The sequence below is a fragment of the Paraburkholderia caffeinitolerans genome (assembly GCF_902859945.1).
Taxonomy (GTDB): domain Bacteria; phylum Pseudomonadota; class Gammaproteobacteria; order Burkholderiales; family Burkholderiaceae; genus Paraburkholderia; species Paraburkholderia caffeinitolerans.
On sequence record NZ_CADIKL010000001.1, the window covers coordinates 227,136 to 284,806 of the forward strand.

General features: G+C 61.2%; 49 protein-coding genes (1 of these 49 only partly in view). 43 read left to right on the plus strand and 6 right to left on the minus strand.

Annotated elements, in window-relative coordinates; all coding sequences use genetic code 11:
* The 3 genes from groL to HV773_RS00965 all read left to right on the plus strand — a co-directional run.
* Positions 1 to 1,090: the 3' portion of a chaperonin GroEL gene (gene groL / locus HV773_RS00955; RefSeq protein ID WP_129561350.1), read on the plus strand. Its footprint begins 551 nt before the window's first position; the window shows 1,090 of its 1,641 coding nt (coding positions 552-1,641); its start codon lies beyond the left edge, outside the window; it ends in the stop codon at positions 1,088 to 1,090.
* Between the two features lie 440 nt (positions 1,091 to 1,530).
* Positions 1,531 to 2,421: a glycosyltransferase family 9 protein gene (locus HV773_RS00960; protein ID WP_175194063.1), complete on the plus strand. Its 891-nt coding sequence runs from the start codon at positions 1,531 to 1,533 to the stop codon at positions 2,419 to 2,421.
* Positions 2,337 to 3,686, plus strand: a complete 1,350-nt coding sequence (locus HV773_RS00965; RefSeq protein WP_246282160.1) for an O-antigen ligase family protein — start codon at positions 2,337 to 2,339, stop codon at positions 3,684 to 3,686. Before HV773_RS00960 ends, HV773_RS00965 begins: the two co-directional genes overlap by 85 nt.
* A 71-nt stretch (positions 3,687 to 3,757) precedes the next feature.
* Here the strand turns inward: HV773_RS00965 and thiD are convergent, their stop codons facing one another.
* Positions 3,758 to 4,618, minus strand: coding sequence for a bifunctional hydroxymethylpyrimidine kinase/phosphomethylpyrimidine kinase (thiD, locus tag HV773_RS00970; protein WP_175194065.1), 861 nt, complete (start codon positions 4,616 to 4,618; stop codon positions 3,758 to 3,760).
* A gap of 302 nt (positions 4,619 to 4,920) precedes the next feature.
* Here thiD and HV773_RS00975 point away from each other — a divergent pair, with 302 nt between their 5' ends.
* The 8 genes from HV773_RS00975 to HV773_RS01010 all read left to right on the plus strand — a co-directional run bounded on the left by HV773_RS00975 (position 4,921) and on the right by HV773_RS01010 (position 11,836).
* Entirely contained in the window at positions 4,921 to 5,091 is a 171-nt protein-coding gene (locus HV773_RS00975; protein WP_008342674.1) for a rubredoxin, read from the plus strand.
* 195 nt (positions 5,092 to 5,286) lie between these two features.
* Entirely contained in the window at positions 5,287 to 6,831 is a 1,545-nt protein-coding gene (locus HV773_RS00980; RefSeq protein WP_246282166.1) for a hypothetical protein, read from the plus strand.
* A 173-nt stretch (positions 6,832 to 7,004) separates the two neighbouring features.
* Complete coding sequence (locus HV773_RS00985) at positions 7,005 to 7,583, plus strand: YqgE/AlgH family protein (protein WP_035526577.1); 579 nt, start codon at positions 7,005 to 7,007, stop codon at positions 7,581 to 7,583.
* Entirely contained in the window at positions 7,580 to 8,035 is a 456-nt protein-coding gene (gene ruvX / locus HV773_RS00990; protein ID WP_129561354.1) for a Holliday junction resolvase RuvX, read from the plus strand. The genes HV773_RS00985 and ruvX overlap by 4 nt, the downstream gene beginning before the upstream one ends.
* Positions 8,035 to 8,559 (plus strand): bifunctional pyr operon transcriptional regulator/uracil phosphoribosyltransferase PyrR, encoded by a 525-nt coding sequence (gene pyrR / locus HV773_RS00995; protein ID WP_175194067.1) that lies wholly within the window; start codon positions 8,035 to 8,037, stop codon positions 8,557 to 8,559. Before ruvX ends, pyrR begins: the two co-directional genes overlap by 1 nt.
* A gap of 113 nt (positions 8,560 to 8,672) precedes the next feature.
* Entirely contained in the window at positions 8,673 to 9,692 is a 1,020-nt protein-coding gene (locus HV773_RS01000) for an aspartate carbamoyltransferase catalytic subunit (RefSeq protein ID WP_129561356.1), read from the plus strand.
* A gap of 26 nt (positions 9,693 to 9,718) precedes the next feature.
* On the plus strand, positions 9,719 to 11,017 hold the full coding sequence (locus tag HV773_RS01005; RefSeq protein ID WP_175194069.1) for a dihydroorotase: 1,299 nt from the start codon (positions 9,719 to 9,721) through the stop codon (positions 11,015 to 11,017).
* Between the two features lie 45 nt (positions 11,018 to 11,062).
* Positions 11,063 to 11,836 carry a lysophospholipid acyltransferase family protein gene (locus tag HV773_RS01010; RefSeq protein WP_175194071.1) on the plus strand — a complete coding sequence of 258 codons (774 nt, stop codon included), beginning with the start codon at positions 11,063 to 11,065 and terminating at the stop codon, positions 11,834 to 11,836.
* 25 nt (positions 11,837 to 11,861) lie between these two features.
* On the opposite strand, the gene HV773_RS01015 is transcribed toward HV773_RS01010, so the two are convergent.
* Positions 11,862 to 12,713, minus strand: a complete 852-nt coding sequence (locus tag HV773_RS01015; RefSeq protein WP_129561359.1) for a symmetrical bis(5'-nucleosyl)-tetraphosphatase — start codon at positions 12,711 to 12,713, stop codon at positions 11,862 to 11,864.
* A 392-nt stretch (positions 12,714 to 13,105) separates the two neighbouring features.
* Here HV773_RS01015 and rfbB point away from each other — a divergent pair, with 392 nt between their 5' ends.
* The 23 genes from rfbB to HV773_RS01130 all read left to right on the plus strand — a co-directional run bounded on the left by rfbB (position 13,106) and on the right by HV773_RS01130 (position 42,437).
* A complete protein-coding gene (gene rfbB / locus HV773_RS01020; RefSeq protein ID WP_175194073.1) occupies positions 13,106 to 14,161 on the plus strand; it encodes a dTDP-glucose 4,6-dehydratase in 1,056 nt (351 codons plus the stop codon).
* A complete protein-coding gene (rfbD, locus tag HV773_RS01025) occupies positions 14,151 to 15,050 on the plus strand; it encodes a dTDP-4-dehydrorhamnose reductase (RefSeq protein WP_175194075.1) in 900 nt (299 codons plus the stop codon). Before rfbB ends, rfbD begins: the two co-directional genes overlap by 11 nt.
* A 5-nt stretch (positions 15,051 to 15,055) precedes the next feature.
* Positions 15,056 to 15,934 (plus strand): glucose-1-phosphate thymidylyltransferase RfbA, encoded by an 879-nt coding sequence (gene rfbA, locus HV773_RS01030; protein ID WP_175194077.1) that lies wholly within the window; start codon positions 15,056 to 15,058, stop codon positions 15,932 to 15,934.
* Positions 15,935 to 15,941: 7 nt separating this feature from the next.
* Positions 15,942 to 16,514, plus strand: coding sequence for a dTDP-4-dehydrorhamnose 3,5-epimerase (gene rfbC, locus HV773_RS01035; RefSeq protein ID WP_175194080.1), 573 nt, complete (start codon positions 15,942 to 15,944; stop codon positions 16,512 to 16,514).
* An 87-nt stretch (positions 16,515 to 16,601) separates the two neighbouring features.
* Positions 16,602 to 18,017, plus strand: a complete 1,416-nt coding sequence (locus HV773_RS01040; RefSeq protein WP_175194082.1) for a mannose-1-phosphate guanylyltransferase/mannose-6-phosphate isomerase — start codon at positions 16,602 to 16,604, stop codon at positions 18,015 to 18,017.
* A gap of 2 nt (positions 18,018 to 18,019) precedes the next feature.
* Positions 18,020 to 18,844 (plus strand): ABC transporter permease, encoded by an 825-nt coding sequence (locus HV773_RS01045; protein ID WP_175194084.1) that lies wholly within the window; start codon positions 18,020 to 18,022, stop codon positions 18,842 to 18,844.
* Position 18,845: 1 nt separating this feature from the next.
* On the plus strand, positions 18,846 to 19,598 hold the full coding sequence (locus HV773_RS01050; RefSeq protein ID WP_175194154.1) for an ABC transporter ATP-binding protein: 753 nt from the start codon (positions 18,846 to 18,848) through the stop codon (positions 19,596 to 19,598).
* A gap of 102 nt (positions 19,599 to 19,700) precedes the next feature.
* Complete coding sequence (locus HV773_RS01055) at positions 19,701 to 21,083, plus strand: phenylacetate--CoA ligase family protein (RefSeq protein WP_175194086.1); 1,383 nt, start codon at positions 19,701 to 19,703, stop codon at positions 21,081 to 21,083.
* Complete coding sequence (locus HV773_RS01060; protein WP_175194088.1) at positions 21,080 to 22,645, plus strand: polysaccharide deacetylase family protein; 1,566 nt, start codon at positions 21,080 to 21,082, stop codon at positions 22,643 to 22,645. The genes HV773_RS01055 and HV773_RS01060 overlap by 4 nt, the downstream gene beginning before the upstream one ends.
* Entirely contained in the window at positions 22,642 to 23,757 is a 1,116-nt protein-coding gene (gene wecB / locus HV773_RS01065; RefSeq protein WP_175194090.1) for a non-hydrolyzing UDP-N-acetylglucosamine 2-epimerase, read from the plus strand. The genes HV773_RS01060 and wecB overlap by 4 nt, the downstream gene beginning before the upstream one ends.
* Positions 23,750 to 24,961, plus strand: coding sequence for a glycosyltransferase (locus HV773_RS01070; RefSeq protein WP_175194092.1), 1,212 nt, complete (start codon positions 23,750 to 23,752; stop codon positions 24,959 to 24,961). The genes wecB and HV773_RS01070 overlap by 8 nt, the downstream gene beginning before the upstream one ends.
* A complete protein-coding gene (locus HV773_RS01075; RefSeq protein WP_175194094.1) occupies positions 24,958 to 25,923 on the plus strand; it encodes a glycosyltransferase in 966 nt (321 codons plus the stop codon). The genes HV773_RS01070 and HV773_RS01075 overlap by 4 nt, the downstream gene beginning before the upstream one ends.
* Positions 25,924 to 26,112: 189 nt before the next feature.
* On the plus strand, positions 26,113 to 27,255 hold the full coding sequence (locus HV773_RS01080) for a glycosyltransferase (RefSeq protein ID WP_246282168.1): 1,143 nt from the start codon (positions 26,113 to 26,115) through the stop codon (positions 27,253 to 27,255).
* Entirely contained in the window at positions 27,245 to 29,185 is a 1,941-nt protein-coding gene (locus tag HV773_RS01085; RefSeq protein WP_175194096.1) for a glycosyltransferase, read from the plus strand. The genes HV773_RS01080 and HV773_RS01085 overlap by 11 nt, the downstream gene beginning before the upstream one ends.
* On the plus strand, positions 29,182 to 33,591 hold the full coding sequence (locus HV773_RS01090) for a glycosyltransferase family 4 protein (protein WP_175194098.1): 4,410 nt from the start codon (positions 29,182 to 29,184) through the stop codon (positions 33,589 to 33,591). Before HV773_RS01085 ends, HV773_RS01090 begins: the two co-directional genes overlap by 4 nt.
* A 9-nt stretch (positions 33,592 to 33,600) precedes the next feature.
* Positions 33,601 to 34,638 carry a glycosyltransferase gene (locus HV773_RS01095; protein ID WP_175194100.1) on the plus strand — a complete coding sequence of 346 codons (1,038 nt, stop codon included), beginning with the start codon at positions 33,601 to 33,603 and terminating at the stop codon, positions 34,636 to 34,638.
* Positions 34,639 to 34,671: 33 nt separating this feature from the next.
* Positions 34,672 to 35,640: a glycosyltransferase gene (locus HV773_RS01100; protein ID WP_246282171.1), complete on the plus strand. Its 969-nt coding sequence runs from the start codon at positions 34,672 to 34,674 to the stop codon at positions 35,638 to 35,640.
* Complete coding sequence (locus tag HV773_RS01105) at positions 35,637 to 36,275, plus strand: histidine phosphatase family protein (protein ID WP_175194102.1); 639 nt, start codon at positions 35,637 to 35,639, stop codon at positions 36,273 to 36,275. The genes HV773_RS01100 and HV773_RS01105 overlap by 4 nt, the downstream gene beginning before the upstream one ends.
* Complete coding sequence (locus tag HV773_RS01110) at positions 36,272 to 37,318, plus strand: glycosyltransferase (RefSeq protein WP_175194104.1); 1,047 nt, start codon at positions 36,272 to 36,274, stop codon at positions 37,316 to 37,318. Before HV773_RS01105 ends, HV773_RS01110 begins: the two co-directional genes overlap by 4 nt.
* A gap of 126 nt (positions 37,319 to 37,444) precedes the next feature.
* Entirely contained in the window at positions 37,445 to 38,590 is a 1,146-nt protein-coding gene (locus HV773_RS01115; protein WP_175194160.1) for a glycosyltransferase, read from the plus strand.
* Entirely contained in the window at positions 38,587 to 39,546 is a 960-nt protein-coding gene (locus HV773_RS01120; RefSeq protein WP_175194106.1) for a UDP-glucose 4-epimerase family protein, read from the plus strand. Before HV773_RS01115 ends, HV773_RS01120 begins: the two co-directional genes overlap by 4 nt.
* Positions 39,547 to 39,552: 6 nt before the next feature.
* The gene (locus HV773_RS01125; RefSeq protein ID WP_175194108.1) at positions 39,553 to 40,578 is read left to right on the plus strand and encodes an MraY family glycosyltransferase; all 1,026 of its coding nucleotides are present in this window, start codon (positions 39,553 to 39,555) and stop codon (positions 40,576 to 40,578) included.
* Positions 40,575 to 42,437: a polysaccharide biosynthesis protein gene (locus tag HV773_RS01130; protein ID WP_175194110.1), complete on the plus strand. Its 1,863-nt coding sequence runs from the start codon at positions 40,575 to 40,577 to the stop codon at positions 42,435 to 42,437. Before HV773_RS01125 ends, HV773_RS01130 begins: the two co-directional genes overlap by 4 nt.
* Before the next feature lie 99 nt (positions 42,438 to 42,536).
* Here HV773_RS01130 and cysC read toward each other — a convergent pair whose 3' ends face one another.
* The 3 genes from cysC to HV773_RS01145 form a co-directional block, all read right to left on the minus strand.
* Entirely contained in the window at positions 42,537 to 43,115 is a 579-nt protein-coding gene (gene cysC / locus HV773_RS01135; protein WP_246282172.1) for an adenylyl-sulfate kinase, read from the minus strand.
* Positions 43,116 to 43,364: 249 nt separating this feature from the next.
* Positions 43,365 to 44,396, minus strand: coding sequence for a UDP-glucose 4-epimerase GalE (galE, locus tag HV773_RS01140; protein ID WP_175194112.1), 1,032 nt, complete (start codon positions 44,394 to 44,396; stop codon positions 43,365 to 43,367).
* 28 nt (positions 44,397 to 44,424) lie between these two features.
* The gene (locus HV773_RS01145) at positions 44,425 to 45,594 is read right to left on the minus strand and encodes a glycosyltransferase family 4 protein (RefSeq protein WP_175194114.1); all 1,170 of its coding nucleotides are present in this window, start codon (positions 45,592 to 45,594) and stop codon (positions 44,425 to 44,427) included.
* Between the two features lie 307 nt (positions 45,595 to 45,901).
* Between HV773_RS01145 and HV773_RS01150 the strand changes: the two genes are divergently transcribed.
* From HV773_RS01150 to HV773_RS01185, 8 genes are all read left to right on the plus strand, one after another.
* Positions 45,902 to 47,044 (plus strand): hypothetical protein, encoded by a 1,143-nt coding sequence (locus HV773_RS01150; protein WP_175194116.1) that lies wholly within the window; start codon positions 45,902 to 45,904, stop codon positions 47,042 to 47,044.
* A 42-nt stretch (positions 47,045 to 47,086) separates the two neighbouring features.
* Entirely contained in the window at positions 47,087 to 47,893 is an 807-nt protein-coding gene (locus HV773_RS01155; protein WP_175194118.1) for an IS5 family transposase, read from the plus strand.
* 362 nt (positions 47,894 to 48,255) lie between these two features.
* A complete protein-coding gene (locus tag HV773_RS01160) occupies positions 48,256 to 49,680 on the plus strand; it encodes a UbiA family prenyltransferase (RefSeq protein ID WP_175194121.1) in 1,425 nt (474 codons plus the stop codon).
* A 3-nt stretch (positions 49,681 to 49,683) separates the two neighbouring features.
* Positions 49,684 to 51,000 carry an FAD-binding oxidoreductase gene (locus HV773_RS01165; RefSeq protein ID WP_175194122.1) on the plus strand — a complete coding sequence of 439 codons (1,317 nt, stop codon included), beginning with the start codon at positions 49,684 to 49,686 and terminating at the stop codon, positions 50,998 to 51,000.
* Complete coding sequence (locus HV773_RS01170) at positions 50,997 to 51,737, plus strand: SDR family oxidoreductase (RefSeq protein WP_175194124.1); 741 nt, start codon at positions 50,997 to 50,999, stop codon at positions 51,735 to 51,737. Before HV773_RS01165 ends, HV773_RS01170 begins: the two co-directional genes overlap by 4 nt.
* 47 nt (positions 51,738 to 51,784) lie before the next feature.
* Positions 51,785 to 52,723, plus strand: a complete 939-nt coding sequence (locus HV773_RS01175; RefSeq protein WP_175194164.1) for an NAD-dependent epimerase/dehydratase family protein — start codon at positions 51,785 to 51,787, stop codon at positions 52,721 to 52,723.
* 6 nt (positions 52,724 to 52,729) lie between these two features.
* The gene (locus HV773_RS01180; protein ID WP_175194126.1) at positions 52,730 to 54,013 is read left to right on the plus strand and encodes an NAD(P)/FAD-dependent oxidoreductase; all 1,284 of its coding nucleotides are present in this window, start codon (positions 52,730 to 52,732) and stop codon (positions 54,011 to 54,013) included.
* On the plus strand, positions 54,010 to 54,435 hold the full coding sequence (locus tag HV773_RS01185; RefSeq protein WP_175194128.1) for a GtrA family protein: 426 nt from the start codon (positions 54,010 to 54,012) through the stop codon (positions 54,433 to 54,435). Before HV773_RS01180 ends, HV773_RS01185 begins: the two co-directional genes overlap by 4 nt.
* A gap of 68 nt (positions 54,436 to 54,503) precedes the next feature.
* On the opposite strand, the gene HV773_RS01190 is transcribed toward HV773_RS01185, so the two are convergent.
* Positions 54,504 to 56,141 carry a hypothetical protein gene (locus HV773_RS01190; RefSeq protein ID WP_175194130.1) on the minus strand — a complete coding sequence of 546 codons (1,638 nt, stop codon included), beginning with the start codon at positions 56,139 to 56,141 and terminating at the stop codon, positions 54,504 to 54,506.
* A 589-nt stretch (positions 56,142 to 56,730) separates the two neighbouring features.
* On the opposite strand from HV773_RS01190, the gene HV773_RS36740 reads away from it, so the two are divergent.
* Positions 56,731 to 57,474: an acyltransferase gene (locus tag HV773_RS36740; RefSeq protein WP_175194132.1), complete on the plus strand. Its 744-nt coding sequence runs from the start codon at positions 56,731 to 56,733 to the stop codon at positions 57,472 to 57,474.
* Positions 57,475 to 57,671: the final 197 nt, after the last annotated feature.

Here is a 57,671-nt window from a genome sequence, read left to right on the forward strand (position 1 = left end):
AGACGAGCTGGAAGTCGTCGAAGGCATGCAATTCGACCGCGGCTACCTGTCGCCGTACTTCATCAACAACCCGGACAAGCAAGTCGCCGTGCTGGAAAGCCCGTTCGTCCTGCTGTTCGACAAGAAGATCTCGAACATCCGTGATCTGCTGCCGGTTCTGGAACAAGTCGCGAAGGCTGGCCGTCCGCTGCTGATCATCGCTGAAGACGTCGAAGGCGAAGCTCTGGCAACGCTGGTCGTCAACAACATCCGCGGCATCCTGAAGACCGTTGCAGTGAAGGCTCCGGGCTTCGGCGACCGTCGCAAGGCCATGCTGGAAGACATCGCGATCCTGACCGGCGGTCAAGTCATCGCGGAAGAAACCGGCCTCACGCTCGAGAAGGCATCGCTGAACGAACTCGGTCAAGCGAAGCGCATCGAAGTGGGCAAGGAAAACACGACGATCATCGACGGCGCAGGCGAAGCCGTGAACATCGAAGCGCGCGTGAAGCAAATCCGCACGCAAATCGAAGAAGCGACCTCGGACTACGACCGTGAAAAGCTGCAAGAGCGCGTTGCCAAGCTGGCAGGCGGCGTTGCAGTGATCAAGGTTGGCGCTGCTACCGAAGTCGAAATGAAGGAAAAGAAGGCACGCGTGGAAGACGCGCTGCACGCCACCCGCGCTGCCGTTGAAGAAGGCATCGTCCCCGGCGGCGGCGTTGCGCTGATCCGTGCACGCACGGCAATCGCTAGCGTGAAGGGCGCCAACGCAGACCAGGACGCAGGCATCAAGATCGTCCTGCGCGCCATGGAAGAGCCGCTGCGCCAGATCGTCACGAACGGCGGCGAAGAAGCTTCGGTGGTCGTGGCAGCTGTTGCAGCTGGCCAAGGCAACTACGGCTACAACGCAGCGACGGGCGAGTACGTCGACATGGTCGAAGCCGGCGTGGTCGACCCGACGAAGGTCACGCGCACCGCGCTGCAAAACGCAGCTTCGGTTGCTGGCCTGCTGCTGACGACGGACGCAGCCGTTGCTGAAGTGCCGAAGGAAGATGCTCCGATGGCTGGCGGCATGCCCGGCGGCATGGGCGGCATGGGCATGGACATGTAATTGCGGCGTTAGCCGGAATTACGTTGACGTGCAGGGGACGCGCCGTGAGGTGCGTTTCCCAAGCCCGAAAAGAAAAACCCGCAGCGATGCGGGTTTTTTTTTGTCCATCGTCTGTGCATTTGGAGGCGCTTCTTTGCCTCTGGCGCCGCGTATTTGATTGCACCCATGTCGCCGGGCGTTGCGGTGTCGAGTCTTAATGGGGGAGGATCAAAGGCGCTGAGTGCCGCCCGGGAACGTTATACTCTCGCAAGTCCGCCAATCTGGCCGGAGCGGCGGACAGCGTTTGGATATGGGATCCCTTCGCGGGGATAAATCGGAGCCGGCCGGCCCTCGCGGTAGCGAATGCGCTTGCCGAGTCGAGGATGCCGCTCATGGGACGCTCGTCAGGCGTCTCATGCCGAGGTGGCAGCAACGGCGTCCGATGGCATTTGACATTACCAATGAAAATTCAGACGAATAGCAGCGTCGCGGTCGTACTGCCACCGCCGATCGGTGACAGCCTCATTGGCATGGTCCTCGTGAACAATCTGGTTCGGAACGGCTACCAGCCGGTCGTGTTCGGCTGGGTGGCGGAGCAACTCGCCGACTGGTTTCCCTGGGTACGCGTGGGCCACTTCACCGATCACGCTGGCGCGTTCGAGACGGTGATCGAGTTGCGTGCAACCGCAAAGGGGCCGACGCTTGCGCGCTCGGGCAAGACGCTGTGTCTGGCAGACCTGCCCGCCTACCACGGGCCAAAGCACCACATGGTAGACCGCATTGTCGACATTGCCTGCCACACTTTCGAGCTGCAAGACGTTACGCGTTCGAATGGATTGACCCTGCCGCCGGATGTGGTCCGCGGCGGCGCCGCGAATCGCGTCGTGATTCACCCGACAGGCAGCCACCCCGAAAAAATGTGGAGCCGCGAGAAGTTTCTCGCGCTGGCTTGCTCGCTCGAGCGCCTCGGCCTGCAACCGAGCTTTCTCGTTGCGCCCAATGAGTTCGATGCGTGGCGGGGTATCGCGGCGAATGGGCACGAAGTGAACGCGCTCGAATTGGGCGCCGTTGCGAGATGGATTGCGGAATCGGGCTGGTTTATCGGCAATGATTCGGGTCTCGGCCACCTTGCATCATCGATCGGCGTGCCGACGCTCACGTTGTTCATGCGCCGTGGTCTTGCTCGGTCCTGGCGTCCTGGCTGGGGGCCCGGCGAAATTGTCCTGCCGCTCAACGTAGTGCCGTCGGGCAAGCTCAAGGAGCGGTTGTGGAAGCAACTGCTTTCTGTTCGACGTGTGATGTCGGGGTTTCACACACTCCGGAATTCGAATTCGACGGCCCTGTTTCGCTGATTCCGATAAACATGCGCTTCTCTCCTGTGGCTGCCTGGTCGGCGGCTGTGCTGCTTTTTCTCGCTCCGGCGGTGAACCTCGTCTGGCAAGGCGGGACGGGTTACTGTTTTTTTGCGTTGCTCGCCATGGCGCTGTACATGGGGCTACGTAACCGTCACGTGCCGGGTTACTTTTCGGGGCTTCGCGACTATCCCTGGTATGTAGCCGGGATGTGTAGCCTGCTGCTCGCCGTCGTCGTGCAGCAGCTTGTGTACGGGTTATGGATGCCACGCCAGTTCGATGCCTACTCGCGGTTTGCGCTGGCCATTCCGATCTTCCTGATGCTACGGCAGATGCCGGCCCGTTATTTCCGCGCATTGGGCTGGGGCTGTGCCGTTGGCGCCCTGATTCTGGGCGCGCTCGCACTGGCTATTCGTCCTGCGGGCGGTTGGACCGATGCCGATCGCCTGAACAACGCCTACACCAATGCCATTCCATACGGCGATACGGCATTGCTGCTCGCATTTCTTTCGGTATTTACGATCGGTTGGGACGTCAAGCATCGAAAGCTGGCCATGTGCCTGAAGCTCGCGGCGCTTGTTGCTGGAGGTTTCTCGTCCTATTCGTCAGGGACGCGCGGTGGATGGGTCGCCATTCCGGTGTTCCTGGTGATGCTGGGCTTCCAGCACGGCTGGTTCGCCAATCTGAAACGTCTTGCGATCAGCACCGCGATTGTCGTGCTCAGCACTGCGGCACTGCTTTCCACTTCGCGTATCGAGCAGCGGGTTCATGATTTCACAACCGACGTGAGACAGTTTTCCCGTGGTGATCCCAATACGTCGACCGGTATTCGCTTTGAATTGTGGCGGGCGTCCACACTGCTGTATAGGCAGCATCCCATTTATGGAGTAGGCAAAGGGCGGCTCGAAAGTTCCATGGTGCAACTCGGGAAGCAGGGCCTGATGCCCGCATGGGCTCCCAACGAGCGCGCGCATAGCGACTTTTTCTCGACGCTGGCGGAATCGGGGTCGGTCGGGGTCGTCTGTCTGTTTATTTTTTACGTCGGTTCAACGGCTTACTTCTGGCGTCGCAGGCGCTCGACCGACGCGTTCATACGTACGGCCGCGTGGTCGGGGCTGGCGGTGTCGTTCAGCACGATCATTTTCGGTCTGACGATCGACGTGCTCGTCCCCATCATGGTGACGGTTCTGGTGGCGTTGCTGACGGCGGCATTTCTTGCTGCTATCGACGCGCGCCAACGCGAGATCGATGCTCAGCAGAGCTAGGTTGCCGTTGTGCATGCCTCGCAGCGTGTGCTCAGCACCGCATACCGGCATTTGGAGTGGGCCTGCCGTGCTTAGTCTGATGGCGGCAGATTGACAGGGCCGCCGGGCGATGCTTCGTCTTCCTCCTCATCATTGCTCCGCGCCCAAAAAAACCGGTCCGGCATCCACGCGCCCATGCCCGGCCTGAACGCATTCTGCACGGCTTGATAGAGATACTCCTGCGCCTCGCGCACCGCTTCGGGCGGCTCCTGGCCGTTCGCGAGCAGCGCGGCGATCGCTGAGCCGAGCGTATCGGCCAGCCCCATCATCGGCTGGTTCGAGCGGTCCCAGAAGTCCTGGCGCAACTGGCCCTCTTCGCTATAGAGCGTGTTCACCACGCGGTGCGAGCCCGTTTCCATCGAGAGAATGTATTCGCAGCCCGTGGCGAGCAGGTGCGAGATCGCGGTGTCGATGCTGGGCGTATCGGCGTCGCCGTCGGGTTGCGCGAGCGCGAGCAGCACCGAGACGTCGGCAACCAGCACGGTGGTTTGCGGCACCAGCAGATCGGTGACGACTTCGCGCAGCTCGTCGGCGGCGAGCACATGCTCGTCGTCGAGCGTGAAGTCGGGTGCGACAACGAGCGGCACTTCGTCGTAGTCGGCGACCACTTCGGCGATCGCGCTCACCACTTCGGCGCGCGTGCCCGCGCCCACCTTGAACGCCGACACGGGCATGTCTTCCAACAGCATGCGTGCCTGGGCCGCGACGGTTTCGGGGTCGAGACCGGTGACTTCGTCGCAGCCGGCCGAGTCGCGCACGGTGTAGCCGGTGAGCACGCTCACGCCGTGGCAGCCCATGCTGGCGAGCGTGAGCAGGTCGGCTTGCAGGCCGCCGCCGCCGGTCGGATCGGAAAGGCCGAAGGTAAGGACGATGGGAGGGGTGTCGCCGGGCATGTACGTTGACGGGAAGTGTTGGGTTGGCTCGCGGTTGCTGCGAGTGCTGGCGCCGCCATCTCGCGCCGATGGTTCGATTATGCGGCCTGACGGCAGTTGCGGGGGACGGATGACCTGCCGCCCGCGAGGGATTTTCTCGTCTTGACAGCTCGCCAGGTGCAGGACTCGGGTGCCGTCACAGTTGCTAGGCATGGAATCGGCAACACGGTACCATCATGGCTCTTGTTTTTCCGACAGTTTTCCCGATCGTCCGCGGCGCTTGTCCGCAGACGGTTTTTTGGACTTTTCGACGCGGCATAAGAATGGAATATAGAAGCTGGATGTGCCTGATCTGCGGCTGGATCTACGATGAAGAAGCCGGTTTGCCAGACGAAGGCATCGCGCCCGGCACGCGCTGGGAGGATGTTCCCATCAACTGGACCTGTCCTGAGTGCGGCGCACGCAAGGAAGACTTCGAGATGGTCCAGATCTGAGGCGTCTCGCGCGAGGCTTTGGCCTGATCGTCATCAGTCGTTTTTTTTTAGTACCGTTATCGAACGTTTTGCCGGCGTCCGTGTTTGGCGTCCGCGCTTTTTTGCCTGATCCCGCCGGTATTCGCGCGAGGCGGTAGCCGGCCAGCCGGCTCGCCGCTATCGCAACCGCATCGCAACTGTTCCAGGCGCTGTCTCATGAGCCTTCATACGACGTCGGTTGCCCGTTTCGAAGCGTTGCCCAACCCGCGTGGCGGGCATGTGCCGTTCGCGCATGCGGCGCTCGCCCAGGCGCTTGCCGCGCTCGACGAGCAGCGCGATGTCGCGCGGCCGCTGCGCCAGGCGGCGCGCGCGTTGCGCGACGCCGGCTGGTTCGCGGCGGCGCGTTTTGCGGACACGCTGCTGCTGGCCTCGCCGCTTGCGCTGGCGGCATCGGTGCCCGCGCCACCGCCGCCTGGCATGCCGCCTCGGCCCCCACATGATCACGATGGCGCAGATGAGGGCCACATTCGCGAGGCGTTTCGCAATGCGCTGATCGATCTGGTCGGCGCGCTCGAGCGTCACAATCTGCGTGAACTGGCGTGCTCGCCGGTGCTCTATGCGCACCAGCGCGTGCTGTTCGAGGCGCTTGCCTCGCATGGGGCCGGCATCGTGCCCGCTTACGAGGATGTCGCCCTGTCGGGGCGGCCCATCGCGGTAGCCACGCTGGCTGCGCAACCCGCGCAGCGGCTCGCGCAGATTCGGGCGCGCTACGAGGCGGCGTTGCTGCCCGCGTTGAAGGCGCGCATTGCCAACGGCAGCCGTGCGGCGGAGCAGTTCGCGCAAGCCGCGTTCGGTGAGATGGACGCCTGCATCGCGGAGCTCGCGAGCGCCGATGTCTACGACTTCTGGCGTCTTGCCTCCGCTTGCGCCCGGGTGCTGCGCAACGGCGTGACGACTTGGGGCGATGGCCCGATGCGCTCGTTTTACGCCCGTTGCAATTTGCTGATTGCCGAGCACGCGCGTGGCTTGCGCGTCGCGCCGCAGTCGTTCGTGTGCGTGGCGCTCGCGGTGCTGTGGCGCGATTACGCGCTCTTCGGGGCCGCCGCGGAAGATACCGCCGACGTCGATCTGCTGCTCGACTACGGCCTGACCGTGGATTGGCATGTCGCGGGCACCCAGGCCTCCGAGGCGCTGTGGGAGGCGGGCAGCGCGCAGGCCGATGTGCTGGCGGCGCGCGTGGCGCCCACGCGCGAGCTGGGCGCGCTCGTGGTGAACGGCAACGCGTACGAAGATTTTTTGCAGACCGCCGATGCGGCGATGCTGGAGCTTGGCACCGCGTCTCGGTCACTTTCGCTGCGGCCTGCTGGCGCGCCTGCGGATTGCGCGGCGGCGCTCGTTGCGGCGGATGCGGCATATCGCATCGGGGCGGCGGCGTGGGCACTCGGGCTTGGCCACGTGGGCCTGCTTTCCGACGCGCTCGGCCTGGCCTGGCGGCGCACCGCGCACGCGGCGGCTGGCGGGGCGCAGGCGGCGCAAGCGGCATCAGGCCACATAGCCGTGGAAGCGCCGGGCGCGCAGGCGATCGAGCATGCCAACGAAGCGCTGCGCGCCATGCTGCACAAGGTGGCGGCGGGCGTTGCGCAACCCGATGCGAGCGCGGCCGTGCGTGCGCTTGGCGCGGCGATTGCCGCCGGCACAACAGGTGGAGCAACCGGTGGTGCTGGCGGAGTGGGCGCAGCGGCGCAACTCGCGCCGCGTTGAGGCGCAGCGTATTTCCTCGCGTGCGTTGGCGCACAGGTGCGTCACGCATGCTCCGGCGACCATGCAGCCGTGTCGTCTGCGCATGTTAGAGTGATCATTCTCCTTGCTGCGGAGCGCGCGGAAGGCGTTGAAGCCGGCCGCCGTTCCGTATCGTCTTTGCTAGAATTCAAACCATGTCCAAGAGTAACGATCGCATCAATCTGACCAACCAGTTCCTGATCGCCATGCCCAACATGGCGGACCCCACGTTTTCAGGAACGGTGGTCTACCTTTGCGATCATTCCGAGCGCGGCGCGCTCGGCCTCGTGATCAATCGTCCTACCGATATCGATCTGGAAGCGCTGTTCTCGCGCATCGACCTCAAGCTCGAAATCGAACCGCTGCTGCACGTGCCCGTCTATTTCGGCGGTCCGGTGCAGACCGAGCGCGGCTTCGTCCTGCACGCGCCCAAGACCGGCACGAACTACACCTCGTCGATGTCGGTGCCCGGCGGCCTCGAGATGACCACCTCGAAGGACGTGCTCGAAGCCGTCGCCAGCGGCACCGGCCCCGAGCAGTTCCTGCTCACGCTCGGCCATGCCGGCTGGGGCGCGGGCCAGCTCGAAGACGAAATCTCGAAGAACGGCTGGCTCACGGTCGAAGCCGATCCGAAGATTGTTTTCGACGTGCCCGCCGAAGAGCGCTTCGAAGCAGCGCTCGCGCTGCTCGGCATTTCGTCGACGATGCTTTCGGGCGAGGCGGGCCACGCATGAGCGTGGCCGCGGGGCGAGGCGCCGCCGAGGCGACCTTGCTGGCGTTCGACTACGGCGAGAAGCGTATCGGCGTGGCGCTCGGCAATGCGCTCACGCGCAGCGCCCGCGCGCTCACCGTGATCCAGAACCGCAGCATTGACTATCGCTTCGAAACCATCGGCGCGCTGCTGCGCGAATGGCAGCCCGATCTGCTCGTGGTGGGCCTGCCGTGTCATCCCGACGGCACGCCGCACGTCATGACGAAGCTGGCGAAACGCTTCGGCAATCAACTGAACGGCCGCTTCAATCTGCCCGTGGTCTGGGTGGACGAGCGCTATTCTTCCGTCGATGCCGAAGCGCGCCTGCGCGAGCGCGGCGAGCGTGCGGAGCACGTGGACGCCGAAGCGGCCTGTGTGATCCTCCAGCAGTATCTCGACGAGATTGTCGACAAACCCCCGCCCCAATTCACCTGATGAACACACCTGACGCCGAGGCGCTATACCGCGCCGTTCTCGAGCAGATTCGCGCGGCTTACCCAGAAGGCGCGTTCGGTGCGCCCGACGGCGTGGCGATCGCCGGCATCCACAGCGGCGGCGCGTGGCTGGCCGAGCGCCTCGCGCGCGACCTCGGCGCTACGCAGTGGGGCGTGGTGAACGTCGCGCTGCATCGCGACGACTACGCGAAGAAGGGCCTGCACAGCCAGGCGAGCCCGACCGCGCTGCCGTTCGAAGTGGAAGGCCGCCGCATCCTGCTCGTCGACGACGTGCTGCACACCGGGCGCACCGTGCGCGCGGCGCTCAACGAACTCTACGACTATGGCCGGCCCGCCTCGGTCGAGCTGGCCGTGCTGGTCGACCGCGGCGGGCGCGAGTTGCCCGTGGCGGCGCGCTTCACCGGCGGCGAGCCGCAGCAGATGGACCCGGACTCCACGCTCGTGCTCGAGCGCGCCGACGGCGGCCGCTTCGCGCTGCGCATCGAGGCTCGCGACCCGCACTGAACCACCTTGCCTGAGCGAAGCCAAGCTTGGGCGACATCACCGAACCCGATACAACAGGCCGGATCCGACAAGACCCGGCCCATCCAGTCAGACACCCGCGCAGGAATTTCGCGATGAACACACAGCCCACGCCGGCATCGTCCGCACCGGACGACAAGCGCTTTCACTACGGCTTCCTCAAGGGCAATCCGCAGCTCACGAAGAATGGCGAGCTCAAGCACTTGCTGTCGATCGAAGGCCTTTCGCGCGCGATCCTCACGCACATTCTCGACACCGCCACGCAGTTCGTGAGCGTTACCGACCGCGACGTGAAGAAGGTGCCGCTGCTGCGCGGCAAGTCGGTGTTCAACCTGTTCTTCGAGAATTCCACGCGCACGCGAACGACCTTCGAGATCGCGGCCAAGCGCCTCTCGGCGGACGTGCTCAATCTGAACATCAACGCATCGTCGACGAGCAAAGGCGAGTCGCTGCTCGACACCATCGGCAATCTCTCGGCGATGCACGCCGACATGTTCGTCGTGCGCCACGCGTCGAGTGGCGCGCCGTACCTGATCGCCGAGCATTGCGCGCCGCACGTGCACGTGATCAACGCCGGCGACGGCCGCCACGCGCACCCGACGCAGGGCCTGCTCGACATGTACACGATCCGCCATTACAAGCGCGACTTCACGAACCTGCGCGTGGCGATCGTCGGCGACATCCTGCATTCGCGCGTCGCGCGCTCGGACATCCACGCGCTCACCACGCTCGGCGTGCCCGAAGTGCGCGCGATCGGTCCGCGCACGCTGCTGCCGGGCGGGCTCGAGCAGATGGGCGTGCGCGTGTTCCACAACCTCGACGAGGGCTTGAAGGACGTCGACGTCATCATCATGCTGCGCCTGCAGAACGAGCGCATGAGCGGGGCGCTGCTGCCATCGGCGCAGGAGTACTTCAAGAGCTGGGGCTTGACGCCCGAGCGCCTCGCGTTAGCCGCGCCCGATGCGATCGTGATGCATCCGGGGCCGATGAATCGCGGTGTGGAAATCGACTCGCAGGTCGCGGACGGCCCGCAATCGGTGATCCTCGATCAGGTGAGCTTCGGCATTGCGGTGCGCATGGCGGTGATGGGTATCGTCGCCGGTAACAACGAATGAACGGGCGAGAACAACAAGGGCAGCGCATGAAGATTCACATTCAAGGTGGCACGCTGATCGATCCGGTCAATGCGTCGGCAGGCACTGAAACGCAGCAGGACGTGTACATCGCGGACGGCAAGATTGCCGCGCTCGGCGCCGCGCCCGCCGGCTTTTACGCGGACCGAACGCTCGACGCGAAGGGCCTCATGGTCGCGCCGGGTCTCGTCGACCTGAGCGCGCGGCTGCGCGAGCCGGGCTACGAGCACAAGGCCACGCTCGACTCGGAAATGAACGCGGCGCTCGCGGGCGGCGTGACGAGCCTCGTGTGCCCGCCCGACACCGATCCGGTGCTCGACGAAGCGGGCCTCGTCGAGATGCTCAAGTACCGCGCGGGCAAGCTCGAACGCGCGCATGTGTATCCGCTCGGCGCGCTCACGGTCGGCCTGAAGGGCGACGTGATCACCGAGATGGTTTCGCTGACCGAGGCTGGCTGCATCGGCTTCACGCAGGCCGATAAACCGATCGTCGACACGCAGGTCCTGCTGCGCGCGCTCCAGTATGCGAGCACCTACGGCTACGCCGTGTGGCTGCGCGCGCAGGACGCGTATCTCGCGAAGGGCGGCGTGGCCGCGAGCGGCGCGCTGGCCTCGCGGCTCGGGCTATCGGGCGTGCCGGTGAGTGCGGAGACCATCGCGCTGTTCACGCTCTTCGAGCTGATGCGCGTGACCGGCGCACGCGTGCACGTACAGCACCTTTCGTCGGCGGCGGGCGTCGCGCTCATGCGTGCGGCGAAGGCCGAAGGCCTGCCCGTGACCTGCGACGTCACGGCCAACCACGTGCATCTGATCGACATGGACATCGGCTATTTCGATGCGCAGTTCCGGCTCGATCCGCCGCTGCGCCAGCAACGCGACCGCGAGGCGATTCGCGCGGGCCTCGCCGATGGCACGATCGACGCGATCTGCTCGCAGCACACGCCCGTGGACGACGACGAGAAACTGCTGCCGTTCGCCGAAGCCACGCCGGGCGCGAGCGGGCTCGAACTGCTGCTTTCGCTTACTGTGAAGTGGGCGCAGGAAGCCGGGGTGCCGCTTGCGAAGGCGCTCTCGTCGATCACCTCGGCACCTGCTGGAGTGATGCAGCGAGAAGCAGGGCGACTTACCGTGGGCGCGCCCGCCGACCTTTGCGTGTTCGACGCGAACGCGCACTGGCGCGTCGAGCCGCGCGCGCTCAAGAGCCAGGGGCACAACACGCCGTTCCTCGGCTATGAGTTGCCTGCCGTGGTGCGCGCGACGCTGGTGGCGGGGCGCATCGGCTTCGAGCGCGACGCCGGGCATCACTGAGGCTCATCGAGCGCACCCGCGACCGCCATCGACATTCGTATCGCCATGAGCCTCTTTATACGCAAAGCCCGGCTGCTCGGGCACCTGCTGCGCGGCGCCTGGACTGTCGGCGTGCGCTTTCCGCGCGCGACGCCCGAGGCGCGCCACGCCATGAACCGCGCCTGGTCGCTCAAGATGCTCGAACTGTGCGGCATGAAGCTCGTCGTGCATAACGACGCGGCGCGGCTCGACGCGGGCGCGCTCGTCGTGAGCAACCATATTTCGTGGATCGACATCTACGTGATCAACGCGTGGCGGCCGACGCCGTTCGTCTCGAAAGCCGAGATCCGCCATTGGCCGCTGATCGGCTGGTTCGCGCAGAACCTGGACACCGTGTTCATCGAGCGCGAGAAGCGCAGCGACGCGCGCCGCATCATGCACGAGCTGGCGGCTCGCCTCGAGCGCGGCGAGTTGATGTGCGTGTTTCCCGAGGGCACGACGACCGACGGTCTCGCGATCAAGCCGTTTCACGCGAACATGTTCCAGGCCCCGGTGTCGGCGGGCAAGCCTGTGCAGCCCATTTGCATCCTCTACGAGGACGCGCAGGGGCGGCAAACGGCGGCGCCCGCGTATATCGACGATGTCTCGCTCAAAGAGTCGCTCGACGCGCTGCTCAAGGCCGGGCCGGTCACGGCGCATGTGTATGTGGGCGAGGCGATCGAGCCGGGTGATGATCGCCGTAAGCTCGCGGCGAGGGCGCAAGAGGCGGTGGGTGAGGCACTCGACGCGATGCGCGCACCGGCGCGGGTGGATGGGGCAGGGGTTGCGCAGCGGGTGTGAGGTTGTCGTCCCGCGCTGCGCTTGTTCAGGCTGAGACCGCGCGGCAGTTCGAGCAGGGCACTTGGGTGAGCACACGCTGGTCGGGATCGGCTTGCAGGCTGACCGCCGAAAGCCGCGCGCCCCATACGCAGCCCGAGTCGAGGCCGATCAGGTTTTCGCGCAGCGTGAGGCCGAGCGCTGCCCAATGGCCGAACACCACGGTGGCGTTATCGGTCTTGCGCCCCGGCACGTCGAACCACGGCATGAAACCCGGCGGCGCGGAATCGAGCCCGCCGCTCGTGGAGAAGTCCATCGCGCCATCGGCGTTGCAAAAGCGCATGCGCGTGAGCGCGCTGCAGGTGATGCGCAACCGCTCGATTCCCTTCAGATTCTTCGACCAGCGGTTGGGCTCGTTGCCGTAGAGGCCGGCTAGCGCTTCTTTCCAGTTATCGCCGCGCAGCGCCTTTTCGAGGTCGCGCGCGAGTTCCAGCGTGAGCTCGACATCCCACTGCGGCAGCACGCCAGCGTGCACCATCAGCATGCCCTGGTCGTAATGCGCGATCGGACGATGACGCACCCAGTGCAGGAGATCATCAGCATCGGGAGCGCTGAGGATGTCGTCGATAGTGTCGCCCTTCTTCGACTTGCGGATGCCCGCCGACACGGAAAGCAGGTGCAGATCGTGATTGCCGAGCACCGCGACGGCACGGTCGCCGAGTGCGATCACCTCGCGCAACGTCTCGAGAGAATCGGGACCGCGATTGATGAGATCTCCCGCGAACCAGAGCGGGGTGTCGGCGGAAGGGCCGGCCTTGGCAAGCAGTTCGCGAAATGGGGTAAGACAGCCTTGAAGATCGCCGAAGGCGAGAGGCGGCGGAAACGGCGCGTGCTTGGTCATCGAAACGAAAACAGGTGCGGATCAGCTGCGGGTGAGCGTGACGGAGTGTCTGGGCAAAAAAGCGACGGTATCACAGGAAAACGATTGCAGTATGAGCGCGGCTGAATTGTCTGGTTTGTTCGGATGCAAATTGACGCAGCCGGGCAGTTGAATATTTACGTGCCGGAGCGAAAGAGTGAGAAATTGTCAAGCTGTTTCAAGATGTTAGGGGTATGGCTTTCGCTCAAGCTGCCCGTATAATTGCTGTTACAAAATCAGAGTCAAAGTATGCCGTGTGGATAAATTCAGGCGTTAGCCCGCCTGAAGTCCACTTCACAGCATTCTTTCGAGCGTCTGGCCACGGGGGTATGCGCCAGACCAGCCTCCAATCTCGCGTCAAAAAAGGGAGTTCCATGATCCTGGTAACGGGCGGTGCCGGCTTTATCGGCGCCAACTTTGTGCTTGACTGGTTCCGTCAATCCGACGAAGCCGTTCTGAACGTAGACAAGCTGACCTACGCAGGTAATCTTGGGACGTTGCAGTCGCTGCAGGGCAATCCGAAGCACGTGTTCGCGCGCGTGGACATCTGCGATCGCGCCGCGCTCGACGCGCTGTTCGCCGAACACAAGCCGCGCGCAGTCCTGCATTTCGCCGCGGAAAGCCACGTCGACCGCTCGATTCATGGCCCGGCCGACTTTGTCCAGACCAATGTGGTGGGCACCTTCACGCTGCTCGAAGCCACGCGCCAGTACTGGAACGCCCTGCCCGGGGCAGAGAAGGCCGCCTTCCGCTTCCTGCACGTGTCCACGGACGAAGTGTTCGGCTCGCTGTCGACAACCGACCCGCAATTCTCCGAAACCACCCCGTATGCCCCGAACAGCCCGTACTCGGCCACCAAGGCCGGGTCGGACCATCTCGTGCGCGCATATCACCACACATACGGGCTGCCGGTGCTGACCACGAACTGCTCGAACAACTACGGTCCGTACCAGTTCCCCGAAAAGCTCATTCCGCTGATGATTGCCAACGCGCTCGCCGGCAAGCCGCTGCCTGTGTACGGCGACGGCCAGAACGTGCGCGACTGGCTCTACGTGGGCGACCACTGCAGCGCGATCCGCGAAGTGCTCGCGCGCGGCCAGTCCGGCGAGACCTACAACGTGGGCGGCTGGAACGAGAAGAAGAATCTCGAGGTCGTGCACACGCTGTGCGATTTGCTCGACGAGATGCGGCCGAAGGCTGCGGGGTCGTATCGCGACCAGATCACCTATGTGGCGGACCGTGCCGGCCACGATCGCCGCTACGCGATCGACGCGCGCAAGCTTGAGCGCGAGCTCGGCTGGAAGCCCGCCGAGACGTTTGAAACGGGCTTGCGCAAGACGGTACTCTGGTATCTGGACAATCACGCGTGGGTGGCCGGTGTGCAGTCGGGCGAATACCAGAATTGGGTGGCAAAGCACTATGCCGCATGATGCACCGCCAACCATTCTGGTAACTGGCAAGAGTGGGCAGGTTGGATTCGAGCTGCGCCGAAGCCTTGCGCCGCTCGGCCGGGTCATTGTCTGCGATCGTACGCAGTGCGATCTCGCCGACCCTGATGGGCTGCGGCGAGTCGTGCGCGACGCGCGCCCGGATGTGATCATCAATGCCGCCGCGTATACGGCCGTAGACAAGGCCGAATCCGACGAGGCGACGGCTTTCGCGATCAACGGCATCGCCCCGGGCATTCTCGCGGAGGAAGCGAAGGCGCTGGGCGCCATGCTTGTGCATTACTCCACGGATTACGTGTTTGACGGCACGAAGGCGTCGCCGTACGTCGAGACCGACGAGACCAACCCTCGTTCCGTGTACGGCAAGAGCAAGCTCGCCGGTGAACGCGCGGTAATGGCTGCCGGTGCTAATGTGCTGGTGCTGCGAACTTGCTGGGTGGCCGGCGTCCACGGCGCAAATTTTGCTAAGACAATGCTTAGGCTCGCGCGCGAACGTGATGCCCTGCGTGTGGTTGCCGACCAGTTCGGCGTGCCGACGACCGCCGCGTTGATCGCAGACGTCACGGCGCACATCGTGCGCCGTCATCGCTCGACACCTGTTGTCACGGGGATCTATCACTTGGCGGCCGCTGGCGAGACGAACTGGCGCGACTACGCAGCAGAAGTCTTGCGCTGCGCCGAAGCGCTGGGTGTCGAACTCAGGGTGCAGCCTGATGACGTGCAGGCAATTGCCTCGAGCGAGTATCCGGCGCCTGCGCCGCGGCCCGCCAACTCTAGGCTCGATACCCGGAAATTACGCGCAACGTTCGACGTGCATCTGCCCGATTGGCGAGATGGCGTGCGTCACCTGCTTGAGTCGATACTGGCGTGAAATATATGAGAAAAGGCATCATCCTAGCGGGCGGGTCAGGTACTCGGCTCTATCCGATCACCCGTTCCGTTTCAAAGCAACTGCTGCCGGTGTACGACAAGCCGATGATCTACTATCCGCTGTCGACGCTGATGCTCGCGGGTATTCGCGACATCCTGATCATTTCGACGACGGAAGACACTTCGCGCTTCTCGGAGATGCTCGGCGACGGTAGCAACTGGGGCATCAATCTTCAGTATGCCGTGCAGCCTTCGCCCGATGGGCTCGCGCAGGCGTTCGTGATCGGACGCGACTTCGTTGGCGGAGATCCCTCGGCGCTCATTCTCGGCGACAACATTTTTCACGGCCACGATCTCGTGCGTCAGTTACAGCGCGCCAACGCATGCACTGAGGGTGCGACAGTCTTCGCATACCATGTGCAGGACCCGGAGCGTTACGGCGTCGTAGAGTTCGACGATGCCATGCGTGCGCAGTCGTTGCAGGAGAAGCCGCTCAAGCCGCGGTCGAGCTATGCGGTGACTGGCCTGTACTTCTACGACCACCAGGTCTGCGATATCGCTGCGGACATCAAACCCTCGGTGCGTGGCGAACTCGAGATTACGGACGTCAACCAGCGATACCTCGAACTTGGGCAACTGGATGTGGAAATCATGGGTCGCGGCTACGCTTGGCTCGATACTGGCACGCACGACTCGTTGCTCGAAGCGTCGAGCTTCATCGCGACCTTGCAGAAGCGTCAAGGCTTGATGGTTGCGTGTCCTGAGGAAATCGCCTATCGGGCCAAGTGGATCAGCGCGGAGCAGGTCGACCGCCTCGCGCAGCCGCTGCTCAAGAGCGGCTACGGGCGATACCTGAAGCGTATCCTGGCCGAAACGATCAAGTAGAAAATCGATGAATCTGACGCTTACACGTACTGCGCTTTCCGATGTGATGATCCTCGAGCCGAAGGTGTTCGGCGACGATCGTGGTTTTTTCTTCGAGAGCTTCAATGCGAAGACCTTTGAAGTAGCCACTGGATTGAAGAGGGAATTCGTCCAGGATAACCACTCACGCTCCGCGCGCGGCGTGCTGCGCGGGCTGCATTATCAGGTCCAGCATCCGCAGGGCAAGCTCGTGCGCGTGATCGCCGGCGAAGTCTTCGACGTCGCTGTGGACATCCGCAAGCAATCGCCTACGTTTGGCAAGTGGGTCGGTGTCACGCTGTCCGCGGAAAACAAGCGGCAACTCTGGGTTCCGGAAGGCTTTGCGCACGGCTTCGTTGTGGTGTCCGAGCATGCGGAATTTCTCTACAAGACCACAGATTACTGGTACCCAGAGCACGAGCGCAGCTTGTTGTGGAGTGATCCCGATCTCGCGATCGAGTGGCCCGTCGACGGTCAGCCGCAGGTTGCAGCAAAGGATGCGGCGGGCAAACGTCTTTCAGAGGCCGAAGTGTTCGAAAGTGAACTGGCGCTCGGTCACTAGTCGAGGCGCCCTGTGTGCCCCGACGGATTGCACGGTGGGTGACGCAGCGGCTTGGATGAAGAGATTTGAATGAATGAAGAGGGTCTTGTGAAATTGATACCTGTAATCTTGTGCGGCGGCGCGGGTTCGCGTTTGTGGCCCGTCTCCCGCGAACTGCATCCGAAGCCTTTCATGCGTCTGGCCGATGGCCAGAGCCTGCTGCAGAAGGCTTTCCTTCGCGCCGTGGATTTGCCCGGCGTGGAAGAGGTGCTGACTGTCACGAATCGCGAACTGTTTTTCAAGACGGAAGACGATTTCCGTGAAGTGAATCATGGCAACCGAGCCACGTCGTTCATTCTCGAGCCGTTCGGCCGCAACACGGCGGCCGCCGTTGCGGCGGCCGCGCTGCGCGTTGCGGCAACGCATGGTCCTGACGCGACCATACTCGTGCTGGCGGCGGACCATTTGATTGCCGACCAGAGCGCCTTTGCGGCCGCCGTGAAGCGCGCGCAGGAACTGGCTGCTACCGGCAAGGTGGTGACGTTCGGCATTCGCCCGGAAGCCCCTGAAACCGGCTACGGCTACATCGAGGCCGAGGGTGACAAGGTGCTGCGATTCGTCGAAAAGCCTTCGCTCGAGAAGGCGCGCGAATACGTGGAATCGCAGCGCTTCCTGTGGAATTCCGGCATGTTCTGCTTCACTGCAGCGGCGATTTTGCGCGAGTTCAAACAGCACGCGAAAGACATTCTCGAAGCAACTGAAGCGTGCCTCGCGGAGTCGCGCGTAGCGCAGGCCAACGGCTGGACTCAGGTCGAGCTGACGGCGTCCGGTTTCTCGAAGGTGCGCGAGGATTCGCTTGACTACGCGATCATGGAGCGCTGTGCGCAGGCGGCGGTCGTGCCTTGCACGATTGGCTGGAGCGACGTGGGTTCGTGGGCGGCCGTCAGCGAATTGGCCAAAGCTGATGCGGAGGGCAACCGCGTGGAGGGCGAAGCGCTCCTGCATGACGTCCAGAACTGCTATTTCATGAGTCAGGACCGTCTGATCGGCGCGGTCGGTGTCGAAGACCTGATTGTCATCGACACGCCCGACGCACTGCTGGTGGCGAACCGCCATCGCACGCAAGACGTCAAGCACGTCTATGCAACGCTAAAGGCGCGCGGTCACGAGGCATACAAGGTGCACCGCACGGTGCATCGCCCTTGGGGCACATACACTGTTCTGGAAGAGGGCACGCGCTTCAAGATCAAGCGTATCGAAGTGCGTCCCGGCGCGAGCTTGAGCCTGCAGATGCACCACCACCGCAGTGAGCACTGGATAGTCGTGAGCGGCATGGCGAAGGTGGTCAACGGCGATCAGGAGCTCTTCATCTCGACAAACGAGTCGACGTATATCCCTGCCGGGCATAAGCATCGCCTTGAAAATCCTGGCGTGATCGATCTCGTGATGATCGAAGTACAGAGTGGCGAGTACCTGGGCGAAGACGATATCGTTCGCTTTCAGGATATCTACGGGCGCGCCTGAAAATGGTTGAACTCGTCTCGACGAATCGCACGGGTGACGATGTCGCCGCTCATACGCCGGTCGACGATCTGCTTGTTGGCCTCAAGGCGACGCGGATCTGGGGCACGCTCGGGTGGCATGACATCAGGCAGCGTTACCGCCGCTCGATCATCGGTCCATTCTGGTTCACGCTGAGCACGGCGATCATGGTCATCGTGCTGGGCGCGCTGTATTCGACGCTGCTGCATCAGGAAATTTCCAACTATCTGCCGTATCTCGCCGTGGGGCTGGTGGTGTGGCAGTACCTCGGATCGATGGCGAACGAAGGGTGCATGTCCTTCATTGGCTCGGCTTATCTGATCAAGCAGATACGGATTCCGCTAACCGTCCATGTGTGCCGCATCGCATGGCGCAACTTCGTCATTCTCCTGCACAGCCTGCCGGTCATCATCGTCCTGATGGTGAGCTTCGGCAAATGGCCGACGGTGGAAATGCTGCTGGTGCCGATTGGTCTTGCGCTGCTGTTTTTGCATGGCGTTTGGCTGGGCGTCGCGCTTGGCGTGTTGTGCGCGCGCTTTCGCGATATTCCACCGATCGTGACGAATCTGGTTCAGGTCGTGTTCTTCTTTACGCCGGTGATGTGGTCACCGGAGATCCTGAAGAATCGTGCCTGGGTCGCCGAATACAACCCCCTTTATCACCTGATCGAAACGATCCGTGCGCCGCTTACGGGACGCCCGATTTACTGGGAGTCCTGGGCATGGTCAGTCGGCCTGCTTGTGGTCGGTTTCGCTTTCGCGCAGTACCTCATGCGCAAGTACCGCGACCGGGTTCCTTACTGGCTTTGAAATCGTGAGTTCATCCATTGTCGCACGGGAAATCTCAGTTGCATTTCCCATCTACGAAAACTCGCACCGGTCGCTGAAGAAGGCCGTGCTCAATCTCACCACGGGTGGCCGCATTGGTCAGGATGCGGGCCGCCACGCGGTTGTGACAGCGCTCGATACGCTGAGTTTCAGCATCCACGACGGCGAGCGCGTCGGACTGGTCGGCCATAACGGTTCCGGCAAGACCACCTTGCTGCGCACGCTGTCGGGCGTCTATGCGCCCGTCAGCGGGAGCCTCGAAATGCGAGGCAAGGTGGCCTCGTTGCTTGACGTGTCGATGGGGCTCGACCCTGACGCGACGGGCTTCGAGAACATCTATCTGCGTGGCATTCTCGACGGGCTCAAGCCGGCCACCATTCGCAGCAAGGTCGACGAGATCGCCGATTTCAGCGAACTTGGGGAGTATCTGAACCTGCCGGTGCGTACGTACTCGAGCGGGATGATGTTGCGGCTGGCTTTCGCCATCTCGACCAGCGTCGAGGCCGATATCCTGATCATGGACGAATGGCTGAGCGTGGGCGATGCAGACTTCAGCGCGAAGGCGCGCAAACGTCTCGATGTGCTCGTGGGCAATGCGTCGATTCTCATCGTGGCGACGCATGACCCAAAGCTGATTTCACGCGTGTGCACCCGCCGCATCGAAATGCAGCATGGCCGCATCGTGTCTGATGCGCCGGTGGAAGCTGAGCCGGCCGACGCGAACGACGAAATATAACCGCACCGCACTGCGCTCGTCAGAGGCGGGCCGGAGCGCAAAGGGCGCGCGGAGCGAAATCGCCTTGACGTCCTTTGCAGTCAACATCATTACGGATTCGTTATGCGAGCTGATCATCCCTTGCTTCGCTGCGGGACACGCGCGATGTCCTACCAGCCATTTCGCACACTTAAAGGTGTGGTTGGCGGGTATATCGGTTATCCGATTGCGGAACGGCGCGAGCAGCGCAGCGTCACGCCCAAGGTCCACGAACTGGAGCGGCACTACGCGCTACCCATGGCCCAGCGCCGGCAGATCGCCTTGCGCCGGCTCAGCGAGATTCTCCAGCTCGCGGGCGCCAAGGTGCCTTACTATCGCGACCTGTTTCGCGAAAAGCAGTTCGATCCTGCCAGCGTGCTTGACGATCCGGCTCGCCTCGAAGCATTGCCGTACCTGACCAAGGACATCATTCGCGAGCAAGGCGAGCGTCTCTATTCGCGTCCGCTCGCGGAACTGCGTCATCACGCGTGCAAGACGGGCGGGTCGACCGGGCTGTCGTGCACGATCTTCTACGATCAGGAAGCCGCCGACTACTCGTCGGCGGTTACGCGTTATGCACGGCTTCGCGCGGGCAGGCGTGCCTGGCGTTCGGAGTTGCACTTCGCCTGCCGGTTCCCCGACGCCGTCGTTCCACAATGGCCGTCGCGCGAGGATTTCAAGTGCTTCGCCAATAACCGCAGCAACATCTTCTTCGACCGCATCGACGACGTCGGCCTCGAAGAGGTCTGGCGTACGCTGCAGCTTCGCAAGCCGTACCTGGTGCACGCGCACCCATCGACGATCTACGCACTCGCTTGCTACATCGAGCGCAAGTACGGACCGAGCAAGACGTTCGAGGTGTTCGAGTCGAGTGGCGAGCTGCTCGAGCCGCACATGCGCGAAGTGATTGGCCGCGCGCTGCAATGCCGCGTCATCGACCGTTACGGGCTCGCGGAGCTTGGTGTCATGGCATATGAGGTAGACGGTCATGAAGCGGGCTTCCAGATCTTCGAATCCGAAGGCTGGCCGGAAAACCGCGCGCAGCCGGAGCATTCGGACGGCGCGCGCGAACTCGTGTTCACCGGCTTCCGCAACCACCTGATGCCGCTTATCCGCTACGCGACGGGCGATCTTGCCGAGGTGGTCGAGCGAGACAACGGTTTTTTCCTGACCAATGTGGTTGGCCGTATTCACGACGTTGTGCCTATCAATGGCGTGGCGCATCCGACGCACCACATTCAGGACATGCTTGACCACCGCGTGGGCGGCATCCAGGAATTCCAGATCGATTTGCGCACCGAGCCCCCGACGCTGCGGATCGTATCTGAGCCCTGGGCGAACCAGGATGATACGCTCGGCAAGCTTCGCGTATTCTGGGGCGAAGCTTTCAAGGTCGAATTCGTCGGCCACGATGGGCTGGTGCGGGTTGGCCAGCGCGCGAAATTCAGGCATGTGGTGACTGGATGATCGGAGTACTTTTCCCGTTTGGTGCTCGCCAACAGGGCGAACTGGTGACGGCGGCACTTGGCCGCAGCGTCACGCGTCATCAGGTTCGCGAGATTTCGCGCGCCCATCTGGCGAGCGTCGATACCCTCGTTGTCGTGGATCTGCCCGATAGCTGGGGCACCGAGGTTGTGATGTGGCTGCGCGCGGCGCCGCGCAAGCTGGTCATTTTCGGTCACGTGCCGGCGCATCTCGTCGAACATTTGCGCTGGCAGCCGGACGCTTGGCCTGACACGCTCGCCGCTGCGAGCCGTAGTGAGTCCACGCCGGCGCGCGCCTCGCGCGCGAGTGCGGCCACCGTCGTATACGGCGAGCGCGCCGTGCTGCTGGGGGCCACGGGTTGGCAACGTCCGTTCGAACGCTTCGACTTTACCGATGAGTGGAACAACCTCGGTTACGGTGCGATTCGCGCGGCCGAGCCGCTTTGGGGTCTCGCACACGCGCTCGACACTGGCGCGGCGGAAGTCGCGCGTGTCGAAATCGATGGCCAGCGCGTGGCCTCGTACGCCGCGCTGACTGACATCGAGCAGGGCAGCGTGCTGTGGTTCAATCGCGCGGTGGGTCCGCTGGACTCCTTCGAATGGCGCGCAGTCGAGCGTTTTCTTAGCGACCACCGCGCCAGCGATCTGCCGTGTCACCCGGTGCTTACCGAGGTGCCTTGGGGCTTTGATGCCGCGATCACTTCGCGGCTCGACTGTGACGAGGACGTCGAATCTGCGCGTGCGCTCTGGGAAACGTATCAGGCGCAAAACGTACCGTTCACGCTCGCCGTGCACACGACGACTCTCGCCGACTCGCGCAATCATGCGATCCTGGTCGAACTGCTGGAAGCCGGCGGCGCCGTGCTTTCCCATACCGCGACGCACGCACCCAACTGGGGCGGGAGCTATGAGGCCGCGCAGCAGGAGGGCCTGCAATCGGCTGCTTTGCTCCGCGAAGTGACGGGTGCGCCGGTGCGCTACGCCGTTTCGCCGTTCCATCAGTCGCCGCCATATGCCCTGCAGGGGCTCGCGGATGCGGGCTACGCAGGTTGTGTCGGCGGAATCATCCGCAATGATCCGGAGTTCGTACTTGCGCGCGGCGGCGCGCTGGCCGGCATGGCAGAAGGCTTCGTCGGCCATACGCAGCAGTGCATGTTGCATGGCGACTGCCTGCTAGCCGACGGCGACCCGCTCGCGATCTTCAAGGAAGCATTCGATCGCGCGTACGAGACGGACACCCTGTTCGGCTATCTCGATCATCCGTTCTCGCCGCGCTACGCCTACGGCTGGCCCGACGAGCAAACGCGTATCGATGCCCACCGCGAGCTGATCGCGCACATTCGCCGCAAGGCAGCGAAGCCGCTGTTCCTGAACGAGGAGCAGGCGCTCGATTTTCTCGCGCTACGCGCTCAAGCGCGCATCCTAGACGATGACGGAGGCTTCCGTTGCGTTGTGCCGCGCGCGCAAACAAACGGTGCAATGCAGGTCACCGTGCAGTTCAAGGGCCAGGCCATGCCGCTCACGTCGGGAGCAATCCTTCGATGAGTGTGGCTATCGTGTTCGGGACGCGTCCTGAGGTCATCAAGCTCGCCCCGGTTGTCGCACAACTGCGCGGCCGCACGGACGTGCGCGTGATCAGCACCGGCCAGCATCGGGAGATGCTCGCGCAGGCACTGAACTCGTTCGATCTGATACCCGACCTTGATCTGGATTGCATGCGCGCGGGGCAGTCCCTTAACGAATTGTCGGCGCGTCTGATCAACGGTCTCGATGCGTGCTTCGCTAGCGAGCGCCCGGACTGGGTGGTCGTGCAAGGCGACACGACGACCGCGTTCTGTGCCGCGCTGAGCGCATTTCACCGCGGCATTCCCGTCGCACACGTCGAGGCGGGCCTGCGCACCGGCAATCTGGCAAGCCCGTTTCCGGAAGAGGCCAACCGCAGCATGATCGGGCGAATTGCTACGCGCAGTTTTGCGCCGACCTCTGCGGCACGGCAGCACCTGCTAAGCGAACACTTGCCGGCCGAGTCGATCGTCGTAACGGGTAACACCGTCGTCGACGCCATCGAACACATGCGCAACAGCTGGATGCACGCCGATCTGCCAGTCGCGCGCCGCTTTGACGGTGATGTGCGCCGGATTCTCGTGACCTGCCACCGCCGCGAGAATTTTGGTGGCGTGATGGTCGAGATCTGCGCGGCGCTGCGACGTCTGTGTACGGCATATCGCGACTACGAATGGATTTTCCCGGTTCATTTGAATCCGGCTGTCCGCGAGCCCGTAATGGGCGAACTGCAGGATGTCTCGAATCTGCGGCTCATCGAGCCGGTCGACTATGCAAGCAGCCTCTATCTAATCAGCCGAAGCACACTGGTCGTTACCGATTCGGGCGGCATTCAGGAAGAGGCACCATCATTCGGAGTGCCAACTGTCGTAATGCGTAACCATACCGAGCGGCGCGAAGGCGTCGACGCCGGGTTCTCGACGCTTGCCGGACAGACTGCACAAGGGATCGAGTCCGCGGTACGCGAATGGCTTGACGAGCCGGGGCGTCTCGCAAGCCTGCGCGCGCGCCCAAATCCGTATGGAGACGGCCGGGCGGCCGCGCGCATTGCCGGCGAATTGCTGGGCGCGCCGCTGGAGAACTTCGATGGTTGATACCCGCATGCCGGACAGCACGGGCGATTGCATTCTCTTTTCGACCGCCGACTGGGACGAACCTTATTGGACTAACAAGCAGCATACGGCGGTCGAACTGGCGAGGCGCGGTTGGCGCGTGCTGTATGTCGAGAGCGTCGGGATTCGCTCGCCGCGCGTGGCAAGCCGGCGCGACTGGAAGCGGCTGTGGCGCCGACTGCGGCGCGGCGTCCAGTCCGTGCTGTTCGGCGCACCCGCGCGCGCGCAGAACATCTGCGTGCTTTCGCCGCTGACGTTTCCGGCGCGCCACCACTGGCCGTTCGTACGGGAATTCAACCGGTCGCTGCTGCGCTGGACCGTGAGGCGCAGCGCGCAAGCGCTCGGCTTCAGGAAGCCTGTGGTCTGGACCTATCATCCGTTTCTGCTGGATGCGATCGCCACGTTCGAGCGCGGTCCGCTCGTCTACCATTGCGTGGACGATCTGAGAGAGATCCCGGGTGTGGACGTCGCCGCGTTCAACACGGCCGAAGAACGTTTGCTTGGGGAGGCGAATGCGGTTTTCACGACCGCGCAGTCGCTCAAGGAGCGCTGTGGCCGCCTGAATGCGAATACGCATTACTTCTCGAACGTAGTGGATGCCGCGCACTTCGGCGAGGCGTTGCAGCAGGGCGACTTACCGCCCGAACTGGCGCGAATTCCGGAGCCGCGCATCGTCTATCACGGTGTGCTTTCCGATTTCAAGGTCGATTTGTCGCTGTTGATGAATGTTGCGAAGATGCGGCCGGACTGGCATCTCGTCCTGATAGGGCAGGAGCGTGAGGGTCAGCAAAGCCCGCTCGTGGCGGAGCTCGCGAAGTTGCCCAACGTGCATATGCTGGGCTATCGCAGCTATGAACAATTGCCGTCGTATCTGCGCGGCATGCAGGTCGGGATGCTGCCCACTCTGCTGAATGACTACACGCGTTCGATGTTTCCAATGAAATACTACGAGTACCTGGCAGCCGGCTTGCCGGTTGTCTCGACACCGCTCGCCTTTACTGCCGACGTGACGCAAGGGCTGGAGATTGGGGGGTCCGCGCAAGAGTTCGCTGCGGCCATCGAGCGCCAGCTCTCGCGTGGCCGCCTGAGCGCTGACGAGGCCAACTGTTACGTTGGCGAAAACACTTGGGATGCGCGCACGGCAAAGATGCTGGAGTACATTCAATCACCGAGGCCTGCTTTATGAAGGTGCTGTTCTCAACTTACCCGATGGCTTTCCACACGCCTGGAGGCGGGGAAGTCCAATTGCTTGCTTACCGCAAGCACTTGCCTCTGCACAATGTGGAGGTCACGCTATTCGACCAGTGGGAACCTCGCTTTCTCGAGTACGATGTCGTGCACTTCTTTTCGTGCATCAGCGGCTCGGCGCATTTTTGCCATTTCGTCAAACGACTGGGGCTGCCGCTCGTGGTGTCCGCGAGTCTGTGGATCACTGAAGCGACGCGGCATCTCTATCCTATCGACGAAATCCGCTATCAGCTCGATCTCGCGGACCGCGTGGTAACGAATTCGAATATCGAAAGCGACACGCTGGCGCGCGTGCTGGATTTGCCGCGTGAGAAGTTCTCGACAGTCTACAACGGTATCGACGAGTTCTTTCTGAAGCCCGGCCATCCCACGGCATTTCGCGAGCAGCATGGCCTGCAACAGCGCTTCGTGCTGAACGTCGGCAATATCGAGCCGAGAAAGAATCAACTTAGTCTGGTTCGCGCGATGAAGGCACACCCGGACGTCAAGCTTGTCCTGATCGGGCAGCAGCGCGATCCCGAATATTCGCAGGCCGTCCTGCGAGAGGGCGGCGATCAGGTCATGTATCTCGGCCCGATGCCGCATGACGATTTGCTGCTTTCGGCATATGCCAGCTGCGATCTGTTCTGCTTGCCAAGCACGCTAGAAACGCCGGGACTCGCGGCGCTGGAAGCAGCAGCGCAACGCGCGCCCCTGTTGATCACGAGCGAGGGTTCATGTGAGGAATACTTCGGCGGCCATGCGCGCTACGTGCCGCCGGGAGACGACGCTGTGCTTGCCGCCGCGCTGGGCGAGGCGCTCGCGGTGAGCGAGCCCGGCGCAGGAAGCTTCAATTCAGCGGATTTCACGTGGGCGAGGACCACGGCTGAGTTGCGCGACGTGTATCGCGAACTGGCTTGACGGGCGATCTGGAAACGATTGCGCGCGCGGGGGAGTCTCGCGCCAAGCACATCTCCTAATTCAGGCATTGATATGAAACCTGGTTTTCTCAAACAAGCGACTGGTCAGCGGGCGAAGCATCATCTCATGATGGTGACGCACGTTCTGCCGTATCCCCCTGCCGCAGGCAACGAGATCCGCATCTACAAGATGCTGCGCTGGCTGCGCAAGCAGGGCTACGGTATGACGCTCGTGCTCAAGCCGCTCGGCGACGAAGAGGTACCCAACGAATGTGTGGCCGGACTTCGTGACGTGGTCGACAATCTCTACATCTTCGACAACCGTGTCATTCCTCGGCCTGCTGGCGCGAGCGCGCGCACGGCTGCCCAGATCGACTCGGATCTTGAGGACGCGCGGCTCACTGAACTCCAGGACGGGTTCTGCCCGGCATGGTTCGTCGATGAGGTGGCGGCGATCGCGGCTGCGGTGCGTCCCGATGTGGTGATCGCGCAATATGTCTTCATGAGCCGCCTTCTCACCTTGCCGGAGTGTGCGGATGCGCTGCGCGTGATTGACGCGCACGATCTCTTCTGCCGCAAGCAGGCGACGGTCGAGCAATACGGCATCAAAGACTATGGCTTGAGTCTCACTGACGAGCAGGAGCGCAAGCTCTTGCTGCGCGCCGATGCAATTCTGGCGATCCAGCGTGTCGAACAGGACGAACTCGCGGCCCTCGTGCCTGAGCGCGAGGCGCTCTTGACGAGCTTCGATCTGGAAGTCCATCATGCGGACCCCGCACGGATGGTGCCCGCTCGCGTTCTGATCGTGGCTTCAGGCAACGAGTTTAACGTTCGCGGCACGCAGGACTTCCTCAGCTATACGTGGCCGCTCATCAAGGCCAGCAATCCCGATGCGCATCTGCATGTGATCGGCCGGGTGTGCAGCGAAGTATGGTGTGATGATCCCTCGGTGTCGCTGCTCGGCTTCGTCGAGAGCCTGGAGCGCGAGTACGAGGAGGCACAGGTGGTTGTCAATCCGTGCCGAGTCGGTACCGGCCTGAAGATAAAGACCATCGAGGCGCTCGCATGGGGCAAGGCTCATGTTGCCTGGCCCTCTGCGGCCGACGGCCTGCGCGAATTGGCCGACGTGCCGGTGCTGATCGCGACGAATGTTGTGGATTTCGCGAGTGCGATCTGTTCGATCCTCGACGACAATGCGCGGCGCGAGTCGCTGCAGCGGACTGCCCATGCCTTCATCGGGGAGTACTTCGAAGCCAGCAACGTCTACCGGTCGTTCACGGGGGCGATCGACAATTGCCGGATACTTGAAACGGAAGAAGCGCATGTTGAATAACGAGTTTGCCGTCGTGTTTACGCCTGACGAGGGCCGTTTGCCGCAGTCGGCGCAACTCAAGCGCCTCGCTGGGAGCGCATCGAGAGTCCTCGTCTTTGTTGCATCCGCAGCGGATGCGCAGACGCTTCGGGATCTTGATGCTTCGCGTGTCGAAATCGTGGCCGTCGAAGACGGGGGGGGCTGGATCGGTGCGCTGAATCGCGCGTTGTATCCGCTGGTTCGGAGCCACACCGATATCCTTTTCGTCGCACCGCAATACGAGTTCGACGAAGCGGCGGTGGTCGCGCTGCGCGATGCAATGCGTGCCGATCCGCTGTACGGGTTCGCCTTGCCGCGCACCAATACGGGCGGTTCGGCTTCCGTGCCGCGTATGCCTGGCGATGAGCCGGTGAGCAGCGCACGCGATTTTGACGCGTTTCTTGAGCATTTGCCTGAGTATGCCGGCGGCGGCATCGTGCATGCCGCGCCAGTGCTTGTGCGGGCGAGTGTGCTCGATACATTCGGACGCCTGGAAGGCGAATCGTTCGACCTCTCCGATGCGCTGGCGCGGCTCTTCATCCGTGCGAACCGGCGCGGCCATAGTGCGGTGGTCAGCCATCGCGCGCTGTTTTTCGCGCCGGAGAGCCGCGCGTATGAGGGCCCGGCCGCGGCGCCTGTCATCGCACGTGCAAGCGATCTGTACCGTGCGATAGAGCGCCGCGCGGCCTTGCCGGATCAGGTGATCGAGAAGCTGCTGTGGTACCGCCTCAAGCCGAAGGCGCTGCGGTACGTGCTCTTCGATATTCGCAATCTGGCACCGGGGTTCAACGGAACCGCCCAGCACATTCTCTCGCTCATTCCACCCTTGCTCGAGCTTGCCGGGATGTTTGGCATTGCTCCGTCGTTCTGGGTTGCGCAAAAGTCCGCGGAGTTCCATGGCCTCGACCAGGCCATGCGCGAGCGGCTCATCTACGAACTGCCCGACGGCTCGATATTCGATGCCTGCATTCGGTTATCGCAGCCGTGGAGCTTCAGTGAGTTGCGTGATCAGGCCCGGCTTGCGCTCGTCAACATGTACCTGATCATGGATGCGATCGCCTGGGATTGCCACTACATCCGCATGCCGCATATCGACGGCGTGTGGCGTACCGCAGCGGCTACTGCGGATGGCTTTGTCTATAACAGCGGCTACACGCAGCGCGCGTTTGCGCAACGTTTCCCGCAGGCCGCCAGCGTGCCGTCCGCGGTGTCATGGTGCTCGCTCGATCCGGCGGAGTATTTCGTCGCCGAGTCGGGCGAGCAGTCGCAGCCCGCACAAGCGCCGTACGTGCTGATCGTCGGCAACCACTATTACCACAAGGGCTTGTACGAAGTGGTGCACGTCCTCGCGGCGAGCTTCCCGGAAACGCGCTTCAAGGTGCTGGGCGAAATCGGCGAGCAATACCCGAATGTCGAGCAGCATCCCTCAGGCATGCTCTCTCATGAAGACGTCGACAGGCTCTTTCGCGACTGTGCATGCCTCGTGTTCCCATCGCATTACGAAGGCTTCGGGCTGCCCATCCTCAAAGCACTCGCATTCGGCAAGCAGATCATCGCACGTAGCAGTACGCTGTTGGACGAGATCGGCGCGCGTGTGAGCCCAGTCGAGGGCATTGTTCCGTTCGAGACGCGAAGCGAGTTGCTGAATGCAGTTGCTCAGGTGCTGGGCGACGCCGCACGCTTGACGGCACGCCGTACGCAGCCGCTCGCCCCGGCGCAGCCCTATGGATGGCGGGCCGCTGCGCAGGACATCCTGACGCTCGCGAGCCGCCTGATCGACGACGTGGCGACAGAGCGTTGCCTCGATCGTCTCGAGTTCTTTTATCGTAGCGAGCAGTTCGATGTCGAGCGCGTAGGCTGGACCAACGCAGACCAGAACAAGATCATCTTCGAAGTGGAGCTGGAAGAATGAAGGTGCTGACGCTATTCATCCGCTATGGTGACAAAGACTATCGCGGGGCGTTCAAGCGCCTCTGCGAGATGTACAAGCGGATCGACGGCCTCGATTACGACGCATTCTTGATCGACACCGCGCTTCCGCTGGACTGCGAAGTGGCGCTGGGTTCGCGCGGCATGCTGATCGGCGGGGACAACACGCGGCGCGAGTTTAGCGGCTGGAATTCGGCGCTGGCGAAGGTGGGCGACGCGCTCGACACCTACGATCTCGTGCATGTCGTTACTTCGGCCTACGAGAACGAGTACAACGGGTTCTATCCGTACATCAACCGCACCATGTTCGACTACGCGGCGCACAATCCGCAGGTCGTGCTGGCGCACGTCGATGCCTATCCGGAGCCGGCACGCATGCTCGGGCGCACCTTCCAGACTTGGGGGTGCTCGAAATTCCTGCTGGCCCATCCGCAGCGGATCCGCGCGCTCGGCTCGTTCACGGGCGATCTCGACTTCGACGATGTCTTCACTGCTGATGTGGCCGCGCCGTTTCGCGACGACGCACCGCTTTCCGCGAACTATCGCCAGTACCTCGTCGACTGGTTGACTGGCGAGGGGCTGCCGCACGGGCAGTGGCATTCGGTGTTCGAGATGGGCCATGCCAATCTTAGCCGCTTTCATTCGAAGGCTATGTCCATTCTCGACGAGCATAGCCTTTCCATGCGCCTGCGCGAGAGCGGTTCGCGTATCGTCGACTACACGTGGCTTCATTCGCGCGGCGTGCGCCATGACGCGCGCGCGATTCCGGACGAATTGACCCAGGTTCTCGAGCGAAACGTTTTCCTGTTCAACAATCCGATTGTCAAGCCGGGAGTCGACCTGCGAGACCATCGCAGTCCCGGTAGCTTCGAAGCGATGTTCGCGAGCGAAGGTGACAAACCCTTCGCTCGTACACCGATCATAGACGGCCTGTGGCTGGGCAACCGCGTGCTGCAGTCGTATCTCGACCCCGCACGGCCGCTGCATTGCGCCGCAATCTATTTGAATCAGGGCATTGCGATCGATGCGGCGCAAACCGCATGGCTCGCGCAGACCGATGACGAATTGCCGCAGGACGCCATCCTGCCTGTCTCGCGCGGATTGCACGCCACTTGGCTCGCACGCGACGACCTGCGCGAGTCGTTCGACATGCAGACTACGGAGGGGCGGCGCGATGCGTTGCGCTGGTGGCTTCAGGCGGGGAGCCTGGATGCACGCTATGCCGGATTCGTAAGCCTTGATGCGTGCCGTGAGGTCGATCCTGCACTGCCCCATGACACGCCACTGCCGATTACGCGGGGTATGAGTGCGCTCGCCGACGCGCGTCCGGACCTGCGCGCGTCCATTGATCTCACCACGCCGGCGGGACGGCGGGCTTTGCTCGCCTGGTGGATGCTCGATGGCATGCTCGATCCGAAGTTAAGTTGTTTTCTGTCAGCGCAGTGCTATGTGCACACGTCGAACCAGCTTGAGCAGGATGCAGCGCTGCCGATCACCTGCGGCTTGCTCGCGCTGCATGAGGCGCGCTCCGACCTGGCAGCAATCGATCTGACGACGCGCAGCGGGCGCCAAAAGCTGATTGCCTGGTGGATGGATTCCGGCAGGCTCGATCCCGCAGTGTCGGACTTCATGCCGGAGTCGTCCTATGGCGCGCCGGACCCAGGCGTGATTCAGGACGTGCCGCTGCCGATCACGCGCGGCCTGCACGCCTTGCAGACAGCCCGTCCCGACTTTGCCCCGCTTGATCCCGCCACGCGCGCCGGCCGGCTGCAACTGCTCCAATGGTGGCTGACTATCGGGCGCCACGATCCCTCGTTCGTGTCGTTGATGCCGCAGGATTTGTACGCCGAGGTCGATCCGGACGTGACGCAGGACGTTGGTGTACCTGTCACGCGCGGCTTGCACGCCTTGCAGGCGGCGCGTTCTGACCTGGCTGTGCTGGATCTCGCAACGCACGAAGGTCGGCAGCACCTGATCCGATGGTGGATGACGGTGGGGCGCCATGATCCGTCGTTCGCTGCGTTCATGGCGCACGACGTGTACGCCGAGGTCGATCCGGACGTGACGCAGGACGTTGGTGTACCTGTCACGCGCGGCTTGCACGCTCTGCAGGCGGCGCGCTCTGATCTGGCAGTGCTGGATCTCTCAACACGCGAGGGTCGGCAGCACCTGATCCTATGGTGGATGATGGAAGGGCGCCATGATCCGTCGTTTGCTCTGTTCATGCCGCACGACGTGTACGCCGAAGTCGATCCGGACGTGACGCAGGATGTCGGCGTGCCAGTTACGCGCAGCTTGCACGCACTTAGTATGCGTGACGATCTTGCGCAGTTCGATCTCGACACTGTCGAGGGGCGTCGCGGACTCGTGACGTGGTGGATGACGGAAGGGAGCGAAGCTCCGACGATGGCAGATTTTATGTCGCCCGATGCCTATATGCGCGTCGACCATAATGTTGTCCAGGACGCGAAGCTGCCGATTACCATAGGCATGCGTGCCTTGCATCAGTCGCGCGACGATCTGCGGGAGGCCATGGATCTCGGCAAGCACGAAGGACGCCGCGCATTCGTGCGCTGGTGGATGCAGGTTGCGCTCTCGGATTCGCATCTGGTGCGGCTCAGCAATCAGGAGGCGCTTGTGGAACTGGCGCCGGGCGTTGTCCAGGACGGCCTCCTGCCGATCACCCGCGGGCTGGTGGCATTGCACGATTCGCGTGAGGATCTGCGCGATAGCCTGGACCTGAATTCGTCGATCGGGCGCTCGCAGTTTATCCAATGGTGGTTCCGCTTTGGCATCGACGAACCGTTCGTGGCCTGCTTGTTGCCGGCTGAAGCGTATCGTGCAGTCGACCCCAGTGTGCCGCAGGACGTGGGGATAACGCTGACGAAGGCGATGTGCGGCCTCTATCGCGCGCGTATTGACGACGAGGCGGCGGAGGCGTTCGACCCGCAGAACGCGGATCATCGCCGCTCCGTGGCGCAGTGGTGGTGCCGGGAGTTTGTCACCGGGTGTCTGCATCCGGCGTTTGCGTCGACGCCGGAGACGCTCGGGCTCGACCGTCACTGCGACGACGGCACCTTGCATCCGCTCGCGCAAGCGCTTTGGGAGATTCGTGGCGACCTGCACGACGCGTTCGATATCGAGACTGCCGACGGTCGCTCCGAACTCAACCGGTGGTTGCACGAGTGTGGTTACAAGGAAATTGGCCTGCCATCGGACTTGTCCGGCGAACATACGCCGCCCGTGCACGTCCCTGAAACTTGGCACGGCACCTGGCGGATCGGCGGCGCGAATATCGTTGGTTTCTCACGTGGCGAACTGGGGATTGGCGAAGACGTTCGTATGGCGTCTCTCGCACTGCAACAGGCGGACTATGACTTCTGTCTGCCGCACATCCCGCTGGGAATCGGTGCGCGCCAGGATGACCTTTCGTTCCACCTTTACGAGGCGCAATCGCCGGTTTACCGGACCAATCTACTCTTCCTGCCGCACTATGAGACCATTCGGCTCCTTGCTGCATCGCGCAACGCATTGCTTGGCGGCCGCTACAACATCGGCTGCTGGCAGTGGGAACTGCCGAAGTACCCGAAGGGCATGGAATTTGCGTGCGAACTGGTCGACGAGGTCTGGTCGAGCACGTCCTATACCGCAGACGCGATGCGTGGGGCCACGGAAAAGCCAGTGTTCGTCATGCCGATGACTGTCGATTTGCCAACGCTTTCGCGATCCTATGCGCGCGCGGAATTCGGGCTCCCGGACGACGCGTTTGTTTTTCTGAATATACTGGACGGTAATTCGAGCGTAGCGCGCAAGAATCCGCTGGCCGTGGTGCGGGCGTTCCAGAAGGCCTTTCCGCAGCCGTCGAGCGGCGTGCACCTGCTGGTCAAGACGATGAACATGACTGGCCACAGCGCCGAATGGGACGAGGTTGTGCGTCTGGCCGCGAGCGATCCACGTATCTCGATTCTCTCGGGCGCCTTGCAGCGCGAGCAGGTCATCGCGCTGCAACTGCTGGCGGACTGCTTCGTGTCGCTGCATCGGGCGGAGGGCTTTGGCCGCAACATCGCTGAGGCAATGTGGCTCGGCAAGCCGGTCGTCGTATCGGCGTTTTCGGGCAATACGGATTTCACCAGCGACAGCACGGCATGGATGGTTGGCGGCACGACGATCCCCGTGCGCCCGGGTGAATACAGTTTCGCCGAGGGCCAGCACTGGTGGGACGCCGATGTGGACGAAGCGGCGCAAAGGATGCGGCAGGTCTTCGAGGCACCTGCACAACGCGAGGCGCGCGCGCGCGCCGGCCAGGCATTCGTGCGCGAGCGCTATGCGCCCGCCAACGTGGGGCGCCGCTATGTCGAACGACTGCGTGCGCTTGATCAGAGCCTGTAAGGACTAGAAATGCGACTCTTCATTGCTGCCCCCGATATCTTCCCTGGCGATGCCGTTGGCAATCACTGCCTCGGGATTGCACGTGCGGCGCGGCGGCTCGGATGGGATGCACGGGCATACGCGCAGCGCTTTGCCGGAGACGTGCAGCCGATCGAAACGATGTTTGACGAGGTCCGGCCAGACGATACGCTCTGGGTGAGCTACTCGATTCACGATCCGCTGCTGGAGCGCCTGCTGGCGCTTCCGGGGCGCAAACTTTGCTATTTTCATGGTGTGACTTCGCCTGAGCTCCTTCGCGAATTCGAGCCGGTAACCGCCGATCTTTGCGCACGCTCGGTCGAGCAATTTCCCCAACTCGCGCGCTTCGAGCGCATCATGGCGAATTCGCGGTTCACCGCGCGCTCGCTGGCAGGCGTGGTGCAGCTCGAGCAGATCGGCATCCTGCCACCGGTGTGCCCCGACATGCCCGTCTTCTCGCGCCCGGGCAACCGTGCCGCCGCCGCATCGCAAGATGACCTGCGTCTGCTCACGGTTGGGCGTGTCGTGCCGCACAAGCGGGTCGAGGACGCGATCGACATCGTCGCCCGCGCCTGCGGCGAGGGTGTGGAGGCGTATCTGCGCATCGTCGGTACGACGCCCAATGGCACCTACGCCCACTTTCTGCTGGAGCGCGCACGCGAGCTCGGTGTCGGCGAACGAGTCGAGCTTGCCGGCGTGCTGGATGATGATTCGCTGTTCGCCGAGTTCAACACTGCCGACGCATTGCTAACCGTGAGCCAGCACGAAGGTTTCTGCGTGCCGGTCCTCGAGGCCATGCATCTGGGGCTACCGTGCTTCGTGCGAACCGGCACGGCGGCGAGTGAGGTTGCGGCAGGCTGTGCGGTGGAATTCACGGCGCTCGACGAGGCGGCGCTGGCGCTGCGCGCGATGGCGCAGGACCGTGCCATCAAGGAGCGGCTCGATGCCGCGGGCAAGCGCCGCGCGGCCGAACTGCTAGAGCAGACCAGCGACGAGGCGCTGCGGAAGATTTTTTGCGCCGCCCAATAAAATTCACCAATTTAACTTGCTGGATATAGAGACGTGTCAAGTCCCCGCGTTCTGATTACAACTTATCACCAGGCCTTTTTTGTGAGAGGTGGGGGCGAGTATGAAATTTACTCGATTGCCGACAGCCTGAAGCAGCGCGGCATGATCGTCGACATCTACGGGCCATACTCGCGTTCGCTCGAGGATTACGACGTCGTGCTGCATTTTTCCGTCCATGGCGGCGGACTCGAGTTACTGAGGGAGGTCAAGGCGGGTGGCAAACCCATCGCGCTCTGGCCGAATCTGTGGGTACGCAATCCGGCGGAGGTGCCGCCTTCGCTCGTCAACGCGCACGTCGAACTTGCCGATGCAGTGATCTTCAAGTCTGCGTCTGAAGAGCAGCACTTCCGCAAGCGCTTTAGCTTGCCCAATGAGAAGGCGCGCCGCGTCGCGCTCGGTGCCGACGCGGTCTATCTGCGTTCCGCGCCGCACGGGCTCTTCAAGAGCCTGTACGGGATCGAGAACTACGCACTGTGGTTCGGTGTCATCGAGCCCAACAAAAATCAGCTCGCGGCCTGCCGCGTTTTGCGCGAGAAGGGGATCCCTTGTGTGTTCGTCGGGCGCAGCCGGGAAGATGCGTATTTCAAGGCGTGCCGCGAAGCGGCGGGCGAGAACGTGCTGTTCCTCAAGGGCCTGCCGCAGAAGTCCGAAATCGTGCGCGCGGCGTTGCAAGAAGCGCTTTTCTATATCGAGGTCTCGCATGAGCCGCCGGGCTTGTCGGCCATCGAAGCCGGGTTGTCGGGTTGCCGTCTCTTGTTGAGCGACTCGGACTGGTCGCGCGAGCATTTCGGCGACCGCGCTGTTTATGCGGATCCGACTGACGAGGCGGACATCGCACGTGGCGTGGATGACGTGCTCGCACAGTCCGCAGGCCAACGCATTCTGGCAGACGAGTTGCGACGCTTCTGCTTGCCCGAAGCGATTGATCCGTTGATCGACATCCTGCGAGGCGTTGCCCGATGATTTTCTATCTGGTGCGTCATGGCCGGTCTCAAGCCAATGACGCAGGCCTTGTAACCGGGACACCGGTGGACCTGCTCACGGAAGCGGGCGTGGAGCAGGCGGTTAAGCTCGCGGCATGGCTCGCGGAGCAAGACGTCGTGGTCGACCGGTGCTATGTAAGCCATTGGCAACGCGCACAGCAGACAGCGCAGCGTATCTTGCCGGCGGCGGACTGGCGAGTCGACCGGCGCCTTGGAGAAACCGACGCGGGAGACGTCGCCGAATGGCCGCTCGCGCGTTTTGTAGCGGAGCAGCCGGACTTTTACACCGATGCGCAGCAAGCCTATCCGGGCGGCGAATCGCACCTGCAGCTCAACGCGCGAGTGCTGGACTGGTGGCGAGAAGTGCGCGGGGAACCGTGCGAATGCGTCATGGTGGTCGCCCATTCGGGGCCGATTTCGTGCCTGCTCCAGGCCGTGCTCGGCGTCGGCATGGAACGCTTTCCGGCTTTTCTGCCAGCCAACGGCAGCGTTTCGGTGATCGAAGTCGACTGCAAGGCCGGCCGTGAGTCGGCTCGCCTGCTCGGTTTCTCGATGGGTCCAGGCGAGAATCTGGCATCGGCGCTGCGTGTTGCGGCACAACGGGAGGCGCCATGAAAAAGGTGTTGGCGCTGCAGCGCGAGTCGCATGTGGCACTCGGTGTACCGTCGCTGTCTGTAGCTGCGCGCATCACCGAGGTGCTCGGCTACATGGAATCGATCGGCGCGCTGACGTTCACGGCAATTTCCGAGAACGACGAGTGCGCGGCCGCCGGCGTGGAATGGGCGGACGTTCTGATTCTCAGCAAGCATAGTTCGCCGAATGCGCTCGAATTGGTCCGCCGCGCTCGCGCGCGCGGCGTGCGCGTGATTTACGACATCGACGACTGGATTTTCTCGTTCCCCAAGTACAGTGGCGGCGCAGCGCACCGCAACAAGCTGGAGTTGATCCACGAACTGATCTCGCTGTCGAATGTCGTGACGGTTGCGAACGAAACGCTCGAACGCAAAGTGCGCGCCTTCGTGCCGGAGCCCCTGCTCGTGCCGAATGGCATGTGGGTGGAGCGTTACGTGCTCCCGGGTAGCGGTGCAGGTCACGAGGCATTGCCGCCGCGCATCGTTTTCACGAATGCGGATTTCCTCAAGATGCAGACTGCGAAGGATATGCTGCTGACCGCGTTGCAAGTGTTCTTCCTGCGTCATCCGGATTACGTGCTCGACTTTTACGGTGATCCGTTCCCCGAAATGTTCTCGTTGCCGTTCCTGCATTTCACCAATCGCATGCCTTATACCGACTACATGCGTGCGCTGGTTTCGGGCAGCTACCAGTTCGCCATCACACCGCTAGGAGGCGACGAGGACGCGGAAGCCGCCGAATTCAATGCTTGCAAGAATCCGTTCAAGTATCTGAACTATGGCGCCGCGCAGGTTCCCGGTATCTATTCGAGCGCCAGCATTTACACGGGCAGTGTGGCCGACGGCAAGACCGGCATCCTCGTTGAAAACGACTTCCATGCTTGGGTGGACGCGCTCGAGACCATCGCTGGTGATGCGACGTTACGCCAGCGTATCCGGCGTGACGCGTTCGACGATGTCATGAAGCATCATCACGTGTCCAGGAGCGCCGAAGTGCTCAGGCGCGCAATGGGCGATTCTGCATGACGACGTGTGCGCGGCGCAGGCTGCCGCACACATGGTGTAGCAACAGGGATTTTTAGCGTGACCAATCTTTCTGCGCCAGACACGCCGCTGCGCGACCTTCCAGCGACGCGGCCCGCGGCGGCACAACTGCGGGCGCTGCACATATATCGAACCTACTTTCCGGACCCGCCGGGCGGTCTGCAGGAGGCGATCCGGCAAATTGCGCTGGGTTGCTCGCGCTTTGACGTCGAGTCGACGATTTTCACGTTGTCGCCCGACCCGCATCCCGCCGAACTGCAACGTGAGGAAGGGCGCGTGATCCGCTGCCGCTCGTGGGCCGCGCCGGCTTCGTGCGATCTCGGCGGGCCGGCGGCATTGCGCCGCTTTCGTGAGTTGTCGGAGTGGGCCGACATCGTGCATTTTCATTTTCCTTGGCCGTTCGGAGACGTGCTCTCGCTCTTCGGTGCGAGGACCAAGCCCGCAGTCATGACTTATCATTCGGACATCGTGCGTCAGCGCGCGCTCGGTGCAATATACGGGCCGCTCATGCGACGCACGCTGCGCTCGATGTCGGCGGTAGTCGCGACTTCCCCCGCGTATGCGCGCACGAGTCCTGTGTTGACCGGCGCAGTCGCACCGGAGCGACTCCACGCCATTCCGCTGGGCATCGCCGACTACGCCGACATGCCGATGCCCGAGGGCGAGCGGTTGCTTGCTCGCTTTGGGATCGGCCGGCGGCCCATGTTTCTTTCGCTGGGTGTGCTGCGCTACTACAAAGGACTCCATACGCTCATTGAGGCCGCCCGACACGTCGACGCCGATTTTGTGATCGCGGGTTCCGGCCCGGAAATGGAGCGCTTGCAGGAACTGAAGACACGCGTGGGCGCTGCCAACGTCATCTTCGCGGGCCAAGTCGACGATGAAGAAAAGCGCGTGCTGCTGTCATGCTGCCGCGGACTTGTGCTGTCCTCTCATCTGCGCTCCGAAGCGTTCGGCATGGTGCTCGTCGAGGCAGCGATGTACGGCAAGCCGATGGTGTCGTGCGAGATCGGCACAGGTACTTCTTTCGTCAACGAAGACGGGGTGACGGGATGGGTCGTACCGCCTGAGGCGCCCGACGCGCTGGCGGCTGCGATTGAAACGCTTGCTTGCGACGACGCACAGGCTGACGCCATGGGGCGGGCGGCACGCGCCCGCTACGAACTGCTGTTCTCGGGCGAAGCGCTGGGCCGAGCGTATAGTCAGCTATACCGCGACGTGATGCATACGGCAGGGAGGGCGGTGTCGCGATGATCCAGTTCCTGCTTACTGGTGCGAACGGTTTTGTCGGACGGGCGCTTGCCGAACGCGTCGCACGCGGGGGCGACGACGTCTGCTGCGTGATCCGCGGTGCGCCCGGCGATGCCGCGGCACAGAGCCGGTATGTCCGTGTCGCCGATAATTTCGCAGGTATAGAGGCGGCATGGCCGGCGGACCTGCGTCCCGACTGTGTCGTGCATCTGGCGGCGCGGGTTCATATGCTCAACGACCATGCCGCCGATGCTCTCGATGCGTTCCGTCAAACGAATGTTGCCGGTACGTTGCGCGTTGCTGAGGCAGCGGTCCGCGCCGGTGTGCGGCGCTTCGTGTTTGTGAGCAGCATCAAGGCGGTGGGGGAACAGGACGGCGGCACGCCGTTGAGGGAATCCGACGTGCCGCAGCCTCGCGATCCGTACGGCGTGTCCAAACTCGAGGCGGAGCAGGCATTGCGCGAATTTGGCGCTGCGCATGGCATGCAGGTGGTGATTGTGCGCCCCCCGCTGGTGTACGGTCCCGGGGTCCGGGCGAATTTCCTCTCGCTGATGAGCGCGCTGGATCGCGGGCTACCACTGCCGCTTGGCGCCGTGTATGCACGGCGCAGTCTCGTCTTCGTCGATAATTTGGTCGATGCGCTGGTGCATTGCGCCACCCGCCCTGAAGCGGCGGGGCAGACGTTTCATGTAAGCGATGGTGTCGATTTGAGCGTGCCGGAACTTGCTCGGACGATCGCGCACCATTTGCAAGTAAGCTGCCGCCTGGTGCCCGTGCCTGTGCCGTGGCTACGGGCAGTCGGGCGCTTGACTGGCCGTACAGAACAGGTGAGCCGGCTTGTCGAAAGCCTGCGCGTCGATATCCATCACATCAGAGACACGCTGGGCTGGACGCCACCGCTTTCGGCCGATGATGGCCTGCGCGCGACTGCGGATTGGTACCGCGCAAGTCAACGCTAAAAGTCGATGCAGAATATGGACCCGCGCTGGATTTTCATCATTGTTGCAGTCGCAGGACTGGTAGCGAGCGTCGCGATCCTGCGTTTCCTCCTTGCGACCGGACTCGCGTGGCGTCTCGCCACCGATATCCCGAACGATCGCTCGCTTCATTCGAAGCCGGTGCCGCGGGTGGGTGGCTGGGCCATTGTTCCCGTCGTTTGTGTGTCGATCTGGATCGTTGCACCGGGGCTCTGGCTTGCAGCCGTGCTTGCACTCGCACTTGCGGTTCTCTCGCAGATCGACGACCGCCGGGGGCTGCCCGCCCGGGTCCGTTTCGCGGCCCACATCGCCGCTGCCACTGTGTTCGTTGCCGCTACGCCGGGTGCGGTGCCTGTCTGGGTGCTCTTCGTGCTGGGAATTTTGCTGGTCTGGCTCGTGAACTTGTACAATTTCATGGATGGCTCTGATGGGCTAGCAGGCGGCATGGCATTGTTCGGCTTCAGCGGCTATGCGCTCGCAGCGGGCTTTGGGCCGCACCCTGACACTCAACTTGCACTGGCCGCAACCGCTGTCGCTGCCGCTGCCGCGGGCTTTTTATTTTTGAATTTTCATCCTGCCCGGGTCTTTCTGGGCGATGCGGGCTCAATTCCACTCGGTTTCTTGGCTGGCGCACTTGGCTATTGGGGATGGATGAAATCGGTGTGGCCGATCTGGTTTCCGGCCCTGATTTTTCTGCCTTTCATTGCTGACGCTAGTGTGACGCTGGTCAAGCGCGTATTGCGCCGCGAGAAGGTATGGTTGCCCCACAAGGAACATTACTATCAGCGCATGGTTAGATTGGGGATGGGGCACGCGGCTACCGCGAGAGCATGGTATCTCGTCATGGCCGTGGGAGTGGTGATTGCTACATTTGCGCTTGGATTGAAGCCCGTGATGCAGTGGGTCGTGGCTGGCGCATGGAGCGTCATACTTTTATTCGCAGGCGTGTGCATAGACCGGCGCTGGCAACAATATCAGGGTCGCATGGATAACGCTAAGGTGATTCGCAAATGATCAAACAGAGAGCTCATTGGCTTTCTCTGGGCGCATTCGGCTTCGATCTGCTTGCCGTCGCCGTTGCCTGGATGTTCGCCTATATCATTCGCTTTAACGGCCCGGTTCCAGTCGGCTTCTGGAAAGGCGGGCTGACAGCGCTCATGTGGGTAATCGTTGTGTATGGCTGCATGTTCCGGTTTTATGGGCTCTATCGCGGCATGTGGGTTTTCGCGAGCCTTCCGGATTTGCTGCGTATTGCAAAGGCAGTTTTTGCCGGCGCAATCCTGGTCATGATTGGCTCGGCGCTTGTGCGACCGGCGCCGGTTATCCCACGGTCGGTACTCTTAGTCTCACCACTGCTGCTATTTCTCACGATGGGCGGCGCGCGTGCCATCTACCGCGCGACCAAAGAGTTCTATTTATACGGTGGCCTAGTCGGCCAAGGTAAGCCGGTGGTAGTGCTGGGTGCGGGTAACGCCGCTGCCAACTTGGTGCGCGAACTCAAGCGTTCGGGGCAATGGAGGCTGATGGGGCTGCTTGACGACGATCCGCTGAAGGTCGGTCGCGAGATCTACGGCTATCGCGTGCTGGGGCCCATTAGTGCCTTGCACCAAATCACCGCTGACCTGCGTGTCGAGCACGTCATCATTGCGATGCCGTCCGCGCCGGTGGCCGCGCACCGGCGCATTGCCACGATGTGTGTGCGCGCCGGGGTGCATGCCATGGTGCTCCCGGCGCTCACGCCACTCAAGGACGGCCAGACCATGCTCTCGCAGGTCCGGCAGATCGACCTCGAGGACCTGCTCGGACGTGACCCTGTGAGCATCGATACCGCGCACGTTTCGGAGCTGCTCGGAGGGCATGTCGTGCTGGTGACCGGCGCGGGCGGTTCGATCGGGGCGGAACTGTGCCGACAGATTTTGCAATACGCGCCCGCACAGCTCGTCGCGCTCGACATCTCTGAGTTCGCGATCTACAAGCTCGAAGAAGAGCTGCGCGTCAAGTTTCCTGAAGTTGAAATCGTCCCGCTTGTTGGCGACGTAAAGGATTCGTTGCTGCTCGACCTGTTGTTTGGGCGGTATCGACCGTACATCGTTTTCCACGCTGCGGCATACAAGCATGTTCCGCTCATGGAGCAAGCGAATGCTTGGCAGGCGGTGCGCAACAATGTTCTCGGCACCTATAGCGTTGCGCGCGCGGCGATACGTCACGAAGTCGGCCGCTTCGTACTCATTTCGACTGACAAGGCCGTCAATCCTACCAATGTGATGGGCGCGAGCAAGCGCCTCGGGGAAATGGTTTGCAGCGCGCTACAGTGTGAAACGAGACATACGCAGTTCGAAACGGTCCGTTTCGGCAACGTGCTCGGCAGCGCGGGCAGCGTGATTCCGAAATTTCAGGCGCAGATCGCGCATGGTGGCCCTGTCACGGTGACGCATCCGGAAATCACTCGATTTTTCATGACCATTCCGGAAGCGTGCCTGCTCGTCCTGCAGGCTTCGAGCATGGGACATGGAGGCGAAATCTTCGTACTCGACATGGGGCAACCGGTGAAGATCGCCGATCTCGCGCGCGATCTCATCCGCCTTTCTGGTCTGAGCGAGGAACAGATCAAGATCGAATTTACTGGCCTGCGTCCGGGGGAAAAACTCTACGAGGAACTGCTTGCGGACGACGAAACCACGACACGTACGCCGTTTCCGAAGTTACGGATCGCGCGCGCGCGTGAGGTGCCGGACACGCTCCTCGATCACCTTCTGCCGTGGCTGATGCAGCGCAAAATTCCCAGTGACGACGAAGTGAGGCGCGACTTGCGGCAGTGGATCCCGGAATATCGCTCGCCGGCAAAGCCGGGATTGCGAAGCGTCGCGAACTGAGGGTACATGACCCGGAAAATTTCGGGCGCGCTGCGCACCCAGGCAGCACATTGAAATGTGCCCTATTGTTATCGGAGGTTGTTCAATAATACGCGCTGCTCAAATCGGAAGCTGCTCCTTCTTTTTCAACTCCGAGATGACGCACGCGTTTAAGGTAAGGTGATCGATGATCTTGTCGACACAGTAATTCACGGGCGCATGCTCGGTCTGCAGAACGAGATCGGGGTGTGTTGGCGCCTCGTATGGCGAGCCGATGCCTGTGAATTGGGGAATCTCGCCGCGTCGAGCACGCCTGTAGAGGCCCTTAGGGTCACGTTCTTCACAAACGTACAGAGGCGTGTCGACGAACACTTCCAGGAACGATTCGCGTCCCACGATGCGCCGCGCGTTCTCGCGGTGCGCCACTTCAGGAGAAATCGTCGCGGCCACAGCGATGAAACCTTCCTTGCAGAAGAGCGCTGCCACATGCGCTACCCGCCTGAGATTCTCAGTGCGTTCGGCTTCGCTAAACCCAAGATCTGAATTGAGTCCGGTGCGCAGGGCATCTCCATCCAATATAGTCGCGCGCAGGCCGAGCGATTGAATGCGCTCGACCAGCGCATGCGCAATTGTTGATTTACCCGCCCCAGACATGCCGGTGAGCCAGACTACTCTTCCCTTCGACGTTTGTGTTTCCACTTCAGCGAACCCCTTCTCGCGCGCAAGCGGCGCGTTCGAATGGGAATTTTTATCGAAGGGCGGCTTGATGTAAAGCCAATGTAATAAACTGCAACATAGATTGTATGAAATATGCGACGCAGGCCATGCGCCCGGGACGCAGAATCCCCCGTAAACAAAGGCTGAGCGTGTCCGAGCGGCTCGATGCACGAACAACGTCAGAATTATTTCGTAGTATTACGGGGCCTTGCCGCCGATGTACGACGATGGCTACCGATATCCCGCAGGGTTGCGTACCTGCCAGCGCCAGTGATCCCTGCACATGCGCTCCATGCCGAATTGCGCCGTCCAGCCGAGAAGTTTTTCGGCAGTGGCGGGATTGGCGTAGCATTCGGGGATATCGCCTGGTCGCCGCGCGACTATCTCGTAGGGCACGGGTCGGCCCGAGGCCACCTCGAACGCCTTCACCACGTCCAGGACGCTATACCCGCGCCCGGTGCCGAGATTAACTACAAAGCTTTCGTCGTGCAGGACGAGGGCATCGAGTGCGGACAAGTGCCCGCGTGCGAGATCGACCACGTGAATGTAGTCGCGCACGCCTGTGCCGTCTGGCGTGGGGTAATCGCCGCCGAATACGCATAGCTTCTCGAGCTTGCCAACAGCGACTTGCGCGACGAACGGCATCAGGTTGTTCGGCAGTCCGGCGGGGTCCTCGCCTATCAGTCCACTTTCGTGGGCTCCAACCGGATTGAAGTAACGCAGCACGGCGATACGCCAGCTCGTATCGGATACCGTAAGGTCCCGCAGAATCTGTTCGGCGATCAGCTTTGATTGGCCGTAAGGGTTGGTGGCGGAGAGCGGGAACGTTTCGTCGATTGGTGAGCGTTCTGGCGTGCCGTAGACTGTGGCTGAGGAACTGAAGACGAATTGCTTGACCCCGTGCCGGCGCATGACGTCGAGCACGACCAGAAGGCCGTCCAGATTGTTGCGGTAGTACTCGATTGGCTTCGCGACCGATTCGCCCACTGCCTTTAATGCAGCGAAGTGAATCACGCCGCTGATCACATGCTTGCCGAAGATGACGTTAAGCGAAGTTTCGTCGCGTACGTCGGCGTCGTAGAACGTGACTGGCTTGCCGGTGATTTGAGTCACTCGTGCGAGCGCTTCGCGGTGGCTGTTCACGAGGTTGTCGACAACGATCACGTCGTAGCCGCCATTTAGCAGTTCCACGCACGTGTGCGAGCCAATATAGCCCGCGCCGCCCGTGACGAGGATAGTCCCTTTCGAAGTTGTCTCAGCCATGCCCTGTTTCCGTGAGTGCGAAAGTCGGTCAAAACGTCAATCCGGTGATTTCCCGGATCAGTTTCTGGTAGCGTTGTACCACAACCCGCTCGTCGAATTCTTTTGCAATTTTTTTTCGACCGTTTGATGCCATGGCCGCGCGCTGAGCAAAAGTCAGATCGAGCATGCGAGCGAGTGAGGTGGCGAGTGCATCCGGATTGCGCGCCTCGCACAAAAGGCCGTTCACGCCGTGTTCGACTACTTCACGGCAGCCCGGGACATCGGTGGCGACAATCGGGCGGCCCATAGCGCTTGCCTCCATCAGGGTGCGCGGCACGCCTTCGCGATATGAGGGCAGGACGACGCAGTCAGCATTCGCGATGTACGGACGCACGTCCGCCGTTTCGCCCAGATATTCAATCACGCCTTCGCTTTCCCAGGTGGCGACTTCCTCGCGGGAGATCGCACTGGGGTTGTCGACACCTGCGGGGCCGAGTAGCTGAAAGCGAGCTTCAGGGGCGTGCATGCGCAGGCGTCGGGCTGCTTCGACATATTCACCGATACCTTTGTCCCACAGCAACCGTCCAATCAGGACAAAGACGAATTCGCGGCGCTCTGGCAGCGGCGTGAAGGCGAATTCGATCAGGTCAACGCCCTCTCCGTGAAGGAGGCGCGCCCTCTCCGGATGTGCCAGTAAATTTTGACTTCTGAACGCGGTCTCATCATCGCGATTGAGAAACCAGACCTCGTGGGGGAAGCGGAATGCAAAACGGTAAAGTAACTTGGCGATATTTGCAGTTCGACTCTTTTGGATGAATACATAGCCTAATCCGGTCGTTACCGCGACTGAAGGCGTGCGCGCGAGCCATGCTGCAATCGAGCCATAGATGTTCGGTTTGATTGTGTAATGAAACACAATATCCGGCCGGAGATCGCGGTAGTGCCGATAGAGAGCGTGGAGTGTCTGTAGGTCGTCAATCGGGTTGGTGCCTTTTGAGGCGACCGGCAGATCGATGCAGTGACAACCCATGGCGACAAGTGGTTCGAATGTGCGATCACGCGGCGCGAGGATGAGAACTTCGGCTCCGGCGCTGGCGAGTGCACGCAGGAGTCCCTGACGGTACGTGTATATCGCCCATGCAGTGTTGCAAACAAGTGCGACACGCAGGCGTGCGGCCTTGCTGCTTGCATCTGATGATGCTGTAGCGGTGAGTTTCACAAATGACGCGAGATAGTGGTGGGCTGGTCGAGACGAGCGTGTGGCATTTTAGCCGACTACGAAGGATACGAAGGCCGGCCTCTTTGGTGTTGATTCGAGCAGATCGTGCCGCTAGTGCGGCGTCCTCTGCGCTATGATGCTACTTCAGCGATTGGTGGTGAGGTGGCGCAACCGCCTTGCGATTCAGATTGGCGAGATTTGCAGGAAAACAACAATCGATCCCCGGTCTGCCCCAAAGCGTATTAACGATCATTTTCTCCGAGATGCGAGGTTGCGATATCGTTTGTTATGCGAATCGTGAAAACTAATGAAGAAGATAATTATCCATATCGGTAGTGAAAAATGTGGCTCGACTTCTCTGCAAAATTTTTTTTTCGAGAACGAACTGGCATTGGTGCAACATGGATTTTCGTACTTCTGCGATCCGGAAAAGAGCTATTTCTATGTTAGCCGGGATGGGCATCAGAAGGGGCATTTTCCGGTCGTAGCAAGCCTTTGCGCGCAAAAGCCTGATTATCTGATTGAAGACAAGGTCGCCTCATATGCCAAAGTGTTGGGTGATCTGATTGCGGACGCTCGGATTAGTGACAAACACATTATTTTATCCGCTGAACACTTTTCGTCGCGTCTGCGTGCACTTGAGTCGCTTGAGATATTACGCGACGCATTGAACGATTTCGACGTCAAAATAGTACTTTACGTTAGGCCTCAGCATGAAATGCTGGTGTCCTCATATAACGCAGGGGTTCGCGCGGGTCGTCGGAGTTCGTTCGGATTCGATGAGGGGATTAAATTTGATCCGTACTTTAACTATTATGAGCTTGTCAAACCTTGGGCAGACGTCTTTGGGCGAGAGAGGATTGTGATTAGGGACTGGTTGCAGTTGAAGTACGGAGACGTCAGAAAGGACTTTGTGTTATCCGTCCTGAACCTCGAGTCGACGCACGGGTTTGTTTTCGGCAAGAACAACAACAAGAGCCTGAATGTTCCTCACCTGGAAGCGATCAGACTGATGAATCACCACTTGCCGATGTTCGATGAATGCAAAAGTGGCGAAGAGTGGGACCGGACTTCTGCTGCCCGGCGGATCGTATCCGACGTTGAAGGACTTTCTGGTCCTGCTTTGGCCGAAATTATGTCGGATCAACAGCTTATTGATCTCTGGGAACTCTTTCGGGAAAGCAATGCCCTTCTTGAAGACGAGTATATGACACGTGGTGCGTTGGCTGGATGGCAGCCTTTGGGGCGTGTTCGGAGCGCGAATGAAGATCGTCCGGACCGCGCCGACATGGCAATTATTGCCGCCCAACTCGCAAAATTGTGCGCCCAGTTTGAATACGACGTCTACATTGCAAGACAGGAACTCAATTCTGTCTACGGTAGTGCATCGTGGCGCGCGACAGCGGTTCTCCGGCACGTCAATCGGGCACTACAGCGCCTCTTCGGCTAGAGCGTGTTAGGAACTTCGAGTCGAACCTGGTATCCTGGTGGAATGAAACCACGCAAGCCTTACCTGACGGATGTTTCCGACGAAGAATGGAGCTTCGCCGCGCCCTACCTGACGTTGATGAGCCGGGACGCTCCGCAGCGCAAATACGAATTGCGCGAGATGTTCAATGCGTTGCGCTGGATCATTCGCGCGGGCGCGCCCTGGCGCCTGCTGCCCAATGACTTCCCACCGTGGGAACTGGTCTACCAGCAGACGCAGTGCAGGATTCAGGCGGGTTGTTTCGAGGCTATGGTGAGCGATTTGCGCTCGGTTATCCGCGTCGCGCAGGGCCGAAAGGGGCAGCCCAGCGCAGTCATTCTCGATGGGCGCACGTTGCAGTCGACCTGCGAGAGTGGACCTCGCGCCGGTTACGACGGCTATAAACGCAAACGCGGCAGCAAGGTCCACATGGCGGTAGATACATTGGGGCAGTTGCTTGCAGTGCATATTACTCCCGCCAACGAGCAGGAGCGTGCACAGGTTGGCGAGCTTGCGCGTCAGGTACAGGAGGCCACAGGCCAGACGGTCAAGGTAGCGTTTGCCGACCAGGGCTATACGGGTGAGGAGCCCGCGCAGGCAGCGCTGGATGAAGGAATCGAGCTTGAGGTAATCAAGCTCCTGGAGGCGAAAAAGGGTTTTGTACTGTTGCCGCACCGCTGGGTGGTGGAGCGTAGCTTCGGCTGGCTGAACCGCTTTCGTCGACTCGCGCGAGATTACGAGCGCTTGCCGGAGACACTCGCTGGAATCCACTTTGTAGTCTTCTCCGTTCTGATGCTCGTTCATTTCGCAAACCTAACGCTAAGTTCCTAACACGCTCTAGTGTCTCTTCTTGGCGATCCCATAGGCTTGGGCATCTTTGTTGGCGCGCAAAGCGGTGAAAATCAGAGTGGTAAAATACTTCGAATTTTTATGAAAAGCCGGTGGCATCCGGTGCCGGGACGTGCTCCCCGGCAATATGCCCCAATTTTTGGCCGTTGTTTGATTTGGCGACTTCACCTATTCCAAAGTAGTGCGTGAAATCGCCAGATCAAGTAAAAGCGGCGTCGCCCGGTGGTACAACCAGGGACAGCCATTTGGGCTGTCCCTGGTTGTCGGTTGTGCATCAGAGCGGGTCCATGGTGCTAGACACCGGAATCAATTACCCATTGCCCTCTGGCCATCTGAAGCCCTCTATGTGCAGCAGACCACTGGTTGTTGACCTCGACGGCACGTTGATCCGATCGGATGTGTTAGTCGAATCTGGATTTCTCTATCTCAAGTCTGCGCCGCTGCGGTTTTACCGGCCGCTCATGTGGCTCGCGCGTGGCGGTAAGCCTGCGCTCAAAGCGGGGCTGGCCGAGAGCACCGATGTCGACGTCAGCGTCCTGCCCTACGATCCGCAGATACTTGACTGGCTCAAAGATGAGCGCAAGGCTGGGCGCCCGCTTATTCTCGCGACCGCGAGCCATGAGCGCTACGCGCAGGCTATCGCCGACCACCTTGGCTTCTTTGACCGGATCTTCGCGACTACGGACGGGGTCAATCTCTCCGCGTATCGCAAGCGCGACAAGCTCGTGGCCGAGTTCGGCGAGAAGAACTTCGATTATGTCGGCAATTCGCACGACGACATCGCCGTGTGGAAAGCCGCAGCACGAGCCTACGTCGTCAATCCATCAAGCGGCGTCGAACGCGCCGCTCGCAAAATCGGCAATGTCGAGCGCGTCATCGAGTCGCGAGCGCCGACGCTGAAAATTTGGTCGAAGTCGTTGCGTCTGCACCAGTGGCTGAAGAACCTGCTGATCTTCCTTCCCCTCCTCGCCGCGCATAAGCTCGACTATCCGGATCTCATCGCCGCAGCGTTGCTTGCATTCCTCGCTTTCGGGCTCTGCGCGTCGAGCGTGTACCTGCTCAACGACCTGCTCGATCTCGAAGACGACCGGCACCATCCAACCAAGCGCATGCGCCCGCTCGCATCCGGCGCGCTGCCGCTCACGTGGGGGATAGGGCTCTTTCCTGTCTTACTTGTGGGCGCCTTCGTGCTCACCGCACTCTTCCTCCCCTGGCGATTCGCCGCGGTCCTGGTGGGCTACTACGTGCTCACGCTCGCGTACTCCATGTACCTCAAGCGGCAAGTGATGGTGGATGTCGTCGTGCTTGCGATGCTGTACACGATTCGCATTGTTGCAGGTACCGCGGCCATTGGCGCGCACCTCACTTTCTGGCTGCTCGCTTTCTCGATGTTCATATTCCTGAGCCTCGCGCTTGTGAAGCGCTACGCAGAGTTGCACTCGATGAAAGCACGCGGGCTCGTCAAGACGCGCGGGCGCGGCTACGTATCGAGCGATCTGCCGCTCATCTCGTCGCTGGGCACGGCGGCGGGCTACCTCTCGGTGCTCGTGCTCGCGCTCTATATTCAGGACGGCAACACGGCCAAGCTCTACCGGCATGCGCAGGCCATCTGGCTCGCATGTCCGCTGCTGCTTTACTGGATCAGCCGCACCTGGATCGTCGCGCACCGGGGCCTCATGCACGACGACCCGATCGTGTTCGCCGCGCGCGACCGCGTAAGCATCGCTGTCGTAGCCCTCTGCTGTCTGGTGTTCTGGGCGGCGACCTGACCAATGAGTACGGTGCTATCCTGGGGGCGGTATCCCGCCCAACCGCAACAAGCACACGCGCTAGCGTGGCGCGACTGCGCCATGGCGACCTGGCGCGAAGCGATAGAGACGCACGGCAACACGCTTGCGTTTGGCAACGGCCGCAGCTACGGAGACAGTTGCCTCGCGGCCTCGAACCACGTGTTACGGACCCTACCGCTGGACCGCCTGATTGCAGCCGACTGGACGACCGGTGTGCTGCGCGCGGAACCCGGCGTCACGCTCGAACAGATCCTCGAAGTCGCAATCCCTCGCGGCTGGATGCTGCCAGTCACGCCCGGCACCAAATACGCGACGCTCGGCGGCGCAATCGCCAACGACGTTCACGGCAAGAATCATCATGTCCGCGGCACCTTCGGCTGCCATGTGCGCCGCTTCGGCCTCGCACGCAGTGACGGCAGCCTGATCGAATGCGCACCGGACGCACATCCGGAACTCTACGCCGCCACGATTGGCGGTCTGGGGCTCACGGGCCTGATCCTTTGGGCGGAAATCCAGCTAATGCCGATCCGTTCCAGCCTGATCGACCAGACGACCATCCGCTTCAATAACCTCGACGAGTTCTTCGGGCTCTCGGAACGCCTCGATCCGCTGCACGAATACAGTGTGGCATGGGTGGACTGCCAGAGTCGGGGGGCGACGCTCGGGCGCGGCATTTTCATGGTCGGCGACCACGCCACGGATGGGCCGCTCGAAGTCGACCGGCGCAAGAAGCGCACCGTACCGATGACGCTGCCCGTCCCCATCTTCAATCCGCTGACCCTGCGCGCTTTCAACGGCTTGTACTATCACCGCCAGCGTAGCGGCGAGAAACGCTCGAAAGTTAGCTACGATGCTTACTTTTATCCGCTCGACAGCCTACTCGAGTGGAATCGCATTTACGGGCGCAAAGGCTTCCAGCAGTACCAGTGCGTGGTGCCGCCGGAGGCCGCGCGCGACTCTATCCGGGCCATTCTCGACGCAATCGCGACAAGCGGCACGGGCTCGTTTCTCGCCGTGCTCAAGCGTTGCGGCGACATCCGCTCGCCGGGGCTTCTGTCGTTCCCGCGAGAAGGCACGTCGCTCGCGCTCGACTTCCCGCAGCGCGACGCGCAAAATGCACGGCTTTTTGCGCGACTCGACGCGATCGTGAGCGAAGCGCACGGCCGGATGTATCCGGCGAAGGACGCGCATATGTCCGGCACCGATTTTCGGGCCGCCTATCCGCAATGGCAGCAACTGGAGAACCTGCGAGATCCCGCAATGCTTTCGCGGTTCTGGGAACGAACGACTCGAACATGAAGAATATCCTCATCGTGGGCGCGACCTCGGCCATCGCCACGGCCTGCGCCCGCCGCTGGGCCGCGCAAGGCGCGCGCCTTTTCCTCGTCGCCCGTAACGGCGAACGGCTGCAGCAAGTCGCCGATGACCTCACCGCGCGTGGAGCCAAACTCGCGGCGTGCTATCAACTCGACGTCAACGAAGTCGAGCAGCACACGGCCATGCTGGCGCGTTGCCAGGCCGAACTGGGCGCGCTCGATATCGTGCTGATCGCGCCTGGCACGCTGCCCGACCAGGCGCAATGCCAGGCCGACGCAGCGGTTGCGATACGCGAATTCAACACTAACGTCACGTCGATCATTGGCCTGCTCACGCCCATCGCAAATCTGATCGAGGCACAGCGACGTGGTACGATCGCCGTCATTTCGTCCGTAGCGGGCGATCGCGGCCGGCCGTCGAACTATCTCTACGGCAGCGCGAAGGCCGCGCTTTCCGCCTTCTGCGAGGGTCTGAACGCACGTCTCTTCAAAGCCGGCGCACATGTCGTCACGATCAAGCCCGGCTTCGTCGCCACACCGATGACCGAAGGTCTGCCGCTTCCCGGCCCGCTCGTTGCGACCCCAGACAAGGTGGCGGGCGACATCACGCGCGCCATTGAAAAGAACAAGGACGTTGTCTATACGCCGTGGTTCTGGTCGCTGATCATGCTGATCATCCGGTCTGTGCCGAAATTCGCGTTCAAGCGGGCGTCGCTCTAAGCACGACCGCGGCTATTCACGAAGCGCATCCATTTATTCGCCAACGCATGAATCAGACTCGCATTCTTCTTCCCGGCGGTGCCGGCCTGGTCGGACAGAATCTGGTCGCCCGGCTCAAGGCACGTGGCTACACTAACCTTGTCGTGCTCGACAAGCACAAGGCCAACCTTGACGTCCTGCGCCAGGTCCATCCCGACATCACGGCGATCTACGCCGACTTGGCCGAACCGGGCGAGTGGGCGAAGCATTTCGAAGGCGCCGACGTCGTGGTCATGCTGCAGGCGCAGATTGGTGCGCCCACTCGCGACCCTTTTGTGCGCAATAACATCGTTGCCACGCGCCACGTGCTCGACGTCATCAAGCAGTACCGCATCCCGCACACCGTCCACATCAGCTCGTCGGTGGTGAACTCCGTCGCCGGTGACTGGTACACGCAAACCAAACGCGAACAGGAAGAGATTGTCCTGGCCTCGGGCATCGAATGCGTCGTGCTGCGCCCGACACTCATGTTCGGCTGGTTTGACCGCAAGCACCTCGGCTGGCTGTCGCGCTTCATGCATCGTGTACCCGTGTTCCCGATTCCAGGCAGCGGCAAGTACATGCGACAGCCGCTTTACGTTGGCGACTTCTGCAACGTCATCATCAGCAGCCTAGAGTCGCGCATCAAGGGGCAGGCATTCAATATCAGCGGGCTCGAGCGCGTCGACTATATCGACATCATTCGCCAGATCAAGCGCGCAACGCGCGCGCCCTGCGCAATCGTGCGGATTCCTTACGGCCTGTTCTATGTGTTGCTGAAGATCTACGCCGTGTTCGACAAGAACCCACCGTTTACTGCAGACCAACTCAAGGCCCTGACCGCCGGCGACGAGTTCGAGGTGATCGACTGGGAAGGCATCTTCGGCATTCGCGCCACGCCGTTCGCCAAAGCAATGGACGAAACGTTCAACGATCCCACCTATAGCCACATCGCCCTGGAGTTCTGAAGACAGATGAGCGAAGAACGCATTGCCGTGCTTGGCGCGGGACCCATGGGTCTTGGCGCCGCCTACCAGCTGGTCAAGGACGGCCGCAAGCCCGTCATCTTCGAGGCCGATGACCGCGTGGGCGGCATGGCCGCCTGTTTCGATTTCGGCGGCCTGTCAATCGAACGCTACTACCATTTCCACGCGATTTCGGACCACGCCTTCTTCGAAGTGCTGCGCGAGCTCGGCATCGAAGACAAAATGAAGTGGTGCGAAACGAAGATGGGCTATTTCTACCAGGACCAGGTGCAGTCTTGGGGCAACCCCGTCGCGTTGCTCAAGTTCAAGGGACTGAGCTTCGCCGCCAAGTTCCGCTACGGCCTGCATGCGTTCCTTTCGACGAAGCGCAACGACTGGAAGCCACTCGATCATGTCGAGGCCACGGGCTGGATTCGCCGCTGGATTGGCGAAGAGGCGTGGGAGGTGCTGTGGCGGCGTCTCTTCGACTACAAGTTCTACGACTACGCAGACAACCTGTCGGCGGCGTGGATCTGGAGCCGCATCCGCCGTATCGGGCGCTCGCGCTATGACCTCTTCCGCGAAAAGCTGGGTTATCTCGAAGGCGGCTCAGACACGCTCCTGAACGGCATGCGCAGCTATATCGAAGCGCACGGCGGCGAGTTCCGCCTCGGCACGCCCGCGCAGAAAGTCGTGATCGAAGGCGGCAAGGTGAAAGGCATCGAGGCAGGCGGTGAGTTCCACGCATTCGACAAGGTGATCAGCACGATTCCGCTGCCTTATGTACCGCGCGTTATACCCGATCTGCCGGCCAACATTATCGAGGCGTACAGCAGCAAGAAAAACGTCGCGGTGGTGTGCGTGATCGCGAAGCTCAAGAAGCGCGTGACCGAGAACTTCTGGCTGAACACCAACGACCCGGAAATGGATATTCCGGGCATCGTCGAATACACGAATCTTCGTCCGCTCGACGATCACATCGTTTATGTGCCGTTCTATGTGCCCGGCGAGCATCCGAAGTATCAAGAGCCAGATTCGGCATTCATCGACAAAGTGAAGCGCTATCTCATGAAGATCAATCCAGCGCTCAAGCCGGACGATTTCATCGACGTGCGCGCCAGCCGCTATCGCTTCGCACAACCGATTTGCGAACCGGGCTATCTCGATCGCCTGCCGCCGATTCAACTGGCGGTGCAAGGGTTGCTCGTGGCGGACACCTCGTACTACTACCCTGAGGACCGCGGCATTTCAGAGAGTATCGGGCTCTCGCGCAAGATGGCGAGGATGGTATGACGCGAGCTCACGCGCTCGTCAGGAGTGGCTTCGTTTCGAAGAACTTCCTGATGTTTCTGCTGACAGGCGGCTTCGCTGCGGCCGTGAACTGGGGTAGCCGCATTCTCTACAACTTGTGGATACCGTACTCGGCGGCCATTGTTGTGGCATACATCACCGGAATGATCACGGCATTCGTGCTTGCGAAGATGTTCGTATTCACGGAAAGCAAGCAGTCGACGCATCGTTCCGCGTTTTTCTTCACGCTCGTCAATCTCGTGGCCGTGGTGCAGACATGGGCGGTGAGCGTCGGGCTCGCTTATTACGTGTTTCCCAAGATGGGCATGATTTGGCACGACCGCGATATCGCGCACCTTGTCGGGGTTGTCGTGCCAGTTTCCACCAGCTATATCGGGCACAAGAGGTTCAGCTTCGGGCATTGATCCATCAGTCGATGGAGCAGTGCAACTGATGGATTGGCAAGCCCCGATGTTTAGATGCTCGGGGTCTTCTAATATGCTTTTGCCAGCGGGCAGAACTTCCCGTCGGTATAGGCGTAGGCACTGAGTGGACCAGCGATCTTTTTCGCAAAACCTGTCCAGCCGCTGTCCTGTCGCGCACCCTTAACCGATTTCGCCACATCAGAACGTCGTGCGCCGGTCACGCCATAGCCAACAGTGTTGTTGTCAGAATCAACCAGTACGATGAGCGTTGACGCATTCGTTTCGCGATTCGGCGCGGCCCAGCCATGCGCGACGAGTCCAACGGCGTCGGGCGTTGACGATTCGAGAAAGCCGGAGCACAAGGACGCGTCAATTCGCTTGCTATCGAATTTTATGACGCCTGCGTCGTGGAGCCAGCCACGGCCGTATGGGCCGATGCCAGCGCTGGCTGCGAAAGTCGCGTTTTCGAGGAATCTGTCATGATCCTGTCGCGAAAAAAGCAGGGCGTCGTAATCAGGATGGTCCAAACCGATTTTCTGTCCCAGCACCGCGAGTTTTGGCGGATATCTATAGTCAGTATTGCCCAGGGCGCGAAGCTGAAATGATGCGATGGAGCTTAACAGGATTAGCGAAAAGAAAGCGACGATATTCTGATTTGCGCGCGTCGGCAAGACATCGAGCAGAAGAAGGAAAATCGCCACATAACCCGGTAGCACTGGCGTAACATATCTGCTGGATGCTGCATAAAGTAGCCCAAACATCCAGCGACTATTCGTTGCACCGGCGGCGGAGATAATCGTCATTCCAAACACCGCTGCCAGGAATGAGCGGTACGGCGACATTTGATTTTTGAGGGCAATAACGCCGATCGTCACTGATCCTATTGCAAGAAAGGCAAATCCAAGTACACCGCATACCCAAAGGCGTTGGGTCGTTTCGTAAATAATATTGCCTAGGAATATTGCGAAGAACTTGACGCGTATCAGATGTACGTGTGTGGCTTCGAGAGCAACTGGCAACTGAGGCTTCGAAAAGTGATGAAAGTACAACGCGGCGGTTGCAGCCCCGAGTACCATCAAAAGCGCCGATTCTCGCCATGGTCGACGCTGCAGCAAGCTTTGGGCCACCATGACACCAAATGCCGCGATGCCGTTTCCCATGCTCAGCGTGGCTAGAATGGCGAAGGCAACGCAAATAAACAGACGGTATTTATGATTGCCTGGACGCGAGTAATTCGCGAATGCAATAAATGAAAAAAGATAAACGGCAAATACCTGCGTTTGGAATCCCCATAACAGATTTGAATATTGGCACCAAAGAAAAAGGTATCCAAAAATTAACCCGGCTATCAGTTGTTTTGAATAGGAATTCGTTCTCTCGAATCGGTATTTATGCCAAAATACAAAGCCAATAGCTGCGATGAGAGCATAGTTCATCGCAACGGTAAAAATGCTCATACCCTGGAATATTGTGATATCCAGCCAAAACAGGACCCGGGAAAATACAATCCGGTGCTCCATGTGTTGTGTCCAAAAGGCGCGATAGTCACCGTCTAGTAACTTTCGATAGAACCCTATTTCTCCGTCCCATTGATCTGCGAAAGGAATGGGCGAGAAATGATGATACCCGCCGTACACCGAGGTTGCGACAACGAATACGGCGATTAATGCTGCCCACGTGCAAAAAATGCGATTTATCGTGTTCATGTGTGCCAAATGGCTGAAAGGACGGACATGATATATGAACTCGGTGTGGGTGAGTTGCTGGGAGTGTCGCTCCTGAAGCGCCGTGAGTTCGCGCGGTCGTGTGCGGCGCGCACTGCCGTCAATCGGTCGGACTACGGTCAGCAGCGGTCCCGGATTCAGGGGGCACGCTGAAATTGTTCGCTTGAATTGATGAGCTTCGGGGAAGTGGGGCTATATGATTTGCGCGAGGAAAGTACAGGCATTACTGCAGGCAGCTCAGATCGATAGCGCGTGTGATGAGTTCGTCAGCGCCGCATCCAATGTATTAGCGTCGGCGCAAAATCTGGTATCGGAGCGGCACTCAGTGATACGGCTCCATGGCATGCCGTCAAGTAAGTTTGCCTGGCTACACAGTCTTCTGCCTGGGGGCTCAAGCGTTCCAGCGTGCCAACACTAGCATTTGATGCTTTCTGGGATTCTCACGAGGTTCAACATTGTTGTTGCGCAATGGAGCCGAAAGCCCAAGGCAATCCAAGTGTAGCGCAACCGGGTCGGCAATCAGACTGAACTCGTCCAATGGTAAGATCTTGTAACGCACAGGAAGAAAGCGATGAAATCGATCCAGGTAGAGAACCACGGGGCGCGAAACGAGATTTCGCGCCATGATGACGCAATTTTGGACAATGTTCACGTTATTTTCAAGGGAAATGATAACCGGATCATTTTTGAACGTGTCTGTCTTAACAACGTGGTCATCGAAATTCACGGCAGCGATAACGAATATCAGTTCGTCGAAGATTGCTGCGTTTGCAACTTTCGGATTCAATCGCGAGCCAACAACGGCGCGGAACGAACGGTAGACAGAACGCGTCTCCTTGTTGGGCGCGCGGTCCAGATTTCTGAGGGTTCCGCGATGTTTGGGGCAGACGACACTTGCATCGAGATCCATCATGCAACGACGGTCGTTAAGGCAAACTTCTTCGCAGTAGAGCGCGAAACAAGTATCGTTGTCGGGGAGCGCTGCTTATTTTCGTGGAACATTGACCTGCGTACGAGCGACTGGCATTCCGTGTTCGATATGGAATCTGGACAGCGCATCAATCCTCCCAAATCTGTTGTGCTAGGTCCCCGCGTCTGGATTGGCTCGGACGTCAGGATTTTAAAGGGCGTTACCATTGGCGAAGGCAGTGTGGTCGGTGTTGGGTCCATCGTCACAAAAGATGTACCTGCGAACTGCGCTGCAGCAGGCAATCCAGCACGCGTCATACGGCACAACGTACGATGGAACCATGACTCTTGGGTGAAGGGGGCTGATGCGGAAGTGGTTGAGCTTACCGCCGATCCCTCTGTCTGATGATCTGGTCTACCTCGCGATGGCTTGTGTCGTGTGTGCTCATTTATCGAGTTCGCGACTCCTGAATTTCTGAGCATGGATCACGCACTCAGCTTGGGGATTTCCGGAGAGGTATGCACTGTGCCTCAACGCTTGAGCTACTTACGAGTGATTGTCTCCCTTAACGCGTTGTCCGCGAAATGAGTTCCTCTCCACAA

What these genes read in the sequence shown, in the direction of transcription:
- galE (WP_175194112.1), bottom strand. Translation starts at nt 44,396, where the DNA reads ATGGCTGAGACAACTTCGAAAGGGACTATCCTCGTCACGGGCGGCGCG.
- HV773_RS01180 (WP_175194126.1), top strand. Translation starts at nt 52,730, where the DNA reads ATGAGCGAAGAACGCATTGCCGTGCTTGGCGCGGGACCCATGGGTCTT.
- HV773_RS01090 (WP_175194098.1), top strand. Translation starts at nt 29,182, where the DNA reads ATGAAGGTGCTGACGCTATTCATCCGCTATGGTGACAAAGACTATCGC.
- HV773_RS01150 (WP_175194116.1), top strand. Translation starts at nt 45,902, where the DNA reads ATGAAGAAGATAATTATCCATATCGGTAGTGAAAAATGTGGCTCGACT.
- HV773_RS01125 (WP_175194108.1), top strand. Translation starts at nt 39,553, where the DNA reads ATGCAGAATATGGACCCGCGCTGGATTTTCATCATTGTTGCAGTCGCA.
- HV773_RS01000 (WP_129561356.1), top strand. Translation starts at nt 8,673, where the DNA reads ATGAACACACAGCCCACGCCGGCATCGTCCGCACCGGACGACAAGCGC.
- wecB (WP_175194090.1), top strand. Translation starts at nt 22,642, where the DNA reads ATGAGTGTGGCTATCGTGTTCGGGACGCGTCCTGAGGTCATCAAGCTC.
- HV773_RS36740 (WP_175194132.1), top strand. Translation starts at nt 56,731, where the DNA reads ATGAAATCGATCCAGGTAGAGAACCACGGGGCGCGAAACGAGATTTCG.
- HV773_RS00985 (WP_035526577.1), top strand. Translation starts at nt 7,005, where the DNA reads ATGTCCAAGAGTAACGATCGCATCAATCTGACCAACCAGTTCCTGATC.
- thiD (WP_175194065.1), bottom strand. Translation starts at nt 4,618, where the DNA reads ATGCCCGGCGACACCCCTCCCATCGTCCTTACCTTCGGCCTTTCCGAT.
- HV773_RS01060 (WP_175194088.1), top strand. Translation starts at nt 21,080, where the DNA reads ATGATCGGAGTACTTTTCCCGTTTGGTGCTCGCCAACAGGGCGAACTG.
- pyrR (WP_175194067.1), top strand. Translation starts at nt 8,035, where the DNA reads ATGAACACACCTGACGCCGAGGCGCTATACCGCGCCGTTCTCGAGCAG.
- HV773_RS01010 (WP_175194071.1), top strand. Translation starts at nt 11,063, where the DNA reads ATGAGCCTCTTTATACGCAAAGCCCGGCTGCTCGGGCACCTGCTGCGC.
- HV773_RS01155 (WP_175194118.1), top strand. Translation starts at nt 47,087, where the DNA reads ATGAAACCACGCAAGCCTTACCTGACGGATGTTTCCGACGAAGAATGG.
- ruvX (WP_129561354.1), top strand. Translation starts at nt 7,580, where the DNA reads ATGAGCGTGGCCGCGGGGCGAGGCGCCGCCGAGGCGACCTTGCTGGCG.
- HV773_RS00980 (WP_246282166.1), top strand. Translation starts at nt 5,287, where the DNA reads ATGAGCCTTCATACGACGTCGGTTGCCCGTTTCGAAGCGTTGCCCAAC.
- HV773_RS01165 (WP_175194122.1), top strand. Translation starts at nt 49,684, where the DNA reads ATGAGTACGGTGCTATCCTGGGGGCGGTATCCCGCCCAACCGCAACAA.
- HV773_RS01085 (WP_175194096.1), top strand. Translation starts at nt 27,245, where the DNA reads ATGTTGAATAACGAGTTTGCCGTCGTGTTTACGCCTGACGAGGGCCGT.
- HV773_RS01070 (WP_175194092.1), top strand. Translation starts at nt 23,750, where the DNA reads ATGGTTGATACCCGCATGCCGGACAGCACGGGCGATTGCATTCTCTTT.
- HV773_RS01075 (WP_175194094.1), top strand. Translation starts at nt 24,958, where the DNA reads ATGAAGGTGCTGTTCTCAACTTACCCGATGGCTTTCCACACGCCTGGA.
- HV773_RS00960 (WP_175194063.1), top strand. Translation starts at nt 1,531, where the DNA reads ATGAAAATTCAGACGAATAGCAGCGTCGCGGTCGTACTGCCACCGCCG.
- HV773_RS01120 (WP_175194106.1), top strand. Translation starts at nt 38,587, where the DNA reads ATGATCCAGTTCCTGCTTACTGGTGCGAACGGTTTTGTCGGACGGGCG.
- HV773_RS01110 (WP_175194104.1), top strand. Translation starts at nt 36,272, where the DNA reads ATGAAAAAGGTGTTGGCGCTGCAGCGCGAGTCGCATGTGGCACTCGGT.
- HV773_RS01160 (WP_175194121.1), top strand. Translation starts at nt 48,256, where the DNA reads ATGTGCAGCAGACCACTGGTTGTTGACCTCGACGGCACGTTGATCCGA.
- HV773_RS01015 (WP_129561359.1), bottom strand. Translation starts at nt 12,713, where the DNA reads ATGACCAAGCACGCGCCGTTTCCGCCGCCTCTCGCCTTCGGCGATCTT.
- HV773_RS01005 (WP_175194069.1), top strand. Translation starts at nt 9,719, where the DNA reads ATGAAGATTCACATTCAAGGTGGCACGCTGATCGATCCGGTCAATGCG.
- HV773_RS01055 (WP_175194086.1), top strand. Translation starts at nt 19,701, where the DNA reads ATGCGAGCTGATCATCCCTTGCTTCGCTGCGGGACACGCGCGATGTCC.
- HV773_RS00975 (WP_008342674.1), top strand. Translation starts at nt 4,921, where the DNA reads ATGGAATATAGAAGCTGGATGTGCCTGATCTGCGGCTGGATCTACGAT.
- HV773_RS01045 (WP_175194084.1), top strand. Translation starts at nt 18,020, where the DNA reads ATGGTTGAACTCGTCTCGACGAATCGCACGGGTGACGATGTCGCCGCT.
- HV773_RS01170 (WP_175194124.1), top strand. Translation starts at nt 50,997, where the DNA reads ATGAAGAATATCCTCATCGTGGGCGCGACCTCGGCCATCGCCACGGCC.
- HV773_RS01080 (WP_246282168.1), top strand. Translation starts at nt 26,113, where the DNA reads ATGCTGCGCTGGCTGCGCAAGCAGGGCTACGGTATGACGCTCGTGCTC.
- rfbC (WP_175194080.1), top strand. Translation starts at nt 15,942, where the DNA reads ATGAATCTGACGCTTACACGTACTGCGCTTTCCGATGTGATGATCCTC.
- HV773_RS01105 (WP_175194102.1), top strand. Translation starts at nt 35,637, where the DNA reads ATGATTTTCTATCTGGTGCGTCATGGCCGGTCTCAAGCCAATGACGCA.
- HV773_RS01130 (WP_175194110.1), top strand. Translation starts at nt 40,575, where the DNA reads ATGATCAAACAGAGAGCTCATTGGCTTTCTCTGGGCGCATTCGGCTTC.
- rfbD (WP_175194075.1), top strand. Translation starts at nt 14,151, where the DNA reads ATGCCGCATGATGCACCGCCAACCATTCTGGTAACTGGCAAGAGTGGG.
- HV773_RS01190 (WP_175194130.1), bottom strand. Translation starts at nt 56,141, where the DNA reads ATGAACACGATAAATCGCATTTTTTGCACGTGGGCAGCATTAATCGCC.
- rfbA (WP_175194077.1), top strand. Translation starts at nt 15,056, where the DNA reads ATGAGAAAAGGCATCATCCTAGCGGGCGGGTCAGGTACTCGGCTCTAT.
- HV773_RS01185 (WP_175194128.1), top strand. Translation starts at nt 54,010, where the DNA reads ATGACGCGAGCTCACGCGCTCGTCAGGAGTGGCTTCGTTTCGAAGAAC.
- HV773_RS01175 (WP_175194164.1), top strand. Translation starts at nt 51,785, where the DNA reads ATGAATCAGACTCGCATTCTTCTTCCCGGCGGTGCCGGCCTGGTCGGA.
- rfbB (WP_175194073.1), top strand. Translation starts at nt 13,106, where the DNA reads ATGATCCTGGTAACGGGCGGTGCCGGCTTTATCGGCGCCAACTTTGTG.
- HV773_RS01095 (WP_175194100.1), top strand. Translation starts at nt 33,601, where the DNA reads ATGCGACTCTTCATTGCTGCCCCCGATATCTTCCCTGGCGATGCCGTT.